The organism is Halobium salinum (assembly GCF_026586625.1).
In the GTDB taxonomy this organism is placed as follows: Archaea; Halobacteriota; Halobacteria; order Halobacteriales; family Haloferacaceae; genus Halobium; species Halobium salinum.
Window position 1 is genome coordinate 340,369 of the sequence record NZ_JAODIW010000005.1, and the last position, 57,671, is coordinate 398,039.

The 57,671-nt window shown below is 62.8% G+C and carries 43 protein-coding genes and 6 pseudogenes (1 of these 49 running past the window's edge); 12 read left to right on the plus strand and 37 right to left on the minus strand.

All coding sequences use genetic code 11. The annotated features are described in order from the left end of the window. Nucleotides 1–431, minus strand: partial view of a methyl-accepting chemotaxis protein gene (locus N5095_RS03015; RefSeq protein WP_267620922.1) — the 5' end (the start) only. The gene continues 1,258 nt to the left of window position 1, outside the view; the window shows 431 of its 1,689 coding nt (coding positions 1–431); its start codon is at nt 429–431; the stop codon falls past the left edge of the window. 132 nt (nt 432–563) lie between these two features. On the opposite strand from N5095_RS03015, the gene N5095_RS03020 reads away from it, so the two are divergent. Beyond that, nucleotides 564–1,592 (plus strand): LLM class flavin-dependent oxidoreductase, encoded by a 1,029-nt coding sequence (locus N5095_RS03020; protein ID WP_267620924.1) that lies wholly within the window; start codon nt 564–566, stop codon nt 1,590–1,592. A gap of 98 nt (nt 1,593–1,690) precedes the next feature. Here N5095_RS03020 and N5095_RS03025 read toward each other — a convergent pair whose 3' ends face one another. Then, complete coding sequence (locus N5095_RS03025; protein ID WP_267620926.1) at nt 1,691–2,893, minus strand: matrixin; 1,203 nt, start codon at nt 2,891–2,893, stop codon at nt 1,691–1,693. A 300-nt stretch (nt 2,894–3,193) separates the two neighbouring features. Between N5095_RS03025 and N5095_RS03030 the strand changes: the two genes are divergently transcribed. Next, nucleotides 3,194–4,162 carry a hypothetical protein gene (locus N5095_RS03030; RefSeq protein ID WP_267620928.1) on the plus strand — a complete coding sequence of 323 codons (969 nt, stop codon included), beginning with the start codon at nt 3,194–3,196 and terminating at the stop codon, nt 4,160–4,162. 454 nt (nt 4,163–4,616) lie between these two features. Next, nucleotides 4,617–6,437 carry a right-handed parallel beta-helix repeat-containing protein gene (locus tag N5095_RS03035; protein ID WP_267620930.1) on the plus strand — a complete coding sequence of 607 codons (1,821 nt, stop codon included), beginning with the start codon at nt 4,617–4,619 and terminating at the stop codon, nt 6,435–6,437. Nucleotides 6,438–6,484: 47 nt separating this feature from the next. Here the strand turns inward: N5095_RS03035 and N5095_RS03040 are convergent, their stop codons facing one another. Further along, nucleotides 6,485–6,907 carry a hypothetical protein gene (locus N5095_RS03040; protein WP_267620932.1) on the minus strand — a complete coding sequence of 141 codons (423 nt, stop codon included), beginning with the start codon at nt 6,905–6,907 and terminating at the stop codon, nt 6,485–6,487. Nucleotides 6,908–6,995: 88 nt separating this feature from the next. Next, nucleotides 6,996–7,550, minus strand: coding sequence for a metal-dependent hydrolase (locus N5095_RS03045; protein WP_267620934.1), 555 nt, complete (start codon nt 7,548–7,550; stop codon nt 6,996–6,998). A 280-nt stretch (nt 7,551–7,830) separates the two neighbouring features. On the opposite strand from N5095_RS03045, the gene N5095_RS03050 reads away from it, so the two are divergent. Next, nucleotides 7,831–8,247: a TRAM domain-containing protein gene (locus N5095_RS03050; RefSeq protein ID WP_267620936.1), complete on the plus strand. Its 417-nt coding sequence runs from the start codon at nt 7,831–7,833 to the stop codon at nt 8,245–8,247. Nucleotides 8,248–8,289: 42 nt separating this feature from the next. Here the strand turns inward: N5095_RS03050 and N5095_RS03055 are convergent, their stop codons facing one another. The 3 genes and pseudogenes from N5095_RS03055 to N5095_RS03065 all read right to left on the minus strand — a co-directional run bounded on the left by N5095_RS03055 (nt 8,290) and on the right by N5095_RS03065 (nt 12,401). Then, entirely contained in the window at nt 8,290–8,607 is a 318-nt protein-coding gene (locus N5095_RS03055) for a hypothetical protein (RefSeq protein ID WP_267620939.1), read from the minus strand. A gap of 132 nt (nt 8,608–8,739) precedes the next feature. After that, nucleotides 8,740–9,739, minus strand: a pseudogene (locus N5095_RS03060) (IS630 family transposase). A gap of 259 nt (nt 9,740–9,998) precedes the next feature. Further along, entirely contained in the window at nt 9,999–12,401 is a 2,403-nt protein-coding gene (locus N5095_RS03065) for a pentapeptide repeat-containing protein (RefSeq protein WP_267620941.1), read from the minus strand. 167 nt (nt 12,402–12,568) lie between these two features. On the opposite strand from N5095_RS03065, the gene N5095_RS03070 reads away from it, so the two are divergent. Next, nucleotides 12,569–13,945 carry a hypothetical protein gene (locus N5095_RS03070; RefSeq protein WP_267620943.1) on the plus strand — a complete coding sequence of 459 codons (1,377 nt, stop codon included), beginning with the start codon at nt 12,569–12,571 and terminating at the stop codon, nt 13,943–13,945. 79 nt (nt 13,946–14,024) lie between these two features. On the opposite strand, the gene N5095_RS03075 is transcribed toward N5095_RS03070, so the two are convergent. The 22 genes and pseudogenes from N5095_RS03075 to N5095_RS03175 form a co-directional block, all read right to left on the minus strand. After that, on the minus strand, nt 14,025–16,391 hold the full coding sequence (locus tag N5095_RS03075; RefSeq protein ID WP_267620945.1) for a phage tail protein: 2,367 nt from the start codon (nt 16,389–16,391) through the stop codon (nt 14,025–14,027). Nucleotides 16,392–16,393: 2 nt separating this feature from the next. After that, nucleotides 16,394–18,757, minus strand: coding sequence for a baseplate J/gp47 family protein (locus N5095_RS03080; RefSeq protein ID WP_267620947.1), 2,364 nt, complete (start codon nt 18,755–18,757; stop codon nt 16,394–16,396). Next, nucleotides 18,754–22,578 (minus strand): baseplate J/gp47 family protein, encoded by a 3,825-nt coding sequence (locus N5095_RS03085; RefSeq protein WP_267620949.1) that lies wholly within the window; start codon nt 22,576–22,578, stop codon nt 18,754–18,756. Before N5095_RS03085 ends, N5095_RS03080 begins: the two co-directional genes overlap by 4 nt. A 42-nt stretch (nt 22,579–22,620) precedes the next feature. Then, nucleotides 22,621–23,013 (minus strand): GPW/gp25 family protein, encoded by a 393-nt coding sequence (locus tag N5095_RS03090; protein WP_267620951.1) that lies wholly within the window; start codon nt 23,011–23,013, stop codon nt 22,621–22,623. An 8-nt stretch (nt 23,014–23,021) separates the two neighbouring features. Continuing rightward, the gene (locus tag N5095_RS03095) at nt 23,022–23,324 is read right to left on the minus strand and encodes a PAAR domain-containing protein (protein ID WP_267620953.1); all 303 of its coding nucleotides are present in this window, start codon (nt 23,322–23,324) and stop codon (nt 23,022–23,024) included. Nucleotides 23,325–23,343: 19 nt separating this feature from the next. Beyond that, nucleotides 23,344–23,988: a phage baseplate assembly protein V gene (locus N5095_RS03100; protein ID WP_267620955.1), complete on the minus strand. Its 645-nt coding sequence runs from the start codon at nt 23,986–23,988 to the stop codon at nt 23,344–23,346. Further along, complete coding sequence (locus tag N5095_RS03105; protein WP_267620957.1) at nt 23,985–25,034, minus strand: phage late control D family protein; 1,050 nt, start codon at nt 25,032–25,034, stop codon at nt 23,985–23,987. The genes N5095_RS03100 and N5095_RS03105 overlap by 4 nt, the downstream gene beginning before the upstream one ends. Next, nucleotides 25,035–25,673, minus strand: coding sequence for a CIS tube protein (locus tag N5095_RS03110; RefSeq protein WP_267620959.1), 639 nt, complete (start codon nt 25,671–25,673; stop codon nt 25,035–25,037). Nucleotides 25,674–28,292: 2,619 nt separating this feature from the next. Beyond that, nucleotides 28,293–30,377, minus strand: a complete 2,085-nt coding sequence (locus N5095_RS03115) for an eCIS core domain-containing protein (protein WP_267620961.1) — start codon at nt 30,375–30,377, stop codon at nt 28,293–28,295. A gap of 763 nt (nt 30,378–31,140) precedes the next feature. Then, a complete protein-coding gene (locus tag N5095_RS03120; protein ID WP_308203520.1) occupies nt 31,141–33,318 on the minus strand; it encodes an eCIS core domain-containing protein in 2,178 nt (725 codons plus the stop codon). A gap of 18 nt (nt 33,319–33,336) precedes the next feature. After that, nucleotides 33,337–33,621, minus strand: a complete 285-nt coding sequence (locus N5095_RS03125) for a cupin domain-containing protein (protein ID WP_267620962.1) — start codon at nt 33,619–33,621, stop codon at nt 33,337–33,339. Nucleotides 33,622–33,794: 173 nt separating this feature from the next. Then, nucleotides 33,795–34,529 (minus strand): hypothetical protein, encoded by a 735-nt coding sequence (locus tag N5095_RS03130; protein ID WP_267620964.1) that lies wholly within the window; start codon nt 34,527–34,529, stop codon nt 33,795–33,797. Then, nucleotides 34,517–35,050: pseudogene (locus tag N5095_RS22485) on the minus strand (eCIS core domain-containing protein); the annotation flags it as partial. The gene N5095_RS03130 and the pseudogene N5095_RS22485, both read right to left, overlap by 13 nt. 781 nt (nt 35,051–35,831) lie before the next feature. Beyond that, complete coding sequence (locus N5095_RS03135) at nt 35,832–38,504, minus strand: eCIS core domain-containing protein (protein ID WP_267620966.1); 2,673 nt, start codon at nt 38,502–38,504, stop codon at nt 35,832–35,834. Nucleotides 38,505–39,040: 536 nt separating this feature from the next. Then, entirely contained in the window at nt 39,041–42,037 is a 2,997-nt protein-coding gene (locus N5095_RS03140) for an ATP-binding protein (protein ID WP_267620968.1), read from the minus strand. A gap of 56 nt (nt 42,038–42,093) precedes the next feature. After that, a complete protein-coding gene (locus N5095_RS03145; protein WP_267620970.1) occupies nt 42,094–42,528 on the minus strand; it encodes a phage tail protein in 435 nt (144 codons plus the stop codon). Between the two features lie 11 nt (nt 42,529–42,539). Further along, a pseudogene (locus N5095_RS03150) lies at nt 42,540–42,707 on the minus strand (DUF6760 family protein); the annotation flags it as partial. A 32-nt stretch (nt 42,708–42,739) separates the two neighbouring features. Beyond that, a complete protein-coding gene (locus N5095_RS03155; protein ID WP_267620974.1) occupies nt 42,740–43,171 on the minus strand; it encodes a hypothetical protein in 432 nt (143 codons plus the stop codon). Next, a complete protein-coding gene (locus tag N5095_RS03160; RefSeq protein WP_267620976.1) occupies nt 43,172–43,612 on the minus strand; it encodes a phage tail protein in 441 nt (146 codons plus the stop codon). Between the two features lie 20 nt (nt 43,613–43,632). Next, nucleotides 43,633–45,159, minus strand: a complete 1,527-nt coding sequence (locus N5095_RS03165; RefSeq protein ID WP_267620978.1) for a phage tail sheath family protein — start codon at nt 45,157–45,159, stop codon at nt 43,633–43,635. Between the two features lie 101 nt (nt 45,160–45,260). Next, nucleotides 45,261–46,049 (minus strand): hypothetical protein, encoded by a 789-nt coding sequence (locus N5095_RS03170; RefSeq protein WP_267620981.1) that lies wholly within the window; start codon nt 46,047–46,049, stop codon nt 45,261–45,263. Further along, nucleotides 46,046–46,681 carry a Pvc16 family protein gene (locus N5095_RS03175; RefSeq protein WP_267620983.1) on the minus strand — a complete coding sequence of 212 codons (636 nt, stop codon included), beginning with the start codon at nt 46,679–46,681 and terminating at the stop codon, nt 46,046–46,048. The genes N5095_RS03170 and N5095_RS03175 overlap by 4 nt, the downstream gene beginning before the upstream one ends. A gap of 219 nt (nt 46,682–46,900) precedes the next feature. On the opposite strand from N5095_RS03175, the pseudogene N5095_RS03180 reads away from it, so the two are divergent. Then, nucleotides 46,901–47,568, plus strand: a pseudogene (locus N5095_RS03180) (IS6 family transposase). 657 nt (nt 47,569–48,225) lie between these two features. Continuing rightward, nucleotides 48,226–48,549: pseudogene (locus N5095_RS03185) on the plus strand (transposase domain-containing protein); the annotation flags it as partial. Here N5095_RS03185 and N5095_RS22490 read toward each other — a convergent pair. Both N5095_RS22490 and N5095_RS03190 read right to left on the minus strand, forming a co-directional pair. After that, complete coding sequence (locus N5095_RS22490) at nt 48,507–48,599, minus strand: hypothetical protein (RefSeq protein ID WP_390202551.1); 93 nt, start codon at nt 48,597–48,599, stop codon at nt 48,507–48,509. The pseudogene N5095_RS03185 and the gene N5095_RS22490 overlap by 43 nt on opposite strands. Before the next feature lie 101 nt (nt 48,600–48,700). Beyond that, nucleotides 48,701–49,002 (minus strand): annotated as a pseudogene (locus N5095_RS03190) (IS5/IS1182 family transposase); the annotation flags it as partial. 121 nt (nt 49,003–49,123) lie between these two features. Here N5095_RS03190 and N5095_RS03195 point away from each other — a divergent pair. Beyond that, complete coding sequence (locus N5095_RS03195; RefSeq protein ID WP_267621086.1) at nt 49,124–49,525, plus strand: CBS domain-containing protein; 402 nt, start codon at nt 49,124–49,126, stop codon at nt 49,523–49,525. Nucleotides 49,526–49,748: 223 nt separating this feature from the next. Further along, nucleotides 49,749–50,198: a DUF2267 domain-containing protein gene (locus N5095_RS03200; protein WP_267620985.1), complete on the plus strand. Its 450-nt coding sequence runs from the start codon at nt 49,749–49,751 to the stop codon at nt 50,196–50,198. Between the two features lie 57 nt (nt 50,199–50,255). On the opposite strand, the gene N5095_RS03205 is transcribed toward N5095_RS03200, so the two are convergent. From N5095_RS03205 to N5095_RS03215, 3 genes are all read right to left on the minus strand, one after another. Then, nucleotides 50,256–50,405, minus strand: coding sequence for a DUF7557 family protein (locus N5095_RS03205; RefSeq protein ID WP_267620987.1), 150 nt, complete (start codon nt 50,403–50,405; stop codon nt 50,256–50,258). Nucleotides 50,406–50,857: 452 nt separating this feature from the next. After that, nucleotides 50,858–51,436, minus strand: coding sequence for a hypothetical protein (locus N5095_RS03210; RefSeq protein ID WP_267620989.1), 579 nt, complete (start codon nt 51,434–51,436; stop codon nt 50,858–50,860). Between the two features lie 172 nt (nt 51,437–51,608). Next, nucleotides 51,609–52,244 carry a dienelactone hydrolase family protein gene (locus N5095_RS03215; protein ID WP_267620991.1) on the minus strand — a complete coding sequence of 212 codons (636 nt, stop codon included), beginning with the start codon at nt 52,242–52,244 and terminating at the stop codon, nt 51,609–51,611. An 11-nt stretch (nt 52,245–52,255) separates the two neighbouring features. On the opposite strand from N5095_RS03215, the gene N5095_RS03220 reads away from it, so the two are divergent. After that, nucleotides 52,256–52,585, plus strand: a complete 330-nt coding sequence (locus tag N5095_RS03220) for a hypothetical protein (RefSeq protein WP_267620993.1) — start codon at nt 52,256–52,258, stop codon at nt 52,583–52,585. Here N5095_RS03220 and N5095_RS03225 read toward each other — a convergent pair. Beyond that, nucleotides 52,577–53,587, minus strand: coding sequence for a calcium/sodium antiporter (locus N5095_RS03225; RefSeq protein ID WP_267620995.1), 1,011 nt, complete (start codon nt 53,585–53,587; stop codon nt 52,577–52,579). The two genes, N5095_RS03220 and N5095_RS03225, sit on opposite strands and share 9 nt — an antisense overlap. A gap of 694 nt (nt 53,588–54,281) precedes the next feature. Beyond that, on the minus strand, nt 54,282–55,529 hold the full coding sequence (locus N5095_RS03230; protein ID WP_343218122.1) for a CBS domain-containing protein: 1,248 nt from the start codon (nt 55,527–55,529) through the stop codon (nt 54,282–54,284). 207 nt (nt 55,530–55,736) lie between these two features. Between N5095_RS03230 and N5095_RS22435 the strand changes: the two genes are divergently transcribed. Both N5095_RS22435 and N5095_RS03240 read left to right on the plus strand, forming a co-directional pair. Beyond that, the gene (locus N5095_RS22435) at nt 55,737–55,991 is read left to right on the plus strand and encodes a BtrH N-terminal domain-containing protein (RefSeq protein ID WP_267620998.1); all 255 of its coding nucleotides are present in this window, start codon (nt 55,737–55,739) and stop codon (nt 55,989–55,991) included. A 615-nt stretch (nt 55,992–56,606) separates the two neighbouring features. Continuing rightward, entirely contained in the window at nt 56,607–56,729 is a 123-nt protein-coding gene (locus N5095_RS03240) for a hypothetical protein (protein ID WP_267621001.1), read from the plus strand. A gap of 21 nt (nt 56,730–56,750) precedes the next feature. On the opposite strand, the gene N5095_RS03245 is transcribed toward N5095_RS03240, so the two are convergent. Beyond that, the gene (locus tag N5095_RS03245) at nt 56,751–57,383 is read right to left on the minus strand and encodes a phosphoribosyltransferase (RefSeq protein ID WP_267621003.1); all 633 of its coding nucleotides are present in this window, start codon (nt 57,381–57,383) and stop codon (nt 56,751–56,753) included. Nucleotides 57,384–57,671: the final 288 nt, after the last annotated feature.

The window sequence follows — 57,671 nt, forward strand, 5'->3', positions numbered from 1 at the left end:
AGCTCCTCGTTGAACGCCTCGGCGTCCGCTCGTGCCGCCTCCGCCTCGGCGCGCGCGTCGTCGGACGCCTCGAAGGCCGTCCGGAGCGCGTCGCGCATCTCGGTGAAGGCGGTCGCGAGTTCGCCGAACTCGTCGGTACGGTCCGACTCGACCGCCGCGTCGTCGAGCTCTCCAGCCTGCATCCGCGTCGCGGCGGCGATGAGGCGGTTCAGTTCGAGGCCGACGTTCCCGCCCACGACGACCCCGACGAGCCCGACGTTGATGACAACGACGAGCGACAGCGCGACGACCCCACCGACACCCGCCTCGGCCGTTCGGCTCGCGTGCAGCGCGTATACGCCGGCGAAGCCGAGCGTTACGGCCGCCGTGGCGACCAGCGCCCCGGCGATTCGACGGGTGTATCTCGCCCCGACGTACGACAGTATGCTCATCGAATGTCAACTGAATATCTTTTGTAGATAAACGTACCGGGATGATATTCACGGCTGATAATCCGAGTGTTTCGGCCCTCCGCGAGGGCCCGCTTTCCGAACCGTTATGTCCCGCAGTCCCCGGCCACCGACGTGGACCTCTCCATCGTCGACCTCTCGCCGGTTCCGGACGGCGGCACCGCGACCGACGCCTACGCGAACACCGTCGAAGCCGCCAAGCAGGCCGAACGACTCGGTTACTCCCGCTTCTGGGTGGCCGAGCACCACGGCATGGCCGACACCCTCGCGGGGACGACTCCCGAGGTGCTCCTCGGCCACCTCGCCGCCGAGACCGACTCCATCCGCCTCGGCTCGGGAGCGGTGTTGCTCAACCACTACGCCCCGTTCAAGGTCGCCGAGGCGTTCGGCGCGCTCGACGGGCTCGCGCCCGGCCGAATCGACGCCGGCCTCGGTCGGGCCAACGGCTCGCCCGCGTCCGACCAGGCGCTGGGGACGGACCGCCACACCCGAAATCCCGACGAGGACCACGCGGAGAAGGTCGAGGCGGTCGTCTCGCACCTCTACGACGAGTACCCCGACGACCACGCCTACGGTGACCTGTCTGTCCCGCGCTCGGGCGCGGCGCCGCCGGTTCCGTGGCTGCTCGGGTCCAGTCCGTCCAGCGCGGCGCTCGCGGCCGACCTCGGGCTGCGGTACTGCTTCGCGGCGTTCATCCGCCCCGGGTTCGCCGCGCACTCCTTCGAGACGTACCGCGAGGAGTTCGACGCGTCGGGGAGCCCCGCCGGCGTCGACGAACCGGAGGGGATGGTCGCGGTGAACGCGGTGTGTGCGGAGACCGACGAGGCGGCGGCCCGCCAGCGGGCGGTGGCCGAGGCCTCCTACAAGCGAATGCAACGGGGCGTGGTGGGCACTACGCCCTCCGTCGAGGAGGCGATTGACGAACTCGGCGACGTTCCGGAGCCGACGCCCGCCACGCTCGACGCCGACGAGTGGCCGCGGGCTATTTCGGGGAGCCCCGAGACGCTCACCGGCCTGCTCGAACAGCTCGCCGACCGGGTCGGCGTCGACGAGGTGATGATTCAGCACGTCGTCGGCGACCACGAGGATGCGCTCCGGTCCCACGAGCTACTGGCCGAGGGCGTCGGTCTCACGGCCCGGTGACGACGTCGACGTCGAGGTGGTGATGGCGTCGGCCTCATACACCTCGGTGACGGCGTCGACGTCGGCAGGCTACCCCCCTCGGACCGTCGACCGGCCGCTCACGTCCACCACTCGCTCGTGGGGTCGGCGTCGGTGCGGAACGGCTCCGGGAGCTCCGAGTCGCGGTCGGCTCCGAGGAGCCGCCCCAACCAGTAGCCCGTGTGGTACCCCGCCCGGTCTACACCGAGGTTCCGGAGTTCGATGGTCGCGCCGGTGCGGTACTCGATGGCACCGTCCCCGTCGGGGTCGGTGCCGACAGTCGAGGAGCGGGAGGCGGCCTCGCCGCCGTCGTCGACGTACCGGACGACGACGTCGGCCTGCTCCGGGTCGTCGACGAGCGTGAACGAGACGTTCGACGGGAACCCCGCCGGCCCGTCCTCGTAGTAGGCGAGGGCGTGTCCGACCTGCCGACGGAACGTCTCCCGGTCGGCCGCCGAGACGTTCGAGTCGTCCACGTAGACGGTGAAGGCCGACGTCTTCCAGGGGTAGTCGCGGTCGACGGCGTCGGGCTGGGGAAGGGTGTACGCGACGCGCGAGGCGCGCATGAACACCGGCTCGTCGTCGTGGGTGAGCCCTCGAACGTGACCGAGTTCGTGCTTCACCGCCTCGACGGTTGTCTCGTCGTCGTATCCGGCCTCGATGCGGAGCGTCACCGGCTGGGGCGCCCGGCTGTCGGCGTCGAGTCTGGGTGCACAGCCGAGGAGGTTCTCCCCCTCGTCGCGCCCACAGGACTCTACCTGGTCGACGAACCGGACCTCGATGTCGGGGTCGGTCGCGTCCGGATCGAGCTGGTACCGTGCGTCGTAGGCGCCGTAGGCTTGCCCGTTGGTGTTCCAGAACTCGACTGCCGTCCGGACGAGCGCCACGTAGTCCCGGTCGGTCGACGTCGCGTCGACGACCCCGACGGTCAGCACCTGCCGGCCCCAGGGGTTGTCGGCGTCGACGGACGCGCTCCCGGCGGGCGTCCCCGTTCCCGCGGACGCCGTCTCGCTCGTCGGCCCGCTCGTGCCCGCGGTCATTTCGGTGCTGGAAGCGTCCGTACCGGAGTCGGCTCCCGGTCCACCGGTCGCCGTCTCGACCGTCGACTCGGCCGCGGGCTCGGCGGTCGCTCTCCGGTCGGTGGTCACGTCGGCGCTGGTCGCCTGGGCCGTCGTCGCGTCGTCCGCTCCGTCGTCACCCTCGGGGAGCGCCCCCCCGCCGGCTCCGCCACAGCCGGCGAGCACGACCAGCACGACGAGCAGGGGGACGCCCAGACGATTCATGTTGTGGGGTTGTCGTCCCGATACTAAATCTCTCTGCCCGACAGAACGGTCGGGTCGCGACGCCGTCGGTCGATGGATACTGCCCTCGGAACGCTCGGCCCGGCCGTTCCGTCTCGACCTCCGGTCCTCGAAGTGGAGTCGACGATGACGTCTGCCACCTGTCCGACGGACTCTCGCGCCGGTCGGTCGACTCGGTGTGTCAGTGTCGTACGGACCGGTGGTGCCGGCCGCCGACGCCGAGACTGAAACCGGTGCTTGTCCCTCCGTGTCACTTTTCCTGAAGGAGGCGAATCGGAGGGCATGAACCGACGACGGTTTCTCGCGAGCGGGGCGGCGCTGGCGGTCGCCGCGGCCGGGGGGTGTACCGGGTGTGCCCGCTCCCCGAGCGCCTCGCTCTCGATGGACCCCGTCACCGACGCGGCAGTCGTCGAGCGGGTGACGAGCGACCTCGCCGAGGAAGGGAACGGGGACCGATACACCCTGATTCGCGATACGGTCGCGAACGGGTCGGCGACGGTCGAGCGGACGGAGCCGCCCCTTCCCGAGGGTGTGCCGTTCGTTTACGCCGGCGCGGTGTACGAACTCGCCCACGAGGTCGTCTCGTCGACGCCGTCGACGAGCTTTCAGATTACGTTGAACCCCGCCGACGGCGACCCCGACCCCGCCGAGGTCGTCCGATTCGAGGCGCTCCCGGCCGTCGACCGTCGGAAGTTCGAGGCGCGGGGGTGGGACGGCGAGTTCCTCGGATTCGGCACGACGATGCTGTACCTCGACGACGAGATTCCGGCGTCGGCGCTCGTCCCCGACCCCGAGCGACCGATAATCGAGTGGGACTCGGAGACCCGCGGTCGGTTCACCGTCGACGGGTCGTACGACCGGCCGCTGCACACGTACCGGTACACGGCCGAACTGCTGTACGAATCCGCCGCCGACCTCGGCGAGACGCTACGAGAGCGGTACGCGTTCACGCTCTCGGGGCTGGAAAACGGGGAGCGCGAAATCGTCGAGACGGCGATATCGGACGAGGGTGGCTACACCGCTCCGCCCGACGAGGCGGTGCCCGAGGCGATGTCCCGACTCGCGGCCCGGTTCCGCGAGCACGAGCAGGTGCCGCGGCTCTCGGAGCTGCGCGACGGGGAGGTCGACGACGAGCCGACCGAGCGGGACGCTGACGCACAGTCCGCCTCGGGGACGTATCTCGTCCGCTATCGGGGGCAGGTGTACTATACCTCGCTCTTCGTGCGGGAGTCGACGACGACGGCGTCGTAGCCGTCGGCGACCTCGGACCCGCCCGGGAATCGAAGTCCTCCGGGAACCGCCTCGCTACGGCCCGTCGCCGTCGTGTCGGCGAGGCTCGTAGCCGGCGTGACAGGCGAGGAAGTCTTGGAGACCCTCGGTCAGGCCCGCGCTGGGACGTCCTCGAACGGCACGACGTTTTCGAACTGACCGTCGGCACCGTCGAGAACGAGGGCGAGGACGAAGCCGACGCGACCGTCGGCCCCCTCCCACACCCGGTCGCCTATCCTGTAGAGAGCGTGACCACCTCACGTCGACTGCGCCGAACTGAGCACCCGGCTTCCGTGTCTGTCGCCGCCGTTCGCCTACCACCTCTCGGGCGTCGCCGTCCGCTCGACCACGTGGACCGCCCGACACTCCTCCCTGATTATCTTCGTTGATAATCCAGTCACAACTAATATAGGAAATACTGAATTTCTGTTATCGTATGGTTTCACGACGAGGGTATCTGTCCAGGGCTGCGGTCTCGACGGTCGCCGGGTACGGGTTACTCTCAAACGGGGCGACGCTTGGTCGGGCGGAGACGACCGGGAGTACGGGTACGGAGCCGACGACCTACGAGTACGAACCGCCGGCGCTCCTCGGGCACGCCCGGCCGCTCGGCGGGGGCGACGGGTACGAGGCCGTGGCCGGCACGGCGTACGACGGGCCGATGGGGACGCTCACCGCCGGCCCGACGGTCCGGCGGACGGACGCGACGGTCGTCGTCGAGTCGCCCGGGGAGCTGATGGACGCTGCGGACGCCGCCGGGCCGGGGGACGTCATCTGGCTCGCCGAGACGACGTTCGACTTCACGCACACCGACCTCGGTTACGACGAGGCGGTCGAACTCGGGACGGACGTGACGCTCGCGTCCGGACGCGGGGTCTCGGGGAACGGGGCCGTGCTGTACACCGCACAGGAGAAACAGCCGCTCGTCCGCGTCGTCGGCGACGGCGCTCGCATCACCGGCGTCCGGTTCGAGACGCCGTGGACCCACTACGTCACGAAGTCCGATTGGGAGACGCTCATCACGGCGACCTCCGTCGGGGTCGAGGCGGACGACGTCGAAATCGACAACTGCGTGCTCCGCGGGGCGCTCCACGCCGGTATCGAGGTCGGTCGGCACGCGACCGACGACGACTACCCGACGAACCTCCACGTCCACCACAACGAGTTCGTCGACAACGCCTGTTACTGGCTCGGCTACGGGGTCGTCGTGTTCCAGGGGGAGCCGTACATCCACCACAACTACTTCGACCACAACCGCCACGCTATCGCGGGCGACGGAAAGACCGGCTGTTCGTACCACGCCGAGCACAACCTCGTCGGCGAGCACGCCGTCCACCACCGGTTCGACATGCACGACCACTCGGAGATCACGGGCGACCCGGCCGACGCCGGCGCCGGGACCCGTCTCACCGTCCGGAACAACACGTTCCTGCACGGGACGGACGTGCGCAAGTCGAACACCAAACGTGGAGCGGTCGGCATCCGCGGTGTCCCCCGCGACGCCGGCGCCATCGAGCGGAACCTGCTCGCGTACCCGACGTGGTCCGACCGGGAGCGCTTCGACAACGAGATGGGCACGGCCTTCTGGATTCGGAGCCCCGTCGAGGACGTGAACAGCTTCGCCGAAGCCGGCATCGCGAAGACCGAGAACCGCCTCGGCGAGGCGCTCCCGGACCGGGTCGGCGTCGACGGCGAGGCGCTCCTCCCGGTCAGCGAGATGGCCGTCGTCGGGACGGGGAACTCGACCGACTACCACCTCTCGGTGTCGGGTGCGCTCTCGCCGAGCGACAACCTCGAGGACGCGAGCGGCGAAGACTGGGCCGGCCGCGCGTCCGCCAGCGGGAACGTGAAGTGGATGTCCGACAACTACCGGTTCACCGGCGACCTCCAGACGTTCGACGTCGTCTCGGGGGACTCGAGTATCGACATTTGGGTCGACGGCGAGAGATACGCCCCGAGTGACTTCTCGTCTCCCTTCTCAACGGAGTCGACCGGACTCCCCTCGGAGCTGTCTGTCATCGGTCCCGGCGACCGCACCGACTACCGCCTGCAGGTCTCGGGCGCCATCCGCGGGACGGACAACGTCGAGGCCGCCGAAGGTGACGGGGCGTTCGAGAAGGTCGCGGAGGGGTCGGTGAACTGGTACTCGGACAACTACGAGTTCTCCGGGTTCCTCACGGACGTCGAAGTGCTCTCGGGGGCGCCAGAGCTGACGCTGTGGGTCGACGGCCGGAAGCTCACCTCGGCGGACTTCTGAGGCCGAGACGCTCTCACACAGCGCTCACCCTCCGCGAATCGGTCGCTTCAGACAGAACACGTACCTCGACCCCTCGACCCACTCCTCGACCGACCCACGAAGATACGTCCCGACGAGTAGACGAACCGGTCGTCGTAGGCGATGGCGTGTCTCGGCCAGGGGTACGGCGACTCGAGACAGAACCCGAGGCCGACGCCCTCGTGTCCCCGTGCCCGGGCCCACGACGCCGCGACGAGCGCGTAGTCCTCGCAGTCGCCGCGGCCCTCAGCGAGCGTCTCCCGCGGGCGCTTCGCGACGTCCCGGAACCCGTTCCAGGGGTCACTCACCCACTCGTACCCGCGACGCGACCACGTCCGGAAGTCGAACTCGGCCCAGAACTCGCCGTCGGCGACGTAGCGGTCCGGTGCGAGGAAGACGAACGGAGTCCAGCGAGGGACGCGGGTAGCGGCTGTGCGGAGGTGGTTGCGCATGCTGTACGGTACCACGCCTGAACGGTTAGCTACGGTGGCGCGCCGGTCGGCGGTTCGACCGTCGATAGGTCCGTTCCCGTGGTGACCGTCACCGGGTTCGGTCGACGGCCCGGCGAGCCGAGAGCCGGACGGTCTCAAGTCCGGGTTTACCGTCAGCGTACCAGACGACCAGCCCGGCGAAGAAGAGCCCGAGTTGGACGGCGACGGCTCCGTCGAGGGAGAACTGCGCGAAGTGTGCCATGAAGCTCTTTTCCGTCTCGTACTCCGGCGTCGCAAGCACGGGCCACAGCAGGTAGCTGAGGTCGGCGAACTCCCTGGCGACGACGGCGGCGACGCCGTCGGTGAGTGAGTGGACGACGGTACCGACGCCGAACGCGACGCCGTACTCGCGTCGGCCGTACCGGTCGGTCACCAGAATCGCGAGCGCGACGAGCAGGGCCGCGGCGAACAGGGAGTGGGTGAGCGAGCGCCCGCTCGGGATGACCCCGAAGCTCCAGGCGAGCGGCTTGTCGACGAGGTCCGGGAACTGTGTGCCAATCGTCAGGAGTAGGGCCTCGGGGCCGGTGGACGAACGGCGGTACGCCGAGCGGCTGAACGCGGCGTAGAGGAGATAGCCGACGCCCCAGTGTCCGAACGGCCACATCGTTTCGACGAGCGGGACAGTCCCCGATGTAGCTTTCGGAACTGACACCGCTCCTAGGGGGATTGGGAGTGCGAGTGCCGACCGTTGCCACCTGTTGCTTGTACTCTTTCCTCATACGTGCTCTGCCAATATGGTTAATCTATGAATTAGATTCTTGACGATACCGTCGCCCGATGCAGAGCGCTGAATCTAATCGTGAGTACCTGCTGTCTGTGCCGCTGACAAACGATAGAATCATACACCTATACGTAGCTCCCACAACAGACCGAGCAATACGTCGATGGTCGAGATTTCTGATTCACTTCAGTGCCTGTTCAGCGCCTCTGTCTCCGAGCAAGACGACTCGTATCTGATCGAGATTCCACGCCAGGAAATCGAATCTGGAAATATCTCTCCGGACGAGTTGTATCGCATCGGGATACTCACTCACGAATCTGTGTCACAGTCGGCTAGGGAGAACCCAGAATCCTCGCAACGAGTAGGGTCACGGCAACAACAGGGACCCCCGGTTGACGAGGGGGATGTAATCGAGGTTGAAATCGAGACGCTCGGTGAACAAGGCGACGGTATCGCGAAGGTCGACCGTGGGTACGTCATCATCATCGACGGCGGGCAGCCGGGCGAAACCCTTGCCGTCGAGGTTCACACTGTCCGTGACAACGTTGCCTTCGCCGATATCGTCGCTGAGGAGTCGTAGGTTCCTGACCCCGACTGGATAGTGCCCTCGAGCGTTCGGACACTATCCCTCGAGATCGGCCGCAATACATTCTTCGAGCAGCCGAAGCCGAGAGTAATCAGTATTTGTGAGGTCGTAGCGGTTCGAGTTTGCCCGTTCGGTGTAGATGTCGATAATGCCCAACTTGACCAGACTGGTGAGCGCCTGTCCGTAGTTCCGCACGTCTGTGGTTGGTGACTGGACGGCGTCCCGAACCTGTCGCCCAGACGGATACGGACGTGAGCAAGACTCGACTCCCTCGAGAACTTCCTCGAGGCTCGATAGCAGCGCCCCGTACAATTTCGGATGTTGCTCACGCAAGCGTTGGAGTTCATCGTCCATTTGCTACGTCCCTATCCATTAGACAAATTCAAGTAATTAATACTAATAAATATTTTGACAGTGGCTGTAGTGAATCACGACGATTTTGCTCAGTAAGTGGACCTCATATGAATCGACCCCGTTCTATAGCAGTTAGCAAAAGTAATTACTCATATTTGGAACAGAGATTTTACTGAGTGCGTCATCGATCGCGGCGTTGAGTTCGTCCAGAGAATCGAAGAATCGATTGCTAAGAGCGTCTTTCAGTTCTCTCCAGCACTCTTCAACCGGGTTTAACTCGGGAGAATACGCTGGCAATCTCACGAGGGCAAGGTCGTTACGGGCCGTCAGGTCCGTGACGGACGACGCCCGGAAATACGGTGTGCCGTCGAGTACTACAATCACATCTTCTTGGAATTATTCATGAAATGCGAGTATGAAATGATTTGCGTGTTCGGTGGTCACGTACTCTTCGAATCGTGAAAAGAAGCGATCACCGTCTTCGGTGATCGTGCCGAGCAAACACGTCCAGTCACGTTGTCCAGAAAGTTCGACCGATGGCCGCGTGCCGCGCGGAAACCACGCGGCACGCGGCTCAAATTGCACGGGTTTCTTAGCTTGGCGATACAAACTACCGTGGCGTCCATCTCTTTTCGCTTTTTTTGAGTTCGTCGTGAAACCCGTCTCGATCTTCAGGCTCAGCTTCGGCGGCTGTTCGACGAGGCTTTTGATAGCTCAATCCCGCCTCTTTCATCAACCGCCGACAACTGGGGATTGAGTACTCAACGTCGAACGTTTCTTTGAGGAATCCGGCGAGAAGCGCCGGCGTCCACGCCGGCGCGTCGATTTCTGCTTCAGTTGGTTGCTGTTGAAGCGTTTGTTCCAATTGCTTCTGTTGCCTTTCGGTAAGCCTACGCGGTCTTCCCGACCGATAATCGTCCTGAACAGCCTGCTCAAGCGGCTCTGTTTCGAGCCGCTTGAGCCAGCTGTAGATCGTTCGTCTCTGGACCCCGTACCACTCAGCAAGTTCGGTTTGCGTGACTCCGTTTTTGTACGCAATTGCTGCGGTAAGCCGTTGTGTCGGCGTATTTCCTTCAACTTCGTTGAGCGCTCGCTGAAGTTCCTCGACAGAGATTTCGTCGAGATGGTCCATGAGTGACCACTAACGTCCGGGCAGAAAGTTCTAACGCCTACTGTAGCTCGTCAATCGGAGCAGTGCAGGAGAGGTGCGACGTAATCGGCAGCATCGGTCACTCTAGACCACTTACCTCGATAAACCTGCGAAGTCAAGTAACTAGACAGTGCCGGGGATACACAGCGATCAGCTACGCTATTCTCGATGTCGACTCGTATTTAAATTCTAAGAATATATATATATAAAATAGACACGTCTCGTCGACGTGGGACCAGTATCAGTCGGTAGAGGGACTCATCATCTCGCTCTCCTCGTCCCCTTCGCCCTCTCCGTCGTCTTCCGCCTTGGCCTCCTGTTCCCTGATGTACCAGTCTCTCTTCGCGTCGTCCGCACTGTTGTACGCTTCGTCGAGTTTGTCCACGGACGAGAGCGCGACGTGCTGGAGGTCGGCGTTGGTGAACACGGTGTCGGTGAGGTCGGTGGCCCCATTCGCCGTGTCGGTGAGGTCAACGAACCGGAGGTCCGCGTCCGTGAAGTCCGTTCCCGTTGCCTTGATGTCCTTCTGGAGTACGGTGGCTCTGAGGTTCGCGTGACGCAGCTGTCCGCCGGTAATTACCGCCTCTTTGAGGTCTGCCCCCTCGAAGTTCGCCTCGACGAGGTCGGCTCCGGCGAGGTCCGTCTGCGTGAGCGTGGCTCCCGTAAGGATCGTGTGTTGGAGGTTCGCGTCGGCCATCTTCGCCTCGGTGAGGTCTGCGTTCGAGAGGTTCGCCTCGGAGAGGTTCGCGTTCTCGCAGACCGCCTGCGAGAGGTCGACTCCGGCGAGGCGCGCGCCGAACAGGTCCGCGCCGGTGAGGTTGCTCCGCTTGAGCGTCGTCTCCTGTTTTTCCATCTCGAAGACGGCGTGCTGGAGCATCGCGTTCGTGAACGTCGCTTCGAGCAACGCAGCCCCACCGAGGTTCGCCCGCTGGAGCTTCGCGCCGGTGAAGTCACCGTAGTTGCTCTTCACCTGCGTCAGGGTTGCACCTCTGAGGTCGGCGTTCTTGAGGACGGCTTTCGACATCTTCGCTCCGTCGAGATCGGCGTTCCTGAGGGTGGCGTCAGTCAGCGTCGCCTTCGAGAGATCGACCTTGTACAGCACCGCGTGTGAGAGGTTCGCCCCGGTCAAATCGACACCAGAGAGGTCTGGATACGACCCCCGACTCGCAGTCACGTTCGAGAGATTCGCACCGTCGAGTTTCGCCTCGGAAAAGTTCACCTCCTCGTGGAACTTCGCACCCGAAAAGTCCGTCCCAGTACAGACCGCGTACTCAAGGTTCGTCTTCCTGAGCGTCGCCCCGGAGAGGTCAGCGTTCGTGAGCGTGGCCTGCGAGAGGTCCGCCCCGGTGAGGTCCGCTCGGGGCAGCGACGCGTCGGTGAAGTCCGCCTTCTGGAGGTTCTTGTTCGAGAGGTTGATCCCCTTCTTCTCCTCCCCCGTCTGGGGATCCCTCCCCCAGAGCGTCGTCTTGGTGAACTTCGCGGCGGCGAATGTCGCGTCGTTCGCCGCAGTCGTGTCCTCCTCTTTGCTTGCGGGCTCTTCCTCGTCCTCCAGCTCGGTCTGCTGACTGACGCTCGAACTCCCGTGTGTTGTGTCCTCCTCTTTGCTCGCGGGCTCTCGGAGGACAACGTCGAACACCCCTGCCTCGGAGAGGACCGCCTCGGAGAGGTTCGCTCCGACCAGGCTCGTATCGTGGACGAACCGTGCTTTGGTGAAGTTGGCGAAGCGAAGGTCCGCTCCACTGAGGTCGGCACCCGACAGGACCGCCTCTGGCAACTTCGCGTTCGCGAGGTTCGCCCCCTTGGTCAACTTCGTTCCCCACAGGTGGGCCTTGGCGAGCGAGGCACCCGAGAGGTCCGCACCGTCGAGGTACGTCCCCGAGAGCTTCGCCTCGTCGAGAGTCGCCCCGGTTAGGGTCGCCCCCGTGAGGACAGTCGTCCCTTCGGGGTAGGTGGTCGTCTCTTCCTCGTCTTCGTCCGTCTCGGCGCACTTCGCCTGTTCCTCCTTGAGGTCGTCAAGCGTCCCCTTCGAGAGAGCCATCCCCGAGAGGTCCGCGCTCGTGAGTGTGGCCTGCGAGAGGTCGGCAGATCTGAAGTCCGCCCCCGAGATGGTCGCTCCCACCATCGACGCCTCCCGCAGGTCGACGGGTGTCGTGTGCCCCCCCACATCAACACTCGTCGCCCCCGAAAGGTCGGCACCGTCGAGCTTTGCCTTCGAGAGGTTCGCGCCGCCGAGCTCAGCGTACGGGAGGCTCGCGTTCAAGAGGTCTGCCCCTGCGAGGTTCGCTCCCGACAGCTTCGCCATCGACGCGCGGACGTCCGTGAGTGCGAGCTTGTCGGTCAGTTCGTGCTCTCGGAGGTCCATCCCGTCGAGGACAACCGGTATCGGTTCCTTCCCCAGTTCCTCGGCCAGTTTGTTGTGCGGCTTTTTCGGTTTGCCACCTCCTGCCGGTGCGTGCCAGATGCAGCGGCCGCTCTCACCGCCGTCACCGCCCCACGGACTGCGCGTACACTCGACCCTGTCGCCCTTGTGGTCCCAGCAAGGTGTCCCCTTCGGCGGCACCTTGTACTCGGGGACTGTATTGTTTGTTCCGTCTCCGATGTTAAAGCCGTAGCCACACCGAGTGGTGTCTTCATTCTCTGCCATGGTTACTGAGCGCTCCGAATCTACTTATAATTATACTCTAGTGATATATTGATTCGAATATGAATTTCTCAAATATCAGTCTTTGAATCCGATACAACTTCACAATCAGGATGTTAGACGATTAATGAATGGCACAGGTTTATGGGTAGATAGGTTGAGTGGACTGCGTGAAGAGGGTGAACACCATGAGTACACAGTCCACAGACGACGAAGTCACGGACGCGACCACCAAATCGTCCGAGGCGTCCAACCCGAGATCATTCGAGCGGAACGAGTACTTCCACGGGAAGCTGATGACCGCCCGTGACATGCGCGTGGAGCAAGACTACCACCGGGACCGTCTCCACACGCTCTCACAACACGTTCTGGGGTCGGGACTCGTCTGTGGGCTTGAGACGGACGTCAGGATCGACACGACCGAGGGTCACGTCGAGGCGTGCGTCCACCCCGGACTCGCCATCGACCGCCAGGGACGACCGATCAATGTCCCCGACCAGCAGTGGACCGAAGCCAAATACGTCGGCGACGAGGACCACCGTACCGACGAACTGGAGCGAATCGCCGTCTATCTCACCTACAAGGAGTGTTTCACTGACACCGTCCCGGCCCCCGATGTCACGAACGTGTGCGAGGAGCGGTGCTGTTACAACCGCGTCATCGAGCAGTTCGACGTGACGTACACGGAGGTCGAACCGACCGAGCACAAGATGGTCCCGTCCATCACGTTCCCGACGCAGAGGGAGTTCGAAGCGTACGAGGAGAACGGAGCGGAGAACCACGCCAACCCGATGCTGTTCGAGATGGCGCGCGACTTCTACGACGACGACCACGCCCTCCGGTGCGAAGCGTACGGCGACTTCTCGCTTCTCCTCGGAATCTTCGAGCGGGATGAGGAGTCAAATGAGTACGTGTACTTCGAGGAGTGCACCAAGTCCAGCAGGTCCGACAAGCGCGACGAGTTCGACGAGTCCGACGCGGACAGACGACCGTTCGTCTATTCGAACGACATGCTGTATGCCGTCCTCGCGCGACACGCCACGAACTACGCGAACCCCCATGAGGTGTCGATCAACGAGGTGATTGGGGTCGACGGAAACATCACGCTTCGGTCGAAAGCAGAGACCATTACCGTAACACAGAATCCCCCCACAGACGAGAGTGAGGGCGAGGGCTGGGTCAACCTAGAAGTGAACCCCGGAAAAATAGACGAGCTACAGGAGCTGAAGGCGTGTGTCGGCGTGCTCGCCGAACTGCTGAAAATCCACTCGGAGGTCATCGCGAAGCTCATTCACGTTTGCGCGAAACCCGACACTCAAGCCCTGCAGACGAAGCAGACTGACACCATCGACGAGTTCAGAACGCTGATGACCGAGCTGAACAAACTGTGTGGCGCGTATATCCCGGAAGACGACGACATCCTCAGAGAGAAGTTCCAGTCGATCGGCCAGGAACAGTACTCGCACGAGTACCTCGCACAGCAGATGGTTCAGCCGGAGGGGGAGGAAGTCGAAGACGACGAGGGCGAGGACGACGACGAGAACTAGCGATTAGTCCGATATCTCGACTTTCCGCACTCACTCGTTTTGTGATTTCGTTCCTCTCAGTACCCGGTCCACCAGAGGATCACGACAGCTTCAGCCCCTCGCCGAGCCTCGCCTCCCACCCGAAGCCGAGCTGTGCCTCCGTCCCGCCGTCGACGACGGAGTTCAGACCGAGGTACGACTCGTCCACCACGAACGCCGCCGGGGGCAGGTAGCTGTTCACCCCGAGGTACGTGTGCCCGTCCAGTCGGCCCCACGGCGACAGCGGAACGATCCGTCCGACGGTGTGGGCCGGGCGCTCCTGATCGACGATCCGTTCGACTACTCCACGGGCTTCCTCGCCGACAGTCGGCGCGAGCACGACGACGAACTCCTGTGGACAGCAGACCAGGTCGCTGAACGGTGCAGCGAGCGGCCCGTCCGCGAGGTCCGACTCGCACACCGCTCGCTCTTCGCCGTTCATGGTCGCTCTTTCCGCCCGTTCTCCGTCGACGACGTCGCCATACTCGACGAGCGAGAAGAAGGTGCCCGCTCCCGTGGACTCGCTCCCGTCCCGCACCACCCCGCCGCCCTCACCATCACCGCCGTCGCTCCACGGAGCGACGGCCCAATGGACGGGCGTCGGCTCGACTCCTCCGAGGTAGATCTCGAGCATCCGTGCGAGCCCCCGCCTCGTCCCCCGTTGCTTGAACAGGATCGGCGCCTCCGAGACGAGTGTCCGCTTCGACGCGTCGGTCCACGCGTCGTCCTCGGCGGTGGCGAGCCACGACCCCAGCCACGACAGATGCGGCGCCGGGATCGAGTCCGGATCGAGGTACTCGGTCAGCGTCTCGATCCCGTGGTCGACGTCACCGAACGTGTCCTCGAAGACGGAGAGGAAGCGTTCGAGGAACTTCGGGTCCTCCTCGTCCTCGACGTAGATGGTCGGCAAGTACTCCAGGTACGACTCGTGTGTGAGCGAGGTCTTCAGCGAGGTGACGCTCGGCGACGCGTACTGGGTTCCGACGAGGTCGATCCGGATCCAGAGGTACTGTCGGCCCTTCGCCTTCACGAGCACGTCGGTGGGGTTCGACTCGCCGACCGGAGTCCACCTGACGACGCCGCCGTCTTCGTCCTTCGCGTCCCTGCAGTCGTCCGGTTCGACGTTGCCGTCCTCGTCGACGGGGCCCTCAGGTGCGACGTCACGATCGGTCACCGCATACCGGAGGTCGACGCGCGTTCCCGGCGGCTGGTCTCCGAGACCGAGGGCGATCCGGTAGTAGGTCGCCCGTATCTCGCCGAAGTCGAACCACGTGTCGATACTGCCCGTGTACCCCTTCGGTCCGCGCAGGACCGTCTCCGTCGGTTCGAGGACGTATACGACCCACGCCCGGTCACCGTTCGTGCGCTCGTCACCGATCGCGTAGAGCTGTGGTCCCGGGTCGTCGCCGCACCCTCGACGCAGCGCACGACAGCTCCGTTTGAAACTCGAGAGCGGCTCGACTCTTCTCTCTCGCCAGGTGTATCGGTAGAGCGTCTGCTCACCCCCTGCGTCCGGGACGACGCCGATGATGAACTCGCCCGGTTCGACCGCCTCGATGCAGGCAGCCGACGCGGGGAGTTGACGCGGACTGACCGTCGTCGTCCCGGCGTCGACGCGTTCGACGTTGGCACTTCCTTCTCGGGTGACGACGGCGCGCCCGATGAGCACCGGCCGACCCTCCTCATCACCCTCTCTGGTGTCGGTGGGCCTGTCGACGTCGAGCACGGTGAGCGTTCCCTCGTCGTCGACGGTGAGGTCCCGTGGTCGCTGGAGGCCCTCGACGACGACCGTCGCCGTCCCGGCAGCGTTCATCCTCGCCACGAACCCCGCACCGACCTCGGATCCGCGGTCGAGCACGTAACACCCGCCCTTCGGTCCGCGGACGACCCTGATCGGGTCGCTGAAGCGTAGGCTGTCCGCGCTCTCGACCACCCAGCGCGTCTGCCGGAGCCGTACGGACAGCCCCTGGACATACGCCCGCCGACGACCGCGGTCCTTTGACTCACTATCGACCCCGTCGATGTCGGCCGACGCGGTCGGCTCCCCCGCCGGGTCTATCTGCCCAACGACGTACACTGTCTCGTCCGTGACGCAGCACGCCGTCGGCCTCGCGCCGGGGTCGAATCCGAGGCCGTCACAGGCCAGTCGCTTGAACGGCACGCCGGTGCCGACAGCACGGTGGAGCGCGCCATCCGCCCCGAGCGCGTACAGCGTCCCCCGGCAGTCGACGTCGACGTCGAGCGGTTCGCCGAGTTCCCCTCGCTCGACCGTGACGGGTGCGACGTACGTCGCCGTGAACTCCTTCTCGAGTGTGATTCCCTCGTCCGTGATCGCGAGGTTGTCGGTCTTCCAGCCTTCTCTGTCGCCGACCTGCCAGGCCTCCCACTCCGCGCGGGTTCGGGTGTCGACGACGGTGAACTCGTCCATCCTCACGCCTCCCGTCCGCACTGGGACGCTCGCGGATCGAACTGCGCGGTGACCGTGTGCTCGACCGGAGTGGGCAACTCCTCGTCGTCGATTGCGACGCCCCCGTCGGCGGCGACCTCGCGATCCGGTGGCGGACGGATGTCGAGTCGGGTCACGCAGTCGACGCCCCGAACGCCCTCGATTACCTCGTACAGTTCCGACGGGTAGACGTCGCGCCCGAACGGCCAGCCGTCACCCTCGAACCCTCTCAGCGGGTCGAGGAACTCGTCCAGCGCCTCCCTGACGGCCTCTTCTCGGTCCGTGACCCCGAATCCGGCGTCAAGGCGAACCTCGACGGTGACGCCGATCTCGACGTATCTAGGGGCCTCCACGACCACCCGGTCGGTCACCAGCCGGTGGCGGTCGAGGTGACGCTGGACTGCCGCGCGGAAATTGTCACTCGGTGTCGGCCGCGACGACCGGGAGTACGGAACGACGACGACGCGGACCTGGTGGTGGGGTTCGCAGTAGCCGGGATGCACCTCGCCGGTCTCGTCGGTCCCTCCACCGGCCCCGTCCGTGCTGCTGCTCTCCGCTTCTGGCTTCTCCGCTTCGGTGTGCGAGCCAGGGACCCCGGGCTCGACATCGTTTCCCGTTCCGTGTCCACACCCCGAGTCGACCACGGGAGACCGGGAGGGCCGCTCAACCGCCTCCATCGTGACGAGCCGTGCGGCCGCCCGTCCGAACCGCAGTCCTGGTGTGTGGGTCGCCACGTGCTCGTAGTCCGCAAGTGAGACCATCCGGTACGGTTCGAGTCGATCCTCCTGTAGCCGGTCGAACGCCTCTTCGACGGATTCGGCGTCCACTCCACCGGTCGCCGCCGCGGGCTGTGTAACCGTGAGGTGTCCGAGATCCGCCTTCATGAACTGTCCGCTCACGCTTCGGCACCCCAGCACTCCCTCGTCCGCATCGACGCCGGGGAGCAGCGGCGCCGCGAACGCCCACGTCGTCGAGGGGGGAAGGTTCCCTTCGACGCCCCCGCCGACGACGTACCGCGTGGTGGTGATTCGTGCCCCCTCCGGTGGGAGTTTCCCCCGCGAGCCGTCACCGAACGTGACCGCACCGCGTGCTGGGTCCAAAACGAAGACCTCGTCGCGTGGACCCGTTCCGTCGAAGTCGTCCCGCTGCTCCCAGTCCACCCCGTCGACGAGGACCGTGGGAGCCGAGTCGTCGTCGACGAGGAGCGTCGTCACCCGCTCCCTGCCGACGTTCACCTCCGCGGCGAACGGTGGGGGGAGCGTGAATCCGAACGTCTGGTCGGGAAGCCCTGTCGACCTCGCCCAGTTTCCGCTGGGGAACCTACCACCCGTCGCGTCGTCGTTCGTGGATTCGAGGGGCTCGGGGTCCCCCTCGCGGTCAACGGTCCAGCGATGCTCGACGCGGACGATGTTCAGTTCGATCGAATCGATTCGTGGGGAGATCTCGTACGTCCCCGTCTTCAGGACACACCGGATCCACTGGTGTCTCTCGTCGCGTGTGAAGAGGTCGACCGGCTCCTTCTTCCAGTTCTTTTCGGGATACTCGAGGACGATTTGTCCGCTCCGGTAGAACCGGTTCACCAGTCGGTCGGCTCTCGTGTCGTCGTTCGCGACCGTCATCGGTTTCCAGACGCCGTTCACAGCTCCGTTCGATGCCTCGCCGTCCTCCGGAACGTAGTGCTCCCACTGCACCTCGACCGGCGGCTCGAAGTCTTCCGGCTCGGACCACGAGTCCGCGCTCGCCCCGTATGTCGCCGGTTCGGGGAGGTCCACCTCGTGGAGTCGGACCGCGAGCGAGAGGTCGATGTCGCCGGCGAATGGGTCCCCCTCGAAGCCGAGGTAGAGTGCGCTCTCTGCGGTCGCCGACTCGTCGAACGGGGCGAAGTGCATCCCGGGCATTCGGTTCGCGGCCGAGTGGTCGATCCGACCGCGGTCCCCGTCGGTGACGACCCGCGCGAGTCGCGCCGAGGTCAGCCTCGCGTGTTCCGTCGTCTCGAACCCGTAGGTTCTGTCGGCGTCGTCGGTCGCGTAGAGCTTCGCCGACGGCTCGATTTCGATGTGCCCCACCGTTTCGGGAAGCGAGACGTTCAGGTCGACAGTCGCCGGCCGCGGTGGCCGGGGCTGCTCGCCCAGCAACGCGAGGTACTTCAGCCGGTGGGCGTCGGTGACCCGGTCGAGCTGGTACGTGTACGTCTCGGCGACCCACGCGAGGAGTTCGAGGAGCGTGATTCCGGGGTCGGAGGCGTTGTGGTCGGTCCACTGGTCGGCGTAGACCGGGATGCGTCTCCGTGCGTCGTCGACGATTTCCTCGTACGTGCGGTCGTCTAAATCCGGTATCTCGAGACTCATTTCGTCACCTCGTTCGCGTCGGCTCCCGTGCCCGTCTCGGGGTCGCCCCCGACCGCGACGTCGTGGCTCCCGCTGAACACGAGCGTGTCGGCGGTCACCCGGGGCAGTCGGTCCTCGTCGCTCGCGACGACGTGATTCCGGTCGCTCCCGCTGAACGTCACGACGAGTCGCGATACCCGGTCGACACCCTCGACGCGTTCGAGCAGGGCGTAGAAATCCGAGAGACAGGGCAGGTCGCCGAAGGCCCACCCCGACCCGTCGGGGCCACCGGTCAGCGGGTGTAAGAACGACTCCAGTCGCCCGGTCGCGCGCTCTTCGACCGCGGCGACGCTCGGAGCGCCCTCGTCCACCACGAGCGTCGTCCCGATACGCACCGCGAGGTAGCTCGGTCCTCGGACCACGACCTGTTCGGGCGCCACTCGCGTCACCGGCGCGGGTGCGTACGTCCGCAGCGTCTCTTCGACCCGTCGCCGGACCTCCGGCGACAGCGTCGGCTTCGCCTCGCTCGTCCGTGGGACCAGGAGCACCGTCACCCATCCGGGACGAGTCGTCCCGGCCCGGTCCATCCCCGGGATGCACCGCACTCTAGCGAGTTCCCGCGACGCTGACATCGAGAGGCGTTCGAAGTCCGCGGCCGTGACCGCCCGGTTGCGGTCTTCGAGGGTCCGCGCCGCGCGTTCGACCGCCCGTCTCGTCCGCTCGGCGTCGGCACCGCCTCTCCCGGCGTCCGGGTTGGTGACCCCCTCGACGTAAGGGAGTGCCGTGACTAGCGCGGCGACGGTCTCCGCCGGGACGTTCCCGTCGACGCCGCCGCCCGTCCGGTAGCTCGTCTTGACGTTGTCCTCTCCGATCGGTGGGATGGCCCCGCTGTCCCCGTCGCCGAACGTGAGTCGGCCCTCGGTCCGGTCGACGACGTAGTGCCGGTCGTCGGCCGTCGACTCCACAAAGTTCTCGACCGCCGTCCACCGGACCCAGAAGGCCGTCGTGCCGCCGTCCTCTTCGGTCCGCTCGTCGACCGCCTCGGGGTCCTCCTCCGTCAGCGCCTCGCGTTCGTCTACGGTGCGTGCCGGCAGTTCGTCGACCCAGACGGCCTCCTCGATCACCGGCTGATTGCCGAACGCGAACGTCTGGCCGTCCGATCCGTTGCTCGACCCGAGGACCTCCTCGGACACCGTTCGGACGTTGTCGGCCCATCCCGCGTTGAGATAGAGCCCACGCGCACGGAGCGTCGGCGGCGTCGTCGTCCACTGTGGGCTCGTCGCCAGGACTGCCGGTTCGAGGGGCTCACAGACTCCTACTTCGCTCGCCGTCGGGACGCCGCTGACGGTCGCACCCCTCTCGTTCGTTCGAGACTCGGCAGCCGCCTCTGCGGTGTCTCCGAACAGCGTCTCGACGTCCGGCGTCTCGAGCGCGACGGTTCCTGAGACCTCCTGGTCCGTGGTCAGCTCCGTCCTCACGACGAGCGTTCCACCCGGCGGGACGACGAACTCACCCGGGGTCTGAGTCTCGGCCCGGCCGTCGAGGGGTCGTCTCCACCTGTCGACGACGAGCGTGTAGCCTGCGAGCCCGAACGCCTGGTCGGTCGTGTTCTCGACGCGGAACTGCTGGTTCTCGACGTCGAACAGGATTCGGAGCGCCTGTTCACCGCCAGGGACGTCTCTCGCATCGCCAGCCGTCACGTCGACATCGAACTGGCTCTCGCTCACCAGCTGGGCGCGGACCCAGTGGCGGAGCCGTCCGAACCGCTCGAACGGCTCCGTCGCCTCGGGGAACACGAGTCCGACGATGCCACGACGGGTGAGGCCCTCCGTTCCGTCCTCGGTACTCAGTGGTTCCCACACCTCACCGCCGGGGTCGTCTGGACCGGCCGTCATATACTCCCAGCGCGTCCGCGGGTAGAACCCGATCGGGTACGTCTTGTCCACGGCCGAGAACAGCACCTGTATCGGGCCGTCGTCGAGCGGACCGTCGAACCCGAGGTAGAGCGTCTCCTTCGGGTCCTCGACGAGTCTGTCCGCGACCTCACTGAACGGCTGGACCTCGGTCGTCACGTCCGGCCGTAGCGTTCGTGCCTCGTCGAGTCCGTACGACCCACTGTTGTGTGTGACTACGTGCTGTGGGACTACCTCCAGCGTCCCGGTCGAACCCACCTGTGGACTCTCCGCGCCATCGGTGCCACCGTTACCGCCACTACCGTCGCCACCCCCGTTCTCGCCGTTCCCATCTGAGACCACCGCAAGCGGTGGGTAGTCGATGGTCAGTTTCTGGAACGCGGGGACGGCCTCGTGGATCATCTCCCAGATGACTGGGTCGTCCTTCCCTGGGTTCACTTGCTGGTTGTCGTCGGCGTAGAACAGTCCCGTATTGAACTGGAGGTAACCGTCCTCTTGGACCCTGGCTCGTATCCAGTGGTGCTCGTGACCGGAGACGGCCGCGGGCTCGGTGTCCGTCGGGACCTCGAACTGGACGTATCGCTCGTCTCCATTCCACAGTTCGTCCTCTTCTAATTCGAGGTACGTCCATCCCGACCCGTTCCAGTACTCCCACGAGAGATCGATGCTCCGCGTCGTATCCTTAGGGTCGAAGGTCTCGGGCTCCGGAACAGCCGGTAGCGGGGCACTGTTTGTCTGCATCCCTTCGAACGTCAGCTTCACCGTCATCCCTTTCTTCGAGAACGCCTCGTCGGAGGCGACGTAGAACGCATCGAGCGGGAGCGGCATCTCGCCGAACGGGTAGAGGTTCGGCTCGTCTGAGCCCTTCGTCGGCAGCGGCACGTCGTTGGCGAAGAGCATGTCGGCGAGGAGAACCGGAGCGTTCTGTGAGTCGGTCCCCCCGTCGGTGGTGAACGAGCCAGCGTTGGAGTCCGCCCCTCCCTGCGAGCCTGCACCGATCCCATAGCTGACCAGCGAGAGTCCGACCGACGAGACGCTTGTTTCGTACAGGTCCGCGTCGAGGCTGGCCGGTGAGCTGCACCGAACCCATCGCGTCTCGATCTCGGTGACCCGCGGCTCCGCCCCTGCCGGAGTCTCCTCGACGGACTCCTCACTCACCGGAAGCGTGGTCTCGACGAACTCGCTCTCGGGTTCCAGTTTGAACCTGAGGACGACGGTATCGCCGGACGTTTCAGGACGGGGTCGACGGGGAAGCGCGTGCCACCCCTCGACCGACTCATCGTCGACCAGCGCCGTGCCGTAGTACTCCCATCGGAGCGTGTCGAAGGCGTCCACGTCCGACCCCTCGAGTCGAAGCTCGAACTCCGTGGTCGGCGTCAGCGTGAAGAAATCGGTGTGGCCCAGGTAGAGCACGTGTTCCTGAACGTTCTCTCCGGTGAACAGCTGTGTCCCGTCACCCGATTCGAGCTGGGTCCCGTGTTCGAAGATTGCGTCGTCGTCAGGGCTGACACTGTACACCGCGTCGAGACGTGCCGGCGTCGCCTCGAAACCCATTCCCTCGGGAACCTCGAACACCCGTTCCGTCCCCTCTCCGTCGGGCGGAGCGACCGCCTGCGTCCCTGCGGAAATCCGAACGTTCTCCGCGAGCCCCTCGGCGACCTGGAAGACGAGCGGGAGCCGCGCGGGCTGGGGAGGCGCCCTGTTGAACCCGAGCGCGTCGAAGAACGCCACGCGGTGTTTCTCGGGTGCCCGGTCGAGACGGGTGGTGACGTCGGCAGCGACGTCGGCGAAGAGACGCAACATGGCCGTCCCCACGTCGCCCTCGTCTGGGTCCCACTCGGGCGTGTAGCTCCGCGCGCGCTCGATTGCCTCCTCGAGTAACTCGGCTCGTCGTCGACCGTCGATGGGGGGTGGTGTCGGCTCCGTCATCGGTCGCTCCTTCGCCGGTTGTGTGTCGAACTGCGTTGTGGGTCACTCATTGATGTAAAACGGGTAGACGAGGTTTCCCTCGACGTTGGTCTCTCGGATGCGGTACTCGACGGAGATGAGGAGCTTTCCGACGCTGATCTGCCCGGCTGAGACGTCGACGTTCAGCACCTCGATTCGAGGCTCCCACTCGAGGAGCGCGTCCATGACGCTCGTCTCGATCATCGTCAGCGTCGCCATGTTGACCGCTGCGAAGACGAAGTCGTGGATGCCGCAGCCGAAGTCCGGTCGCATGACACGCTCACCCTTCGCGGTCCCGAGGATAATCCAGATGGCCTGTTCGACGTCCTCTTTCGTGACCGCGACGGCGATGTCTCTGTCCCTGTCCGGCTCGACCGGAAACGCCCATCCCGTTCCGAGGAAATTCTCTTTCGTCATCGTCGTTCTCACCCGATTATCACCGTCGGACACCCCATGGCGATGGTGTTCGGCGGGCCAGCCTCGGGGATCACGTCTCCCTGTCGAGCGGCCGGGAGGTTGTTTATCAACACCGTTGTGCTCCCCAGCGTGACGACGCCCCCGACGTGTGGGGTGGCGGCTGGAGGCGGGAGAACGAGCGGACAGGTGTGCATGTCGGCGAGCGCCCGCCAGGCGGGTTTCCCACCGATGAGGACGGTCGGACTCCCCGGACTCCCGGTGAGCGGTGTTCCGTGGCTCGTCTGATCGAGTACGCGTGCAGCTGGTGGCATGGTTGGATTCGTTGTCTCCTCAGTTTATTTTCACGAGTGAGCCTTTCAGCGTCAGTATCCCGCCGGCTTCGACGGTCACGTTCCCCGTTCCCTTGATGGTAATCATCTTCGACTCGACGTTGACGTTCAGGTTACTCTTGATGTTGATATCCCCGGGAACGGATTTGAACTCGATCGTGTTCTTTCCCGTCTTGTCCTTGAGCTGTATCTTCTCGCCGCCAGTCGAATCGTCGAGAACCACCGAGTGACCGGCATTCGTCTTGATTTCGACCTTCTCGGCGCGTTCGGTATCGTCAAGCGTTATCTCGTGACCGCTCCGCGAGCGAATCTTCCGGATGTTGTTCTTCCCGTCGGCGTTGTCCACGGGGGGCTTCTCGGCGGCGCTCCACAGCGCCCCGATGACGTACGGGTAGTGGATGTCGCCCTGCTCAAAGGCGACGAGCACCTCGTCATCGACCTCTGGGAGAAAATACGTCCCCCGGTCTTTTCCCGCCATCGTCCGGGCGGTGCGTGCCCAGAAACTCTGTTGGTCCTCGTCTCGCCACGGGTAGCGGATCTGGACTCGTCCCATCCCTTCGGGGTCCTTGTTGTCGGTCACGATGCCGGTGGCGACGCCGCGGATGCCCTCCTCGGGCGGCTCCTCGGTGAACTCGCCGAAGCTCATGCGCTCGCCCCCCGAACCTGAAACGACGTGACGTACCCGTCGGTCGAGAGCCTGTGCTCCGCGCTCTCGACGTAGTACAGGCCGTTGAACTCGCCTGTCAGCCCTTCGAGTTGGACCGTGATGCCTGCAACGAGTTCCGGGATGCCGATCGTCTCCCCGCTCCCACGGAGGCGGTCCTGTCTGATGCGGACCGCTTCGGCTTCGGCCACCCGGTCGGCCTCCCGTTTCGACTCTACCGGCATACGCACGACCCGGGGATCCCCGCTCGGTTCCTCTCCCGACGCCCGTCCCACGATCTCCTCGCGGCCGTTCCGGTCGCTCCACCGGACGACAACCTCGCTCACGTCGTTCGCCTGGTTGCGCTGTGGGGAGAACGACAGGAGTGACTCGCCGTACGCGAGCGTCAGGGTGGGCGGGTCGTCGTCGTGCGGCGCCCGGAAGTAGAACTCGTCGCGATGCGTGAACACCTCGTAGTTGTACCGCCGGGCGCGCTCGGTGAGGAACTGGTAGTCGGACTTGTTGTCCTGGATGATCCGGGTGAACTCCAGCTCGGTGTCGTCGATCGTCGTACCACCGAAGCCGTAGCTTCCCCGGTCCAGGACCTTCTGGACGACTGCCGCGTCCGTCACTCGGTCCTCAACTGTGTCCCGGTCCCACGTCTTCGTCCGGTTCCCGACCATGAGTTCGTGGAGGCGGCCGTAGCCGCTCACCTCGATAGTCGGGACGCCGCTCGTGGGAAACGACGGCTCGGCCGACTGGACACTGCCGAGGAACACCGGTTTGAGTGTATCGGCGTATCCCATCGAGATTTCGACGGGGCGGTCCCTCTCGAGGCTCGCCCAGTCGATCTCCTCGAACTCCCGGCGTTCCAGGTCGAACGGGTGGGTGAGCGTGAACGAGAATCGATTCGCCCCCTCGACGCTCGTTTTCACCGACAGCTGTGCGATCTCTCCTGTGGCGTCGGTGTAGGTCGTCCCCGACGTCGCGATCTCGAACCGTGGGACATAGAAATCCTCGTACGTGCCTTCGATTGGCTCGAACGTCATCTACGACTCCAGTGTCGGGACCACGAGCAACGCTCCCGGGCGGAGGGTCCGTGGGTTGTCTATCCCGTTCGCTTCAGCGATCGCACGCCAGCGCGTCGGGTCACCGTACTCCTCGTCGGCGAGCACCCAGAGGGTCTCGTCCTCGGTCACGCGGTGGAGCTTCGACTTGTCGGGCGAACTTCGGGGGTTCTCCTCGCGCTGTCGCCTCGGCGGTTTGTACTCTTGGAACGTGACGTCCATTCGCGCACGAACCGGGACACCGCTGTCGAGGAACATCGTGAAGGTCGTGTTGGCACTCTGGAGCAGACACGTGAAGTCGAGCGAGCCCCAGACGAACCGACAGACGGGCGGCGCGTGTTGGGCCCCATCGACTTTCAGGAGGTCTCTCAGCTTCTCGGTGTACTTCCGAACGTCCCGGTTCTTCTCCTCGTAGGCGTCGAAGAACAGTTCCATGGAGAGCGTCTCCGACTCGCCGCTCCCGAACTGCGTGACGGGGGTCGTGAAGCCGGGTATCGACTTCTCGACGAACGTGACGGACTTGTTGAGGTTGTACTCGGTCGGGTTGAACTTGACGGGGACCTCCGTGCCGCCGGCGATGATAACGGCCTTCGCCAGGTTCGACGTGGTCGGAGTGGACATCGCGCTCAGCGCCCCCGTCGTTCGCGTTCGATTCGGAGTTTCCGTTCGAGCCGGTTGAACAGGTGGTCTACCAGTCGGTCGATCGTCGGATCCGCTGCCATGTGACGGTCAGTCAACGCTTCCAGGGCAGATATATATTGCTCTTGTGAACTGTCAGGTTCGGGAGTCGAACCGGCCGCCGTAGCGGGACGCTGCTGCGTCGTCGTCCGCCCCGGACTGGCTCGCTCGTTCGCCGCGACGACTCCCGGACGCTCTCCGTCGGAGAGGTGTCGCTCCCGTCTGTGGACGAGTCGGGGGCGGTCACTGGCTACGGTGTCGCCAGTTGGTGGTGGCGCGGGGACGACACTTCGCGGTGACTTCTGCGTGGGCGCGTCGGGCGACTGCTGTCGGAGACGCGACTCGTCGCGTGAGTCGGACGCACCGCGCTCGCTCCCGTGTCTCTCTGGCGGGCCGGCGGTTCCTCCGGCCGCGAGCTGCAGCCGCGTTTCCCGCATTACCGTCGGTGGTCCGCGGCGTGTTTCGATCCGTTCGACCGCCTCCCGGGGCGGCGAGACGACGGTTTCGAGCCCCGGAAGTCCCGAAGCCCCCGACGACACCTCGCGGAGGACCTCACGAACCCTGCGCTCCGACGGGTTGTCGGCCGGAGCGAGCGCGGGCGACTGCTGGCCAGTCTCGGTGTCCGACGGCCGTGGTCGCGTATCCTGGAATCGGGTGACTACCTCGAACGAGTGCGGGTCGTCGGCACGACGGTTGAGGCCCCTCAGTGCTCGTGTCGCTCTTCCATGGTCAACGGTCGGGTAGTCGTCGGGACGACCGAGACGATCTCGTCGTCTCGCCACCTGGCGTTGAAGATGGGTCACGGGCTGTGCCGACCCATCACCCTGTCCTCCACCCTCTCGGCCCGAGTCCGAGTCGATATGGACCGACTGCACGACCGTTCGTGGTTCGTCCGGCTGGACGGCCCGCGGTCCGTTCGTCTGAACGATTCGCGCCGTCTCTGTCCTGACGACCCGTAGCGAGTCCCGTCCAGATGGCTGTGGTGCGCCCGTCCTCACGCCCCCGACGGGGGACTGGGCCCTCCTGTGAATTCGGGGTGGGAGGCGTCGAATAGAGAGGCCGGTCTCGAAGTCTGTGCGTCTGTCGTATCGGACGGAACCGGGTGGCCTCGTGTCGGTCTCCTGTCCCGCTTTCTCGTGGGGTCGTCCTTCGCTATCGTGCCACGTCGAGCCTGGAGCGCGTCGCTCTCCGACGGTTCTCGAGCTCTCGGTCACTGTGTCGTCGGCTCGGGCGCGACGGTACACCCACCGTCCAGAGAGGGTCGGCGCGCGCCACGGGCCGCTGGAACCCTTCAGTGGGGCGCGAGCGGGCCGCTCGTCCCGTTCCGTTCGGTCGAGATAGCCGAATGCCGTCGGTCTGTTTAGTCCCTTCCGTTCCCGGTCCGTGACCCCGGAACCACGCTCCTCGACGTACCGTGAGACGAGGTAGGTGGGCCGCGGGAACTGCTCGGCCACGAGTCGCGTGATTCGCGGAGGGTGGCTGCGAGTCCTTCTCGTCGCGGGGCTGTCTGCCTCCCGCCGAGTGTCCGTTTCGCGTCGTTCGACAGCCTGCTGGGTCGAGTGGTGATGGTGTAGCTCCCGGACGTACTCGGTTCGTTCCGTGACGGTGAGCGGCTGAGCGAGGAGATACGAGAGTGTCAGGAATCGCCAGTGGCCGCCGCCCAGTTGCGTGTCTAATATCCCGGTGAACGGAACGAGGCGACCGATGCGATATCGGACCGCCTCCGGACGCCCGTCGAGCGAGACGCGACGCTCGTCCACCCCCCGGACGAGGGTGATTTGTCGTGCGACGCGCGGAAGTTGGATGTCGTGGTAGTCTTCTGGCATGCTTTCGCCCTGTGGTAGACGAGTACGGCCCTCGACGTGGACTCACTGCACCCGGCTCTCCCGTGGACGCTACCCACTACATGTTGAGCAACGGCCAAATACACTTCGGGTCGTCCGGTTCACGACCGGTTCCATCACTCAATTACTGGATGACAGTCGACGACGACTGTCCGCTTCTCTACACACCCCACCGCACGGTCGCTCGAAGTCCGGGTCATCTGGCACGACCCACTGTCTGACGAGCAAGTGGCTAGCACTCCCTCCTCGACCTGTTCGTGGTAGTCTCGTCCGGATCTTCGTGCCGCCAGTGGGTAGACTCTACCTCTATCTGTACAGAACTGCGACCACTCTGGTCGTGTGCGTGTTCGCTACAGATCAGATGCCACGACGCGGGATTGCGCTTCCGAGATATCTCTCCTTGAGTCCAGCAGTTAGAACGTCGGGAGGTCAGCGACGCGGAGTGTTCGCTCGACCACCTGACCGTTCTCAACGGCCTGTACAGTCGGCATGAGGAGCTTCCCGCTCAAGTTTCCGCGCCGTCTCGAGTTCGACGCGGACGAGGTCTCCGACCATCCGTCCTTCCCTCCACTATAGGCCGACCTCGACGTACTGCTTCGAGATAGTCCGCCGGGCTCTCGAGACGTTCAGGTGGTTTTTTTCGTTCCGTCGTACGCATAGTTTTCGTGTGGGCTCGTCTCAGGCGTTCACGTTGCTCGATGTGCGAACGTCCGAATAGTCAGCGCGTTCCTCCCTCCCGAAGGCTATTCTTGATGTTCGTCTCGTCTGTGGGGTCGTCACAGCAGTGAAGCCCGATAGACTCGAGGACAGTGACGATGAACTCGTAGTTCGCGACGCGTTCTTCGGGCGTGAGCGTTTGCTTCTCTTGATCTTTCCGGTGGATGAGTGGTGTTTCGATGTTGATGTACCTCGGCGAGGGTGTTTTGAGCATTTTGCTGCCAGCTCCCAACAATATTTTTATAATATTGAACACAATCTTCGATATCTCAACGAACGTCCGTATGTAGTCGCCGAGAAGGGCATCGCCGTGCTCTTGTAATCTCTCCAACGCCCTGTACGTCTCCATTATCGACTGGATTTCCTTCGCCATGTCCCCTTGCGCTTTCGCTGCCAGTTTCTGTCGACGGAACTCGGCGACCAGCGATTTGAGGTCGGCCTCTGCAAGGTGAACGAAGAGCGTGGAGAGGTCGAACTCGGATTCCGAGCTAGGCCTCGTTGGTGGTTCTGACTGGAGGACGACGTTGACGTCTTTCTTGCTCAACTCCTGATAGTCGTTCTCGTCGGTGACCCAGACGACGTTGTCGGGGTTTTCCGGGTCGCCGATGTGACAACGACTCAGATCTGTCGAGACGCACCAGCGGAAAATATTCGTCTTCCCCGACGCGCCGATATCGAGGTCTTTCCGGGCTTTGCTCCCGACCGTTTCGTCCAGGAGCTTCTCCAGTTTTTTCTTAATCCCGTCGGACTGTTTCTTTCTGGCTCTGTGTGTCTTGTCCGTTCCCGGCTTCTCGAAGTCCTTCTGCAGATTGCTCAGGTCGACACCTTCTTTCGCTTTCTGCTTGTGATACTCTTGGGTGTCGATTAGGTCGTTGTTGTGGAGGGAGACGACAGGTAACGAAAACGAGTCCGAGCACTCGTTGAGTGTAAGGAAGAACTGGAGCTGGGTGTACCGCTCTATGTCGCTTTCACTCTTCGACGTACGTAATTGATCCCGCTCCGCTTTGCACTTCGCCTCGTCTTTTAAACACTGTTCCGCGATCGTTCTCGGGAACATGGCGTTCGGGTCCACCGACTTCCCGCTTGCGAGTCGTATTTTGCGAGTTCGTTTGTTCGACGGTATCGTGACGAGATTGTACGCGCAGCGTGCGTGCATCTGCTTCGCTATCTCGGGTACGTACGGTTCGTTGTTATGGATGACCACCAGACACGCACACGGACTCTCGCCTTTCGATTTCTGGAGTGCCATCTTCGGTCCGGCGGCAGCCGTGCCCGGTTTCGGCTTCTGCTCGTTCTCCTTCGACTCCGGTTCCTTACGTCGAATCACGGACGGGGTGGTGTGACCGCGCTGTTGGACGACGTGTGTGAGTTCGTGCGCCAGCAGGTGTGTCCCGCTCGCCGTCTCTGGTCGATACGCCCCGTCGCGGAAGACGATGTCCCGTCCGAGCGTGAACGCCTGCGCGCCGACTGCACGGGCGGCCTCGTCGGCCTTCGAATCGGTGTGCACGCGAACGTCGCCGAACCCGTATCCGAAGCGCGGTTCGAGGGACGACCGGGTCGACGCGGGAAGTGGCTGCCCGCCGCTTCGACTCTCCTGAATCAGCGTCGTCGTCTCGGCGTCCACCGAGGGTGTCTCTGCCGTGGCTGCCGTCCGCTGGAGTTCCACTTCACACTCCGGACAGTCGAGGGGCTTGCCCTGTGCGTGGCGCTTCTGACACCGCGGACACATGCGCTGGACGCGCTCGAGAGACGCTGTCGTCGATGATGTCTGTCGGCGAGTCGGGTCCGGGGCGCTTGTCACCGCTCTGGCGACCCGCTCGGCCTCGCGCTCGTAGCGGTCGTTCGGCGGACCGACCTCAAGCTTTGGCTGGACTCTCTCCTGGGCCAGTCGCTGGATGGCCTGGTTGCCATGGGTCTGCTGGAGCTGTTGTAGCGGATGTTGCCCCGTTCGGCGTGACGTGTCTGCTCGTTGGATCGCTCTCTCACCGGACTCAGCCCGGGTGTGCCGTCTCGGTTGATGCGCAGGCGTCGGCCTCCGGCTCTGTCGCGTCTGTTTGCTGTCTTGGTTGATTGTTCGGGTGGACATCTCGTTACTCCGGGGCGACTCGAAGGGCCGCGTCCGTGCGACACGCGACCCTTCGTCGACTTCGCCTGCTGACTGACGTAGTCGTTTGCCGTCCACTCAGTGACAACACTTCCCTGTCTCACTCCCGCGTCGATTCGTTGGGTGCGTTGTCCGTCGCTGATGTTCCTGTTCGGTGCTGTCTCTCTCGATTGTTGGCATCTGGTTGCTCCAGAGGGGGAGTGCAGTCGTCTTCGTGTCCCGGCACGACTTCCGTCGTGTTCGGTGCCGTCCAGACCACGTCGTTTGCTGTGTTCAGATGAATTATATTTCATCTGCTCCACACTTGAATCTGCCGCCGCGTCGGAACGAGCTCCATCGGCGATCTCGCTCGACACGCTGCGACGGAGGCACTTCTTGCTGGGTGATTCGGATCTTCGGGAACGCGCTGCAAGCCGTCCCGACGACGCGTTCCACCTTGACGGGACTGGGCGATCGTGCCTCTTCTGGTGGCTCGCGGCTCCTGGTGTGCTGCTCCGTCCGTCCGACTTGTACGAGTCGGTGTGTCGACGGTACCCACACCTCGTCCGTGGTGGCACACTCGAGGACTGAATTACGGATGTCGCGTTGCTCTTCTCCGATAGACGGTTGCTTTTCGGTGATGCACCACGTTCTCACGTTTCGTCTGTCCGAGCCTTTCACTCGCGACGAGTGAGCCACACCACGTGAGACCCGATGAACAGGTCCTCGCCTCTCTCTTCCCGGAGCCTGCTGGTTCACTCGTTGATCACGACTTGAAGTCGTCGAGATGGCCGAGCCACTCCGCCTCGTCATCGGGAGCGCCTTTCCGTTTGGCGAACAGATTACGTGTCCTGTCGATGTAAATGTCGTATCTCGATGCGGGACCCGGCAGTGCCTCCTTCACCGTGTGCGGATCGACGCCTTGTTTCTTGAGCCAATTTGCCTTCGGCTTCTTCAATGAACCAACTGGTTTCGGCACCTCCATCGACTTGTTGTGGACGAGGACCCCGCGGTCAGAGACGAGATACGTGTGCGGTTCGGCCACTTCGATGTTGTAGACCGTCGCGGAATCGCGCACCCGTTGGAGCGACTCTATTCGAGTGGTTTCTCCCTCTCCAGTTAACAGCTGATCTCCCGACCGGAGCGCTCCGGCCTCTTGCCATCCTGTTCCCGGAACCCAGAACGGGTGTTCCGGGCTACAGCTAATGGTCATCGTCCCGATCTGGATGGTGACGAGAGAAGGCGCGGTGTGGATAAACCTCCGTACGACCTCTCGGTCGGATCTCTGGTTCGATATCGGGTCGTAGGTCCTGATGACGTCGCCCGGGCGGAGGGTCTCTATCGCTCGTTTCCCATCGGGAGTTTCGACTAGCGTCCCTGCGACAAAGCAGCCGCGGCGCGGGGGCGGACCCAACCCAACTTTCTTTTTCAACCAGTCCCATCCCCGACTCGCCTTTTTCCCTACCCACCGGCCAAGTCTGGATTTTGCGATTTTGCGGCCGGCTCCGACGATTCCCTTGACCACCAGCTTTCCACCCTTCCCGACGTACTTCGCGACGTTTCCCACCCCGGGAATGGCGAATATTCCTGATGCGATCCTTCCTAGCACGCCGACTTTCTCCCCCGTGACCGGGTTCTCGCCGGTCAACGCGGTGTACACGTCTTTGACGTTGCTCACGCCAGGGATGAAGTCGGTCGCAATATCTCCCAGCGTCGTTAGGATTCCGCCGGAGTCGGACTCCTCAGCTTTCGCTGGAGTACTCTCCGGGACTTCGGCTTCGGTCTCTGGCTCCGGTTTCGGCTCCGGCTCGAGCACGGGTTCGGGCACGGGCAGTTCACCTGCTATCGGTCCTACCTGACCCGACTCCAGGTTGAACGGCTGCTCTCGAATCGGTTCGGGTTCTATCGGTTCAACCGTGTCCGTGACGTTCACACTGACCGATGAGAAGCGCTCACCGAGCGCTTCGATGCCGCCCGGAACCATCGCGACGTCCACACCGGGACCCGCGACGACCGATACTTCGAGCGAGTTAGTTCCCGCGTCCCACTGTGAATCGACTTGGAGCGAGACATCCCTCCCGGCGGTCGGCTGTGCCTCTGCGACGATGGTTCCTTCGACTTCGATGGAGATGCGGCCGCTCGACTCGTCCATGTTCACGTCGATACGCGGGCCGGTCGCTGGCATCTGTGCCGGTGCGGCCGGGTCCTCGCCCGTTCCATTCGCGCGCTGAATCCGTGTGTCACTGGCATCCTGCTGAACGACGTGCGTCAGTTCGTGCGCGAGCAATCGCCTTCCGTCGCTCTTCTCTGGCCGGTAGGTATCCGACCTGAGGACGATATCTCGACCCAGCGTGAACGCCTGTGCGTCGACTGCTCTGGCTGCCTCGTCAGCCCGCCTCCCGGTGTGGACACGGACCGTGCCGAAATCACGTCCGAACCGCGGTTCAAACTCCGTCCGCACCGCATCTGGAAGCGGCTGTCCGCCACTCCGACTTTCCTGAATCAGGCTCGCGGTCTCTGTGTCTACCGCAGATGTCGTTGCTGTCGTCGCCGCTCGCTGGAGTTCCGCTTCACACTCCGGACAGTCAAGGGGCTTGCCCTGTGCGTGGCGCTTCTGACACCGCGGACACATGCGCTGGACACGCCCGTGGGGTCCCGTCGTCCGAGTACCGTCCGACAGACTCGAGGACGCAGTCGTGACCGCTCTGGCGACCCGCTCGGCTTCACGCTCGTACCGGTCGTTCCGCGGGCCGACCTCGAGTTTCGGTTGGATGCTCTCCTGGGCCAGCCGCTGGACGACTTGGTTGCCGTGTGTCTGCTGGAGTCGCTGGAGCGGGTGTGTCCTCGTTCGATGTGAGGGGTGCGTTCGCTGGTTCCGTCGCTCGGCGGACTCGTTTGGTCGCTTCTGTCGCGTTCTCTTCTTGTGGATCGACCGGCTGTGCATTTGCTTACCCTATCTCTCTCACATCAGCTCTGTACTGGTCCCTCTCAGGCTCTCGTCGGCCCACTGTTCGGCGAGCATTTTGCCGGCAGTCACGTGGATGACCCAGCCGAACGGGTGGACGTGTGTCACTGTCTCCTCGTTGGGGCAGAACGTCACCTCGCCGACCGTGATTCGTCTTGCTCCCGATGCGATGGCGATGCCGACACCCTGTTTGACCAGTGCCCGCTCCTCAAACGTCGCCTCGTCGCTCCCCGCCGCGTCGCGTTCGTTCTGGTGGAGGGCGGTGATGCTGCGCGCCCGCATAAGCCGGTTGGGCTACGCTCGGCGTGGTAATAACTGACACTGAATACGACGAATCGGGAGAGTGTCTGGCCGACCGAACTCAAGGTCTCATGTTACGTTCGGCTCGCGACCCTGGGAACGCCGTCTCGCTTCAGGTCAGCGTCGAACCTGTCTGTCGGGCGTCTCTCATCCGTCTATCTCTCGTCGACGATGACATACGTATTGAGGCTCTCGTGCTGGTACAGGTCATCGCTCTCTTCACCACATTGTACGTAGTAGTCCAACCACTCCGGCTGGTGTTGGAGCCGGTCGTGTCCCTGGTGGTGTCGCCGCGTCTCCACGGCACAGAGGTTCTCGTCGCTGTCGACGCCTGCGAGGAACAGGGGGTGTATGTGATGCGCATCGTAATACTCAATCGGATCGGAGTTGGAGAAGCAGGCTTCTGGTGGGGGAAGCATCGCCTCTCGCGCTTCGTTGATCCTGTTGTTGAGCCGTCTCTGAGCGCTACCCCGTGGACCGAGGCCGTAGAGGTCGCGTTCTGACGACTTGATACGAATGGGCCCGACGGGACCGCCAAACACGTCGTACGGGTTGGGAAGCTCGATGGGCCAGCTAATCAGCAGTTCGTCGCACGCCTCCTTCTGCCACCGCGGGTCGAGCGGCAGCGGTCTGGGACCGTCTCCCGGCTCGGGTTCCGGGTCCGGGTCCGAATCCTCTGCTGGCTTCGTGATTGGCTCGTCGAGTCCTGCTTCGATGCCTTCGAGCAGGTTGTCCACGAACTTGAATGCGATCACAGCGAACACTATCGCGAGTATGGCTAGCACCAGCACGAGTCCGACCACCAGCGCGAGCTTGAACCCCGCGACGCCGACAGGAGCTACGAAGGCGACTCGCTGCACGTACACATCACTGAAGTTCAGCTCCGGCACGGACAGCTAGTCGGGAGCCACAGACGATACCATCTGACACGTCTGCTCCAGTTGCTGTACCTGCTCAGGGTGAGGTCGACGATCGACGACTCGGACATCCGGTGCCGTAGCGCGTTTAATTCCTGTATGGTGGGATACGCTTCGACTTCGAGCTGAGTTAGGAGCTGGTTCGCCGCCGTGTGGATGCCCGCTCCCACGACACTTCCCAGGTCGAGCTCTGCACCGAAGTCGAGCAGACTGGCCTGAATCGATCCTTGTCTCGCTCGTGACCGAACGGGAACCGGCGACGCATCCGTCACCGCTCGGAGATCGTCACCGCCGTCCATGGCCTTCCGCGCGATACCACATCCGCCCGGGCGCTGTTGCACGACGTGTGTCACCTCGTGGGCGAGGAGACGCAACCCCGTCTTCGTGTCCGGTCGATACTGTCTGGGCGCGAAGTAGATGTCACTCCCGCGAGTGAACGCTCGTGCGTTCAGGGTCGTCGTGAGTCGCCCTGCCCTGGGGTCCGAGTGCACCCGTACGTCGTCGAACGGTCACCCGAAGCGTCCCTCGAAGAACGTCCGGACGGCTTCGGGTAACGCGTGTCCGCCGCCACGTGCGTCGAGCCGTGATTCGGCGTCCGTCGACGACCGACTCTCCGAGGGTGTCGACGCCCGACGAATCTCCGGTGAGGGTTGCGCCGCTGCCGGCCGCGCAACTGGGGAGAGGGTGTTACTCGTGACCTGCTCGGCGACCCGCTCGGCCTCGCGTTCGTAGCGGTCGTTCGGCTTTCCGACCGTCAGTTTCGGCTGGACGCCCTGTACCAACCGCTGGACGTCAGTTCCCGTGGGTCTGCTGGAGTCGCTACAGCGGGTTCGTCTGCACCCGCTGTAGCGAGCCCGCCTGCCGGGTCTCTCGTCCGCCGAACTCGTCACGTCGTAGCAGCCGTAATTTCCCTCGTATCACCCGGGTGCACATTTCGTTCCCTTATTTCCGTGTCTCGGCCTGGAGTGGTCGGGGCACTCGTCTGTGGGCTTCCCGATTCCCCGTGGTAGCCAACGAGCGCGCGTGTTCGTCGTTCGTCCAAGCCTTCTGGGCCTTTAGTTCGACCACCGCTCTTGAAGCCGCTGTCGGTCGTGTTACAGCAGACACGCCGTACCGTGTTGACTGCTCCGGAGGGATCCGTGCGTCTCCCCCCGGTTCTGTGCCGTTTCTCTCGGGCTCTCACCGCCCCCTCGTCCCTCACTCGACACGTTGTGCACTGTCGCGTTCTGAGAGGGGCTCGCCGACGACCACATCCTCCCCGGATCTCGTATTCGGTCAGAAGTGATCGAACCCGACGATTTCGAACCAGCGATCCAGTAGAGCTGCATCGTCGAGCGTTGTGATTTGCAGGTTTCCATCGTCATCGAGGTACGTAACGCTCTGCTTCCCGAACTCCCACGCGCTACGATTTACGTCCTCGTCCAGCGGCCACATATTGTAGAAGTCGTCCGGCCCGGCGAACTGGAGGTCTTTGACGTGATCGGCGTCCTCCTTCCGGGCGTTCATATCGTGGCCGTGCTCGATCATCAGGAACCGGAACGCCTCTTGTATCTTGCCATAGAATATTTTACGGTAGGACCTGACTTTCTTCCAGACTCTCCCCTCTTTTGGAGTCAGTTCCTGATCGACCCCGACAATGACCGAGAAACCTGGCTCTAGGTATTGCCGCAGGGTGGAAGCACCCCTCTTTCCACTCCACAAGATCCCTGGATCCGGGAGGAAGTACTGACGCGGTCCATCTGTGAACCGGAACACTTCCTCCCCTTCCAAGACGACCGCTCGAGGGTAGTCCGACGGGTGTTTGTACCAGATCATCGGGATCGGATCCTCTTTCGTGGACCCCGTAGGGGTAGCTTCAACGGGGTCAGTTTCCTCCTCAGTCAGTTCGGTGACCGTGCTCGGGTCCTCCGATTCGGGTGCCACGTTTTGGATAGCCGAGTCCCCTGGTTCCTGTTCCTGTGTCTCGGTTGATCCACTATCGAACCACGGTTCTTCGGAGAAGTACATCGCCTCGAAGGCGCCCTTCCCTGATATCCACTTGGCACACTGGGGCACGGAGTGAGTGCAGATACACTCCAAGTCACACAGCCGGTGGTTTCCTCCGCTGGGGAATTCAATTCCGGTGAACGGGATGCTCTGCTCGCCGGTTTCGCCTTGGTCGAACGCCCAGTCGTAACACGCGTCGTGGTCCCGGCAACCCTGATGAGTGAAGCACTCCTCGAAGCTCTCGTACACCCAGACTCCCTCCCGATTTTCGGCCGGAATCTTGACCGTTCCGAGTGAGTTGCACGTTTCACAGTTGGGTCCACAGGCACCACGACAGACGATGTCGCTCTTGTTGTCGTTGTATGGGCTGCGGTCGTGGACCTGGTACCGAGTCAGTGGCCCTCTTTCCCACTCATCCGGTCGATACTCGGGATGATCGTCGATCCCTCCTGGGAACACCCCCATATCCGCGAACCGGTCACAAAGCGGACACTCATCCATGAACGCCTCGCGTCTGAGTTCTAGTCCGAAGTCATCGAACGGGAGAGTGTTGAACTGTGGCGGTGCGACGTTGAGAGACGCATCGACGCCGCCCCGACTGAGAGCCAGTCGGGCGTCGATTAACGTCGACATCGTCGCGCTGTAATGCCGTTGCCAGAACGGCCAGTAGAGCCGGCAGAGGTTGTTGCCGAGGAGTTCGATCTGTCCGTACCCCGCCAGGCCGAGGTCGAGACCGACGCCCAAGTCCTCGGTCCGGCTGGCCGTGAGCGAGATGTTACCGTTCGCGTACGAGAGTGTCCCACCGATGGTAATCCTATCTGCCAGTGTTCCGCGGGCCATGCCTGCCAGCCCACCTTCCAGACCGACGACTGGCAACTCGATTGGAATCGGAGGGGTAGCTGGAATGATGATCAACATCCCGACTTCCCCTTCGAGACCGACGCGCACCTCGGCACCGAGTCCGAGCGCCAGCGTCACGGCGAGTTGGCCGCTCGTGCTGTACTCTCCACCCAGAGGGTCGATGACTATCCGTGTGCTCTGGAGCTCACAGGGACCGACCTGTCCGAGAATCTCCGGCGTTAACCCAAGATGGTATCCGACTGTCCCGGTGATGCTGATTGTCTCCGTAAGCGGAAGGACCCCCTCCAAGAACGTCCCTTCCCGTGCGATTTCGGAGAGTGTGAACTGTACGGGTATCGTCGGACACGCCGGCAATGTGGGAATCGACACGACGAGTCGCCCGCCGGTTAGCGAGACGGTCGCACCCAGTTCCTCCGCAAGCGCCTGAACCGCAGCCCACACGTCACTCGCCACCTCCACGGCGTCTCCACCGATTTCGACGAGCACCTCCTTCCCCCTCTCAAGAGCTTCCTCACCGGCCTCCAGTGCCGATTCTGCCGTTTCAGATCCCCACTCGACCAGATCATCGCCCGCCTCGGCGACCTCCTCTCCGATGGATTCGATTCCCGTCTCGATGTCCGAAAACGATGGCAAGGAGACCCGCTGAACCATCGTGGCGTCGGAACTGGACGTGACGGATGGGAGTGCCGGATTCATCATGTCGACGGTGCTCGACTCCATCTGCCATTGCGCGGTGTCGTCCCGCGGTTCATCTGTCGTCCGACGGTTCTCTTCGCTCAATCGGGCTGCCGCAGTCGGCCTCGCTCGCGGTGACCGAACCGCCCCCTGCTGTATCGTGTGCGTCAGTTCGTGAGCGAGTAGTTGCCTCCCAGTTGCGGAACCGGGTTGATACGCCCCGTCTCGGAAAAAGATGTCTCGGCCGACGGTGAACGCTCGTGCGTCGAGCGACCGGTTCAGACTCGCCGCCCGCGAACCTGTGTGGACGCTGACTCGACTCAGGTCGTAACCGAAGCGAGGTTCGAAGAACTCCCGTGTCGAGTGCGATAAGGGGTCACCACGACCGCGAATCGAACCAATCTCACGGGCGGTCTCGTCGTCCACTGTGGGCAACTGTCCGCTACCGGACAATTCCTTGCGTCGAAGCTCCTCCTCGCATTCGAGGCAGTTCAGTGATTTTCCTCGACTCGCTCGTCGCTCACAGCGAGAACACATTCGCTGGACACGGCCTGGTGGTGGTCGCGCCACGGTCACCGTTGGTCGGTCGGTCATCTCCTGAATCGGCACTTTTGCCGGGCTCGACCTCGAACGGCCGGATTCGTCGTTGGAAGAGGCTGGCTCCGATAGCCGCATCACCTGCTCGGCGACACGGTCTGCCTCGCGCTCGTACCGGTCGTCCGGTTTTCCGACCTGCAGTTTCGGCTGGGTCCGCTCCTTTACGACCTGTTGAACGGCTCGATTCCCCTGCTTCGCCTGTAGTTGCAGCAGTGGGTGATTGCCAGTCGCTCGTTTCGACTCGGGTGCTGCGGCACCTCGTGATGCTCCGCTTGCACCAGGGCTTCGTACTCGGGGAGTACCCCGTCGTCGGCTTGTCCGACTACTCCCTCGGTCTGCTGCCGACTCCGTCGCCTGCTTTCGACTCACGAAACCAGCTCCCGATACTCCCCGAATGCCTCCGGTTTCACCAGCTTCCCGTTCTTTTGCAGTTCTCTTCGAAGGGCCCAGAGGACGTGGACCATCTCCACGGTGTTGAGGAAGCTGTAGGTTTCCCCGCTCGACAGTTCCGCCGGGAACTCTTCCTGCTCGTCTTCGTCTAGCGACTCCACGACAATCTCCCGACACGCGGTCGGCATGTCGCCGAGCGCGTTCGCACCCTCTTTCGACACCCTTCCCACGAACTTGGCACACTCGTCCTGTAGCTCTGCCCGGACGTCCTCGCGTTCGGCCCAGTGCAATCCCTCGTCCGGGCCACGCTGCCACCCCGACGCGGCGAGGAACGCCGCGGCCAGGGCGATGTTCTTGATGTTCCCACCGGTCAGCTCGAACGTCGAGAGGAACTCGTAATCGAGGTCGCCCACAGGCGTCCCTCCGACGGGCATCGCGTTCGCAATCGTCTCGCCGGCTGAGGCTTCTTCACCGTTCGTCCCGTCAGATTTGGGCGGTGTTCCGACCGGGAAGATTCCCTCCCAGATACGCTTGCGTGCCGCCTCGTCAGGCCGCGGGAAGTCGACGCTAAGGTGGATCCGTCGCAGAAAGGCCTCGTCGATGTTCTGCTTGAAGTTCGTCGTCAGGATGACGGCGCCGTCGTGCTCCTCAACGCGCTGGAGCAGGTAGTTCACCTCGATGTTGGCGTACCTATCGTGAGCGTCCGACACCTCGGAGCGCTTGCCGAACAGTGCGTCGGCCTCGTCGAAGAAGAGGATGGCGTTGCTGTTCTCGGCCTCGTCGAACACCTGGCTGAGGTTCTTCTCCGTCTCGCCGATGTACTTGCTGACGACGCTGGAGAGGTCGATCTTGTAGAGGTCCAACCCCACCTCGTTGGCAATGATCTCGGCGGCCATCGTCTTGCCCGTCCCCGACTGCCCTGTGAAGAGGACGATAACGCCGTTCCCGAGGCTGAACTTCTCTTTGAACCCCCAGTCGGTGTACACCCGGCCCTGGTGCTCGACGTGTGCGGCGACCTCTTCGAGATGCTTCTTCTTGTCCCCCGGAAGGACGATGTCGTCCCACCGGTACACCGGTTCGACGACTCGGCCGAGCGAGCCGAGTTTCTCGCGCGACTGCAGGCGACAGCCTGCGTAGACGTCCTCGACAGTCAGTTCGGTCCCGTATGCCCGCGAGCGTGCTGTCGCGACCGCGTCCTCGATCTGCCCGCCGGTCAGCCGGAACTTCCCGGCGAGGTCGGCCGTGTCGATGCCGTCCGGTAGTCCGTCGACCGCGTCCCAGAGCTCGCGCCGACGGTCGTACGAGGGGATCGGGAAGTTGACCGCCACGAACTGGTGCTCGTTCGCGCCGAGTCGCTGACTCGTCCGCAGCGCATCCTTGCCGAGGAGGAACACCCACCCCTCGAACCGGTCGAGCGCCCGGATCAGCACGGTCAGGTCGACGTCCTCGTTACTCTCGTCGTCGAGCACGTCGAGGTGCGAGATGGCCAATGCGGCGTCCTGTAACCGTGCCTCTCTGAGCAGGACTTCGACCGGCTCCCGGATGCCGTTCGTCACGAGCCCCCGGACGTCAGCGACGAGGAGGTCGACGTCCCGGTCGGCACAGATCGCCACCGTGGCGTCGCGTTTTCCGGAGCCGTACGGGCCGTAGAAGTGTGCCATCACCGTCGTGGACGACTCGGGCGGCTCCATCCCAAACACGAAGTCGTCCTCGCCCTTCCGAACAAGCTGTTCGAGCTGTACCCTGACGTCGTCGTCGAGGACGAGTTCGCCGAGCCGTCGTGTCTCTTCTTCGGCGTCTCCGCCCTCGTAAGGTGTCTCCTGCTCGTGTGCGTCTTGTGGTTTCGACTGGGTAGCACTCTCGAAGTGGTTCTCGTCCGGTGAGTCGTCGGATTCGCCGTTTGAGTCCGGCTCGTCCGTTGACTCGCCGTTCGTCCCGTAATCCGACCCCTCGGTAGGCTCGACGTGGTCGACGAACCCCTCGAGGGACTCGTCGAGGGTGTCGATTCCGAGGAGATAGTTCACGACACGGTCGTCGACCCGCAGCGACCGCGCAGAGAGAGGCATCTCGTCGTTCCTTCCGAGACGGACCAGCTGGTTCTGCCGTAACGATGCGTTCGAACCGAGCAGGCTGCGGTCCTCGAGACGCCTCCGTGGCGAGTACGACAACGCCCGCAGGATTAGATCGACAGTCGGACGTCCTCTGGTGATGTCGTCGTTCAGGTACGCGTACACCGTCTCGTACTTGGGGTCGAGTTCGGGGGCGGCCGCGAACAGGAAGACGTCTCGGCTCCGCCGATCGAGTTCGAAGCGCTCCGAGAGGCTGGCGAGTCGCAGCTTTCTCCCGACCTCCCGAGTCAGAGCCACGCGATTTCGGATCACACGAGCCAGTTCCTCCGCGTACTCGGCGAGTTCCTTGCCGGTCGTCCCCCCGGGAAGGACCAATTCCTGACCGTCGGTCCGTGGGCTCAGCAGCTCGTCGACTTTCTCGTCGGAGATGTAGTAACCCGCGAACTCGTTCGACGCGTCGACGGTCTCCTCTCGCCACTGCGCCACCCGGGCCCAGAGCAGGAAGTCGATTCGCTGGAGTTCGTCGAGCAGGTGCTCTTTACTGTCCGTGTACGCCTCGTCTCGCCGCTCCCGCATCACGGTGAGCCAGTCGGTCTCCATCCGCGGCGGTCGCTTCGGGCCGTTCGGAGGTTTCGGACCGTTCTCCCCCGGCTTCGGTCCGCCCCCGCCGGACGCTGGGCCTTCCTCTTCGGGCTCCGAGTCCCCCGTATCCTGCGCTGTTCCGTTTTCGTTGGGTTCCGAACCGCCCTCCTCGGGCTCTGTCCCGGTCGTGTCCCGTTCTTGTTCGTCTCCCTCCTGTATTGGCTCGTCCTCGTCGGCATTCGGACCGTTCTCGTAGGGTTCCAGACCGTCGGCTGTCTCCTTCCCGTCATGTCCCAGTTTGCGCCGCAGCCAGTCGAGCATCGCCACGTTGATTGTCTCCTTGGATTATCGTCTACGAGTCGGTCTTCTGCCGTTCGTCAGCCGAGGCTGGTGAACCCTTGATGGGCGAGTTCGACCGTCTCGATGGCGACGGCAGCCTGGTCCGCCTGGAGATCCGGTCCTGCCCACCGGATCGGGTAGGCACCGGTGAGCTCCCATCGCCACGTCTCCTCGCGGACGGTGTTCAGGAGGACTATCAGGACGGTTCGGCGCTCGATCTTTCCCTCACGCGCGTTCGCGAGCCACTCCCAGAGCACCGGCGAGTCGATCAGGCCCCGCTCGAGCACGACGTTCGGCTGCGTGTATCGCGTCGGGAGTTTGTGCGTGAAGCGGTTGTTCCCGCCCTCCTCGTACTCCTCGGGAGTCATCTCGTGTTCGAGACCGCTCACCGAAGAGAACCCACCGACGGTGAGCGCATCGATCTCCACGTGGAACCGGAAGGAGAGGTACGGGTCGGGGCCCGGCATCGACATCACTCACGCTCCTCGTTGATGCGCTCGTTGATGGCGCTGATCTCTGCACACCAGCGCTGGCGCTCCCAGTGTGGCATGTTCAACACGTCGCCACGACTCCAGTTGAAGTGGTAGGCGACGAACGCGACCTCCTCGTACAACCGGTCGAGAGGATAGCCAACGCTCCCACCGTCCGACAGCGGCGTCCCCGGTTGTCGGGCCGCCGTCGGCGTCACGGATTTCCCATCCCGAGTCCGATCTCGGGCTCTTCGGCTGCTTCCATCGGCGTGAGGCTCGCACCCGACCCGACCTCAACCTCGAACACCTCGCCGCACTCTGGACAGTCTGTCTCGACCGCGTCGGCCCCGTGTTCGTTCACTCGTTCGTACAGTTCCTGGAGATACGCGAGGTCAGAGACGAAGAGGTTCTCGATGACGTGTGGGTTCACGCTACTGAGCGTCCCGAGTTTCGTCGTCACTCGTGCCAGAAGGATGACGGTCAGGTACGCCGAGTTCGACCGAACCCGAGGGTCCTTGAGCGGGAGAATCTCGTCGGCGGCCGTCGCCAGCCGCATCACGCCGTCGCGGTGGAGGGTGCCGTCGTCGTCGACGTATCCCTGCGGGAGCGTGAACTCGAACTCTGTCTGGAGGGTGTCACCGCTCATTTACTCGACCCGCTCCATTCCCTCGTGAGCGATCTCGATGGACTCGATCGCCACCTGAGAGTCGGTCGCGTTCAGGTCCGGAGCGTCGTAGTTGACGGGCCACGCGCGAACGAAGTTCCACCGTGGGCCTGGCTGACCTTCCTCGTCGAGGACGATGACCGCGATATCGCGTCGTGCGTCGTCGACTTGTCCCTGTTCGACCATCTTCCGCCACTCGAAGATAGCCATCGAGTCGTCGGTCGTCCCCCACTGGAGGGTGAGGTTCTCGAAGGTGTTGAGGCTCCAGAGCTTCCGGACGGTCGGTGATTCGTTCCCCTCTCTGTACTCCGTGGGCTCTGTCGAGTTGCTCGGAATCGTCGCCTCACTGAACCCCGCCTGGATGGTGTCGTCGATCTCGAGTAGGTACCGCGAGTTCCGATATGGGCCGTGTCTGTCTGGCATTGTGTGTTATCTCCTTCTAATTAGGCTTCTGGCGCTTCCATTATTTGCGTGATTCTGAAGATGACGAACTCGGCGGGCCGGACTGGCGCGATGCCAACCTCGATGATGAGCCGACCCTGGTTGATGTCGTCTTGCGTCATCGTCGTGCGGTCGCACTTGACGTAGAAGGCCTGTTCGGGTGTCGTCCCCTGGAGTGCGCCGTCGCGCCAGACACCAGTCAGGAAGTTGGTGACCGACTGGCGGACGCGCGCCCAGAGCGGTTCGTCGTTCGGCTCGAACACCGCCCACTGGGTTCCCTCTTGGAGCGACTCTTCGATGAAGATGAACAGCCGGCGGACGTTCACGTACCGCCAGGTCGTGTTCGGAGACGTCGTCCGAGCACCCCACACGCGGATGCCGCGTCCGCGGAACGTGCGGATGCAGTTGATGCTCTGTGGGTTGAGTCCGTCCTGGTCGGACGTTCGGATGTCGTGTTCGAGTCCCTGGACGCCGCGAAGCTGTTCGTTTGCCGGTGCCTTGTGGACGCCCCGGTTCGTGTCCGTCCGCGCGTACACGCCGGCCACGTGGCCACCGGGTGGAACAAGTGTCTCGACGTTCGTGAACGGGTCGAGCACCTTCAGCCAGGGGTAATAAAACGCCGCGAACCCCTTGTTCGACACTGCGCTGGTCGGAAGGCCATCACCGCTGAGGGTGTCAGGTGTCACCCCTTGCTCGGCCTGCATGACCGCGAAGCGGTCGTTCAGGCCTTCACAGTGTTCGAGGAGGGACCCGGCCACCCCGTCGACCTTCGCCTCGTCCGGAATGCAGACGATAGCGACCTCGTCGACAGCAGTGAGCCCCTCGAGACCCGTCCGCTGGATCCGCTGCTCCATCGACGGCGACAGCACCTGCGTCTCCTCGCCATCGAAGTCGTCCTTACCGATTTCGCCGCCGTCATCGCCGTCGGCCAGAGTAAATTCGCCCGTCGGGAGCGACTCGGCCCCTTCGTCGATTTCGACCAGCGCAGACGCACCGTTGATACTCTTGGCGTAGTAGCCTGGCGCTCCCTTCGTCATGCTGAGGTCGTTGTACAGCTCGGATTTCTGTGGTTCGTCCTCGTCCGGATCGGCTCCCTCCGCCCAGTAGTTGACGGTGACGTTGTACCGCTCGCCGACGGGTGCCTCCGCGACCCTCACCCGGACACGGTCGCCCCACAGTCCGGGGCCCAACGCCCTGACCATGGTTCCGTCGAGTTCAGCCTCTGATGCGACGGCGTCGCCTGCGGTAACTCTGGCGACGTAACATACCGAGCCGCCGTTCCGGAAGAACCCGTCGACGGCGTACGTGAGGTACGACGGCAGTGGATCGGGGGAGCCCTCGAACGTCGCTGTGGTCACACGACCGAACGTCCGTCGATAGTCGTCGAAGCTGGTAATACGCTGGGGATCGACCGAGCCCCGCTCTGTAGGCCCGACGAACCCAGCTGTACTGGTCCCAACACCCGCGATCGGCACCGAGCCGCTGTCGAACTCTTCGATGTAAACGCCTGGTGATTTGTACTCTGCCATATGTCATTCACTACCTTGCGACTAAAGACTAAATCGAATGATAATTATATATACTTACCTGCAATTGGCTGATATGTGTGCGATGACAGCCGTCCGGAGCGTCAGGTCGTTCGCCACCTGTCGGCGGTGTCCAGCCAGTACGTCGCCGTTCCGTCGGCGTCGTACCTGAACAGGTACTGGTGGCCGAGTCCTTCCCGGAGCGGAGCCGAGACGGCGACGGGGTCGAGGTCGTCAGACTCGACCCGGAGCGTGGGTGGGAGTCCATCGACGCGAACCTGCCCGTCCTCCACGTCGTCGGTCGTGAGACCGGTGAGCGCGAGCACGTACTCACCGTCCTCGACCGTCTCTGTGGCCCGGTCGAACTCCACCAGAGTGACGGTCACACCGGCACGCCCGTGTTCTGCGGGGACGAGCGGGTCCGCAGGGTCGTCCTCGTCGCCGAGGACGAAGACGTGTCCCCGGACGAGGGTCGCACCCGCCGAGAAGGGGTACGCGGGTCGTGGCTGGAGCGTGATCGTCTCGACCGGGTCGTCTCCCGGGTCGAACGCGTCAAGGTCGACTGTCCGCTCATCGTCGACGTACCGCTCGCCGCCTGTGACCTCGACGGCGACAGTGTCGGTGTCCTCCGGGACGTCCGCCTCGAACAGGAGCACGTACCCGCTCGGGTTGACGACAGGTTCGATGTCCAAGTCAGGGAAGGTCAGGGTCGGCTTCGTCGGCTCCCCGATTCGTGATTCGGCCGCCTGCTCGTTTCCTTTCACTAAGGAAGTCCTCGACCACTCGGCCCTAAACTCCCCCACACGGAGGGGCTGGTCGGTGTACCCGTCGACGAGTCCGACGGCGAGCGCGAGTCGCGTGTTGGTTCTGGCGACCGGCTCTTCGCTGCTCACGGCTGTCTCCCTTCGCCGGCGCGGTCGTCGTGGTACTGTTCTTCTTTCTCTACGACACGGCGGACCGTGGTCGTGCGCGTCGAGTCGATCTCGACCGGGCTGACGAGATACGACAGCGAGGGTTGGTACGCTAGGTCGGGAAACGTCCCCCACAGGCTCACCAGCGTATCGAACGACGGCTGTTCCGTCGGCGTGACGGCGATCCGAACCTCCTCCTCAACGTCGTGAGGGTCATCGGGGTCGTCACCGAGCGACCCGATGAGTTCGGTCCCCCTGAGGATCGCGTTGTCGTGGAGAACCTGCATTGCCTGCCCGAGGATCATGTGTTGTTCGTTGGTCCGGTCCGTCTCGTCGTTCCCGACCGTGCCCAGGTGTGCCGTGAGCAGGTAGTAGAGGTCGAGGACGAGCGGCGGCTCACGGAACTCGCCTTTCTCCTCGTGCCGACGTGCGTTCTTCAGGTCGCCGTTCTCCGTGATTCGGTACAGACACAACGTCAGGCGGGTGTCGTTCCTGTCTCCGATCGTGGCGGGTGAGGCGAGCGCGATGTCGTCTCTTTCCACGAGCGTCATTTTCCTGCGCAGCAACTCGACGAGCGTCAGGCCCACCTCCGCGATGGCCGCGTCGCCGGCCATGCTCTACGCCGTCCCCAGCGGCGTGTTCCGACTAATCGTGACGCGACCGGGCGACCGATCTCGGCGCTCGGGACCGATACGGTCACTTTCCGCAGCGTACACACTCGTTGACATTTCGGGATGTGGATACGTCGGGATTCATCAAAACTCTTTCTGCACCCGAACCGGTCGTGTTTAGTTAAGCGTGAAAAGTGAGGCGACGTGATTTCTTGGTGCTCTATGCCAGAAATCAGCCGTCTTGTCGGTCCTAGTGGCTGGATCGACATGGAATTTGTGGAACGAGAGCGGACACCCGAGCCCGCGATGAAGCTCGGTATTCAATCACATTTGGCGGGCCTCTCGCTGTCGAATACCGTCTCCTTATCGAATGCCGGGGTGTCGAGCCGTCTCGAAAAGCGGTTCACGACAGGGTTCAGAAAGCCGATATACAGCCAACAGACGGGAAACGCCGAATCACGTCGCGCTTGACGAGACGGTGATTCGGATCAATTCCCGATAATATTGGCTGTACGCTGCCTGTGGCCCCGAAACAGACCAATTACTCCACGTCCGCCTCTTTCCAACTACGACGACCTCAGCGACCCAAATTTTCCTCGCTAAATTGCGCGAGAAACACTCCGTCGAATCTGCCGTGTTTCTGGTCGACGGTGTTCAGCACCTCCAAACTGCGCTCTCCCCAGCTGGGCTCCGATTTCACCCTGTACGACATGGAAATCGAAATAGCATCGAACGCATCTTCCGCGAGCTGAAGCTTCGAACATCATCGTTCTCAAACTACTTCAGCCACGTTTTCCCCTAAAACCGCTGAAAACTTGCTCCAAGCGTTCGCTACCTGGTTCAATGCTCCAAACTACACACCACTCCGACCGCGACGGAAAAGCGCCTGACAGAGGTAGTTACGCATAAGCTTTGAGACTCAATGTGGCATAGCGAATTGCGTTCGATCAAACTTCGTAGTATGCTATAATATATCTAGAAAAGCATGAAATAATTTTAGTTTGACCGAATTATTTGCAAGGAAAATGGCAATTCCCTGCTCAGAGGTGTTCTTGTGCCGTCAAATTATCTGTGTGACGACTATATCCCCGCCGGAAATCATTCGTTGGCTGATTGAAAGTGTCTCAGAATAACACTACTAGTTCAGTTATCCTCTACCATTGGCGGTAAGGGTTCCATAGGCCATACAGAGACGATACTGGTATTTCAGACACCACCTACCTTAACGGAAATATCAAATTTCTATTTCTAATTGACATAGTTGGATTAGCAGAGTTTTACTTATTTATATAATTTTTTCTACTAGCAACTAAAACTACGGGAAACTAGTAATGTATCTTGCACTACTGACATTCGATAGTCCAGTCTAAGGCCCATTCCCAAGTAACGCTTGACAGAGCCGATAAAATCTACGAGCAAGCATGAGCCGAAGATACCCACTATTTCCAAACATCTACTGATTATATCTTTTTATACTAATTGAAATATAGCTTCTTGACTCCTATATGAGGGATCAGTTACCTCGTCAGTCGTATAATTAGATTGATATGAAGTTTGCGGAACGGGACTGGACACCCAAGTGGGCGATGAAGCTCGGTATTCAATTCCATCTAGCGGGGCTCTCACTGTCGAATACCGTCTCATTACTCGAATGCCTGGGTGTCGAGCGGTCTCGGAAAGCGGTTCACGACTGGGTGCAGAAGGCCGATCTACAGCCGACCGATGGTCGGAGCCCGAATCACGTCGCGCTCGACGAGACGGTGATTCGAATCAGTTCTCAGCAGTACTAGCTGTACGCTGTCTGTGAACCCGAAACGAACCTGTTGCTTCACGTTCGACTCTTTCCAACGACGCCGACCTCGCTGGCGCGCTCCGTATGGAATCGCACACAGTACTGACACTCGTTGACGGCGGTCGTCACCAGTATGAGCCTCTCGACCGTCGGCTCTGAGACCCAGCCAGCACGGTGTGCCCTCAGCAACGCGGACCCATTGCGAAGGAACCGGATGACTCCGTATGGAAGTAGTGTTTCGAGGCGTGACTACGATCGAACCTGGAAGCGTCCATCCCGACGACGCCGTTAGTCGGGAGATGCGAACCCAGGCGGTCGAAGATTCTACGAGTCTAGGGCAACCCGATAAGTTCGCCAAGTGTCATCTATACATCGTGGTCCTCCGGACCCCGAGACATAGCAAAACAATGTGCTGGTGAGGTGTGTACCGTCGCTTCGAGGACGTTGAGGAGTAACGGGCGACGGCTCGACGGGCGAAATAAATCGTTCGCTCAATGAACTGGAGTAACCGCGACTTCAGGAGAGTCCTCATTCTGCACACTACCGGGCGAACCTATAACTCTCCGAGGACTTCAACAGAGCCGGTCGGATACTTTTTGTGAATGGCACGACGACTCTCGATGGAGGGAACTACCATGACTGTAGCCGACCTGATGCGGACAGAAGTCGTCACGGCGTCCCGTGAGAGCTCCGTTACCGAGGTAGCGACGGCAATGCGTGATGAGAACGTTGGTAGTGTCGTCGTCGTCGAGGATGGCGCTCCCATCGGACTTGTGACCGACCGGGACGTGGCCGTCCGAATCGCCGCGGACCAACTTGACCCCGGAGAGATGACCGCCGAAGGCGTGATGACAGGCGACTTGGTCACTGTCGAGAGCGACATCGGCATGTTCGATCTCTGTGCGACGATGGGCGAGGAGGGTGTCCGACGGATGCCGGTCGTCGAGGACGGCCGACTCGTCGGCATCGTCACGCTTGACGACCTGACCCGTCTCCTGACAGACGAACTCGGGAATCTCGCGGAGGTCATCGAAACCGAGTCGCCGAGCTACTGATGGGGCGACCAGCCCCGGTAGCCCGGCACGTTAGAATTCCAGGCCGGTGCGGTACACGGCTCCCACCAGAGGGTCGAATTGCGGGCGAGGACATGGACACGGACATCCGGCATGTTCGTTCTGGTTACCCTGGCAGTAACAGCCAGAAAGTCACTAGTGTATTCGCTACTGGTGATGGACGACACGGTGATTCATTATGATGTGGCCCTAACTATGCTAGGGTATGAATTTCGACGAGTTCACCGGGACGATTCAGCACCGTCTTGAACTGCCTGGCACCGGCGAGACGGTCCGAGCGATTCGAGCCACATTGATGACGCTAGGAGAGCGGATTCCTGCAGAAGCGGCCGAGGACCTCGCGGCGTCGCTGCCGCTGGAGATCAAGTGGTTCCTTACCGGCGCCGTCCGTGACCACGGCCAGCGGTTCGGCTGGCAGGAGTTCGTCACGCGCGTCAGCGACATCGAGAGCGCGGACCCAGCGGACGCCGCCTACCACTCCCGGGTCATCATGGACTTCGTGCGGGCACAGGTGCCGCCGTCGGACTTCCAGCAGCTCCGTGACCAACTCCCTGAAAGTGAAGCGGACGAGAACTGGCAGAAGCTCTTCGAAGTGGTCGACGCTGGAGGCTGGGAGACTACTGTAGAGTCGGTGTCCGAGGACAGTACCGAGTAGGAATGCGGAGGGAAATCCACGCGAAAGCCTCGGGGTTTTGCTTTGCTCCGAGGCGATTCACTCCGAATACCCTTCCTGGAGGAGCGTTCCCCCGGTCTCGTACAACGAGACCAACTCCGTGATAAACTCCTCGCACGATTCGTCTTCCTCGAGGTGCGCGTCCAACCGTGCCGCGAGTTCGTCGCTGATTTCGATAGTTGGTGTCATAGTGTGTACTCTCTCCGTCATTGGACACAACGCAGGTGAATCGCAATAGCCTGTCGACCGTTCTCGCACACTAGGACGGCGTCGGTAACGAGTATCGGTCCCCCACGAGTCTCGCTCTCTCAGGTCGAGTGCTCGGCTCCGAGCGGCGGTTTTAGCATTCGGCCACGGACGCTCTGCGTGGGGATAGGTAGTGATTCGGATCAGTCACCCTGTCGCTCATCGATGGGAGTCGTGATGTCTCCGTCCATCTCGTGGTACTCCCACACGTGGTCTTTCAGTTGCTCGCGTGTTTCGAACACACTATTACATAGATTACATCCGAACGACTGCTTGGCTGCTGACCCTTCTTGATTGCTCATACTGGTCTATAGGTGGGAGGTCGTGATAAGCCCACTCGAACAGCACGCACCACGAAGACGATGGGAGAAGAGGCCGTCCGAACCGACCCTCGATCACTCGACTCCGATCGACCAAGTTACCACCGCTCGGAGGCCGCCCACGAGCAGTCTGTCGAGCGAGTGGGCCGCCGCGCCATAGCTGACGAAAAAAACGACTAGCCCGACGAACGCGCCGACGGGGAAGGCACTGACGTCTAGTGCGGCGACGACAGTAATCAGCCCGACAGCAGTCTCTATAGCGCTATCGAACAACCAGACGGCGATGGTACCACCGACGAGGACTGTCGCGAGGTACGCGACGGTTTGTAGTGCGGTGGGCATCGGCTTCGAATTCGGCCACTTCAATCCGGTCTCATAGCCCCCGAATCCAAGCGCAGCGAGTTGTCGTCGGGCTGAGTCGACGACGGTGACCAACAGGACGAACCAGAGCAAAGCGGCTAGTGCGAAGCGGACAGCCGAAGCAGGGACGTTCGGGATGATGTCGCTGGCGACACTAACGATCGTGGAAGTAGCTCGATCAACGAGGACATAGAACAGCACGTACCCCAAGACAGCGTCGATGGGGCCATAGGCCGGAATCCGACGCCAGTCGACCTGGGCAGATTTCGATCCGGCGGTTGTGTAGGTGCTCATGAGTGAAAAGACGTGGTCTCGAGCCATCAACGAGATCGTTCGTTCTCGGCGAGTGAGAGCCGACCTACCATGGTCACGAATCGGTCCGCGAACTGGAGCGTCGACAGCAGGGGTGCAAGGACCAGACGAACTGTCCCACACTCCCGAGTACCCACTCGAGAGCCCGGAGACATCACGAGAGGTGTGTGACGAACCACCTGCCCGCGACGTCGGCGACCTCCTCGAGCGCACCTGGCTCTTCGAACAGGTGGGTTGCCCCCGGGACAACATGGAGTTCCTTCTCACAATGAAGCGACTCGAAAGCGGTGCGGTTCAGTTCGAGTACCTGACTGTCATCGCCTCCGACGACAAAGAGGGTCGCAGCTTCGACGTTCGCCAGGTCATCGGCGGCGAGGTCCACTCGTCCACCCCGAGAAACGACTGCCCCGACTGGTGGCTCGGGTCGAGCTGCCGCCCGAAGCGCCGCCGCCGCACCGGTGCTTGACCCAAAGTATCCGAGTTTGAGGCCCGCGATTCGTGGGTCGCTCCGTGTCCACTTCCCGGCGGACACCAGTCGTTCGGTGAGTAGCTCGATGTCGAACCGGTTCTCGTACACTCTGTCTTCCTCGACGGTCAGGAGGTCGAAGAGGAGCGTCGCCAGTCCTCGGTCTTGCAAGGACTCGGCGACGGTGCGGTTACGGGGGCTCTTTCTGCTGCTGCCGCTCCCATGCGCGAAGAGGACGAGGCCGACCACACCGTCGGGAACGGTTAGATCGCCTTCGAGGGTCACCCCGTCGTCGACGAGGGTGACTGGTTGTTCGACTGCCATACCGTATAGCTATGCAGACGACCGAGATAAGGGCTGTTCTACCAGCCGAACAGGTGCAAAATATGATGTTATTTCTATCGTTCGCAGGTTATCACTCTCATCGGGCTATCGAGAGTCTCCGAGACGACTTCACCACAGCGTCGAAAATAAATCGGGCAACCGAGTCGTCAGGTGTCGTGATGGGAGGTATGACGGCGGCACATCTCGAGACCACGGTCACCGAGTACGTCGGTGAAGCCATTCGCATCGAGGTCGTCGAAGACATCAATGAGGGGGATAACGGGAACGCGGTCTTCAAGGCTCGCCGTCCATCGACTCGCTCCCTGTATCGATCAGACTAGTTCGACCAAATTGAGTAAGAACACTCCATACAGGACCACGAGAACGGCCCCCTCCCAGCGAGTAATCTCGCGGTCTTGAGTGATGAAGTAATAGAGAACGGTCGCGGCGACCAACACCGGAAGCGCGTACTCTCTCACGCTCGCTGGAATCACGAGCGGTGAGAACAAGCTCGGTATACCGACGACTGCGAGGCTGTTGAAGACGTTCGAGCCGAGGACATTACCGACGGCAATCTCCGGCTCTCCCCGTCGGACCGCCGTAATGCTGACCGCAATCTCCGGAAGCGAGGTGCCAAGGCCGACCGCCGTGATTGCCACGATTTCTGGCCCAATGTCAAGGGTGCCGGCGATGGCGATAATCGACCGAACGACCCCGTCGGCGGCCAAGAACACTAAGACCAAGCTGATAAAGAGGACCCCGTAGGTCCGAAAGCCGACACGAGTCTCTGCCGTCGCCTGTCCGAGTTCCGTATTAGCAAGACTGGCTACGTCAACCTCCTCCGTGGAGTGTTCTTCTACGAGTTCTTCCACCGTCTCGTCGAAGCGCGCTGGTCTCGCGAGTGTGAAATGGACGTAGACGGCCAATAGTACGATTGCGAGGAGGCCCTCGTACCAGACGAAAGGCGAGTTCCAGATGGCTACCAGCAGGAACACGGCGGAAGCCACTAGGACGGGGAGATCAACCCGTATCAGTTCCCGCTCGATCCGGATTCGTTCACCGACTATCGCAGCGACGCCGAGGATGACAAAGATGTTTGCGATGTTTGACCCGACGGCGTTCCCGACCACGATGGACGGCGCATCCCGGACCACGGCCAGCATCGAGGAGACGAGCTCGGGTAGCGATGTTCCGCCCGCAACGACGGTCGCACCGATAATGAACGGGGAGACACCGAAGGCGAGCCCGATACGCGCCGTAGCCGAGGTGAAGACATCGGATGCCTTGAGGAGTACTACCAGCGAACCGAGAAACAGTAACACGTCGATGTACACGAAGGCCATATCGCGAATAACGTGGGGGGCGAACTAAAGAAGTGCCGCCCCGACATAAATCGAAGATCACTCGATACCGGATGTTCTGATCAATCTCCCCGGCAGTTCAGTCTGGCTCGCTCTCGCCCGTTAGTAACCGTGCTCAGAATTGTTCCTGCTCATCTGATGACTCCAAGTACCCCCTCGAACGACCGTCTCATCGGACGGTATTCGAACTATCCGTCGTTTCGGGCCTCTCGTTGGCTCTGGACTACGTATTCGACGCATCTATAACCGGTCGATTGGAGCTGTACGGGGGGCAGGTTAGGTCGTCGTGTGCCCATCGTTCCTCATCACAAGTCTACGGATCCTGTTTAGCTAAGCCGAGATCGGTGGTAAGGGGAGTGAGTCAGCGGATACGGAAGGGGCCGCCCGCTCAACGACGGACGGCGACGTAAGCACCGCAGCGAACTGCCCGAGTCGAGTAGGCGGGGGCTTCCGAATTCCCACCCGATTACGGCTGTTAGGCGGTCGTCGCCGCCTCTCTGCTCGGTGAGGTGTTAACTAAACACGACTTCGACCCTGTCCGACCTTTTTTCTCCCGGTATTTGAATACCTATCTCCGGCCGACGAACTATCGGTCGGGTGCACATAGAGAGTAGCAGACCATTGTCACTGTACTCCCCCGATTACATCCCAAAGCAGCTGAAGACCCGGTCCATCGTCACCGCGGCCGAGCAGACCCGGTGAGCCACCAGCCATAGAATTTCGACAGTTCCTCCTCCGTGGGGTGTTTCTTGGTCTGCCCGTACTGCTTTCCTTCGAGGACGTCGCGTTCGAGAACGTTCCGCGCGAGGTGGAGCGCGTGACTCGCCCCGTACCCCTCACCCGTGCCGACGAACTGTCCCCGGTCGGTGAACAGTCGGATTCGGGCGAGAACGAGCGGCGTCCCCCGAAGCTTTTCGTCGTGTTCGTGAAGATAGACGCTCGCTTCGAGGATGCGCATCTCGCCGTACCTTTGGGCGATCCGCTCGATCATGTCGACGACCTCGTCGCGGCTGATGTCGTCGAGCAGTTCGATTCCGACGAACTTGACCTGCAGTCGTGTCTCGCCGGTCCAGGTTAGCGACTCGAGTACGTCGTTTTTCGTCGCGATTCCCGCAGGAGCGTCGTCGACGGTCACGACGAGCGACGAGACTTCGCGGTCGAACATCGTTCGGACGGCGTCGTCCAATCGAGTATCGGGCCTTACGGTCACGACCGGTTCGCTCATCACGTCCCGCACGGGGAGGTCGAGCAATCGGTGAAGCTCCCCTTCGCGTGCGCCGAAGCCGCCGTGTGATCGTCCACCTTGGACAGCCTCCGGCGGGTTGCCGCCCTGGGAACGGTGTGCCTCCCGCGCCGCGAAGCCGATGACGTCCGAGAGGCTCACCACGCCGATGGCTCGGTTGCCGTCCACAACCGGGAGATGCGTGATACGGTGCTCGCGGAACTGATGGAGCACGTTCCCGAGTGTGGACGCCGGGTCGACCGTCACGATTTCAGGGGTCCAGACGTCATCGACGGACAACACGTGGAGATACGGCTCGACGGCGTCGAGCAGGTCGTCCGCCGTGGCGACGCCGTAGAACTCATCGTCTCGGTACACCGGCAATACGAGCGAGTCGCTCCCGAGCATCAACCGAGCGGCGGTCCGAACGTCGTCATCTATGTCGAGCCTCGCTACGTGCCAAAGGATCGACCCTGCCTTGGTATTCGGGTCCTGATGTGCGGAGTCGAGCTGTCGCTGCGTGACGAGCCCTGCGTACGAGCCGTTGTCGGTGACGACGACGGCCTTGACGGTCGGATCGTCGAACGCACCCACCAGTTCGGATACGCGCGTGTCGACGTCGATCGACGGGAATTCCGTCGTCGCGATCTCTCTGACGTCCATGCCGTTACCCTTGCACCGCCGTTTCTTGAACTCACGCATCGTCCCGGCGCCCACACCGTTCCCGACTCCGGACTTTCCGCACGCCGAACCCCGTTGTCTGGCCCCATCGAGCAGTCACCGTCCGTCACTAACCGGTCCTCGCTTCGACGACGAAAACCGTGGGCCTCCATCGGCGGTCGGCGATGAAACTCCGGTACGGTGACCGAAGCAAACCGTTACGGTTTCCGACGATGATGTGGTCCCCGTATGGTGTATCTCGACGGATTCGACCACCAGACCGGCTCTCACTGCGGGTCGGCGGCACTCAGGAACCTCGCCGAATACCACCATTGGGGGCTTGACGAGGCCGCCTGCTTCGGTTTCGGCGCTGGCCTGGGGTTCGAGCTGCTGGAGCTCTCGGGACAGAAGTGGGCCGCGTTCAGACCGTGTGCGCGCTCGTTCGAACCCGCGTTCTTCGAACGGATGCGGGTTCCACATCGGGTTACCGAGGAGACGGACTGAGACGGCGCGTGGGAGACTCTCCACGAAGCACTCGAGGGGAACAGTCCCGTCGTCCTCTTTCTCGACCCCGCGGAACTCAAGTACCTGTCGAGCACGCACCTCCCACCACACGCCGTTCTCGCCGTCGGTGCAGACGAGACGACCGTCCATCTCGCAGACGGAACCGCACCCGACGTTCAGCGGGTACACGACGGGACGCTACGTGCTGCGTGGGGCTCTGAGCGACTCGAACTCCCCCCGTTCCGCAGCATCTCAGTGACGAGAGCCGAGATTACGAAGGACCGCCGTACGGCGGCGACGGACGCGATTCGAAGTGTCGCTACGGGGATGTTGCGGCCGCTGGAGGACGACCGGGCCGCAGAGGCCCCGGGAGAGGCTGGCGTCCCTGCGCTACGCACCTTCGCGGACCGAGTCCCGACGTGGACGGAGCTCCCGGACCCGACCCAGCCAGCACGCGCTGCGGCACACAGTATCGACTAACACAGCGAGGGGACCGCGCTGCGCGGACTCTTTGCCGACGCGCTTGAGTACCTCTCGCCGCGCGTCGGATTCGGAACTGACGTAGTCGGACAGGTTCGCGACGTCGCCCGCCAGTGGCAGTCCGTCCACGAACTCATGGTTGACGTCGCCGAGGGCGACGCGGACCCCGCTATGAAACTGACCGAAGCTGGAACGCTGCTCGTTGGAATCGCCGACGCCGAAGCGGTAGTGTACGAGAAGCTCGAGGCTGCCGTATAACGACGGGAAGCGGACTGCACTTCACTCTTCGACTGCGTCGAGATACGATATCGCCTCGGTGTCTGATACCTGCCCGAAGTCGCGATAGAACGCCCCTACTGCCGTGAAATACTGTGGAACGTCGACGCAGACGACGTCGTCCGCTTCGGCAGTCAACTCCTCGTACGTGTCGGGCGCACTCACGGGTACCGCGACGATGACTCGCTCCGCACCGGCCTCCGTTACCCATTTGAGACACGCGAACATCGTCCCACCGGTCGCGACACCGTCGTCGACGACGATTACCCGCTTCCCCGAGACGTCGTACGCCGGACGGCCGCCCCGATAGCGGTCGAACTTCTCCCGTGCGACGGCCGCCTCCTCGTCGCGAACCCGGTCGACGTAGGAGTCACCGACGCCGAGATCGGCGATGAGGTCGTCGTTCAACCAGAGCGTCCCGTCGCTCGTGACCGCGCCGATTCCGAGCTCCGGATACCCAGGAGCCCCGATTTTCCGAGCGACGACGACGTCGAGCGGGACGCCGAGTTCATCGGCGACAGCGCGACCGATAGGGAGGCCGCCGCGTGGAATGGCGAGGACGAGGTCCGCCTCGACACTCTCTTCCCGTATCCGTTCGGCGAGGCGTTCACCCGCCTCGGTCCTATTCCTGAACATGCTTCACACCCTCACCTTCGAGAAGTCGCTTCCCGGACAAAGAGATTGGGTATCGATGTCCGTGCTCTCCCACGTTCGACGAAAACGCGACTGCCGGACAGGTCTGCATCGCAGATATCTCATCGAGGAGTACTGTTTCTCGGACGTTCGAGTGCCTTTACTTCCAACGAAACGAGAGTGTGACCGTACGGGTCGAAGGTAACGTCGGATTCCCCGGCTCCAAACGGCGTGGCGTTGCCCCTCGTATCGAGAGCGGCTTTCGTCCGAGCAAAGCAGTAAATCAGGATT

Coding starts and splice junctions, on each gene's coding strand:
- N5095_RS03095 (WP_267620953.1), bottom strand. CDS start 23,324: ATGCCACCAGCTGCACGCGTACTCGATCAGACGAGCCACGGAACACCG.
- N5095_RS03220 (WP_267620993.1), top strand. CDS start 52,256: ATGCAGACGACCGAGATAAGGGCTGTTCTACCAGCCGAACAGGTGCAA.
- N5095_RS03085 (WP_267620949.1), bottom strand. CDS start 22,578: ATGACGGAGCCGACACCACCCCCCATCGACGGTCGACGACGAGCCGAG.
- N5095_RS03140 (WP_267620968.1), bottom strand. CDS start 42,037: ATGCTCGACTGGCTGCGGCGCAAACTGGGACATGACGGGAAGGAGACA.
- N5095_RS03155 (WP_267620974.1), bottom strand. CDS start 43,171: ATGAGCGGTGACACCCTCCAGACAGAGTTCGAGTTCACGCTCCCGCAG.
- N5095_RS03210 (WP_267620989.1), bottom strand. CDS start 51,436: ATGAGCACCTACACAACCGCCGGATCGAAATCTGCCCAGGTCGACTGG.
- N5095_RS03115 (WP_267620961.1), bottom strand. CDS start 30,377: ATGTCCACCCGAACAATCAACCAAGACAGCAAACAGACGCGACAGAGC.
- N5095_RS03065 (WP_267620941.1), bottom strand. CDS start 12,401: ATGGCAGAGAATGAAGACACCACTCGGTGTGGCTACGGCTTTAACATC.
- N5095_RS03175 (WP_267620983.1), bottom strand. CDS start 46,681: ATGGCCGGCGACGCGGCCATCGCGGAGGTGGGCCTGACGCTCGTCGAG.
- N5095_RS03205 (WP_267620987.1), bottom strand. CDS start 50,405: ATGACACCAACTATCGAAATCAGCGACGAACTCGCGGCACGGTTGGAC.
- N5095_RS03035 (WP_267620930.1), top strand. CDS start 4,617: ATGGTTTCACGACGAGGGTATCTGTCCAGGGCTGCGGTCTCGACGGTC.
- N5095_RS03025 (WP_267620926.1), bottom strand. CDS start 2,893: ATGAATCGTCTGGGCGTCCCCCTGCTCGTCGTGCTGGTCGTGCTCGCC.
- N5095_RS03145 (WP_267620970.1), bottom strand. CDS start 42,528: ATGTCGATGCCGGGCCCCGACCCGTACCTCTCCTTCCGGTTCCACGTG.
- N5095_RS03160 (WP_267620976.1), bottom strand. CDS start 43,612: ATGCCAGACAGACACGGCCCATATCGGAACTCGCGGTACCTACTCGAG.
- N5095_RS03110 (WP_267620959.1), bottom strand. CDS start 25,673: ATGTCCACTCCGACCACGTCGAACCTGGCGAAGGCCGTTATCATCGCC.
- N5095_RS03195 (WP_267621086.1), top strand. CDS start 49,124: ATGCGGACAGAAGTCGTCACGGCGTCCCGTGAGAGCTCCGTTACCGAG.
- N5095_RS03230 (WP_343218122.1), bottom strand. CDS start 55,529: ATGCGTGAGTTCAAGAAACGGCGGTGCAAGGGTAACGGCATGGACGTC.
- N5095_RS03030 (WP_267620928.1), top strand. CDS start 3,194: ATGAACCGACGACGGTTTCTCGCGAGCGGGGCGGCGCTGGCGGTCGCC.
- N5095_RS03105 (WP_267620957.1), bottom strand. CDS start 25,034: ATGACGTTCGAGCCAATCGAAGGCACGTACGAGGATTTCTATGTCCCA.
- N5095_RS03040 (WP_267620932.1), bottom strand. CDS start 6,907: ATGCGCAACCACCTCCGCACAGCCGCTACCCGCGTCCCTCGCTGGACT.
- N5095_RS03245 (WP_267621003.1), bottom strand. CDS start 57,383: ATGTTCAGGAATAGGACCGAGGCGGGTGAACGCCTCGCCGAACGGATA.
- N5095_RS03165 (WP_267620978.1), bottom strand. CDS start 45,159: ATGGCAGAGTACAAATCACCAGGCGTTTACATCGAAGAGTTCGACAGC.
- N5095_RS03075 (WP_267620945.1), bottom strand. CDS start 16,391: ATGGACGAGTTCACCGTCGTCGACACCCGAACCCGCGCGGAGTGGGAG.
- N5095_RS03090 (WP_267620951.1), bottom strand. CDS start 23,013: ATGACGAAAGAGAATTTCCTCGGAACGGGATGGGCGTTTCCGGTCGAG.
- N5095_RS03100 (WP_267620955.1), bottom strand. CDS start 23,988: ATGAGCTTCGGCGAGTTCACCGAGGAGCCGCCCGAGGAGGGCATCCGC.
- N5095_RS03125 (WP_267620962.1), bottom strand. CDS start 33,621: ATGCGGGCGCGCAGCATCACCGCCCTCCACCAGAACGAACGCGACGCG.
- N5095_RS03215 (WP_267620991.1), bottom strand. CDS start 52,244: ATGGCAGTCGAACAACCAGTCACCCTCGTCGACGACGGGGTGACCCTC.
- N5095_RS03080 (WP_267620947.1), bottom strand. CDS start 18,757: ATGAGTCTCGAGATACCGGATTTAGACGACCGCACGTACGAGGAAATC.
- N5095_RS03055 (WP_267620939.1), bottom strand. CDS start 8,607: ATGGACGATGAACTCCAACGCTTGCGTGAGCAACATCCGAAATTGTAC.
- N5095_RS03240 (WP_267621001.1), top strand. CDS start 56,607: ATGGTTGACGTCGCCGAGGGCGACGCGGACCCCGCTATGAAACTGACC.
- N5095_RS03120 (WP_308203520.1), bottom strand. CDS start 33,318: ATGCACAGCCGGTCGATCCACAAGAAGAGAACGCGACAGAAGCGACCA.
- N5095_RS03050 (WP_267620936.1), top strand. CDS start 7,831: ATGGTCGAGATTTCTGATTCACTTCAGTGCCTGTTCAGCGCCTCTGTC.
- N5095_RS03200 (WP_267620985.1), top strand. CDS start 49,749: ATGAATTTCGACGAGTTCACCGGGACGATTCAGCACCGTCTTGAACTG.
- N5095_RS03045 (WP_267620934.1), bottom strand. CDS start 7,550: ATGTGGCCGTTCGGACACTGGGGCGTCGGCTATCTCCTCTACGCCGCG.
- N5095_RS03225 (WP_267620995.1), bottom strand. CDS start 53,587: ATGGCCTTCGTGTACATCGACGTGTTACTGTTTCTCGGTTCGCTGGTA.
- N5095_RS22435 (WP_267620998.1), top strand. CDS start 55,737: ATGGTGTATCTCGACGGATTCGACCACCAGACCGGCTCTCACTGCGGG.